Source organism: Clostridium sp. (assembly GCF_036646415.1).
Lineage (GTDB): Bacteria > Bacillota > Clostridia > Clostridiales > Clostridiaceae > Clostridium_J.
On the sequence record NZ_JAVXMF010000012.1, the window covers coordinates 57,672 to 98,857 of the forward strand.

Annotated in this window: 40 protein-coding genes (1 of these 40 only partly in view); 4 read left to right on the top strand and 36 right to left on the bottom strand. The window is 30.5% G+C overall.

What is annotated here, in order from left to right; genetic code table 11:
* The 7 genes from helD to RSD37_RS09845 all read right to left on the bottom strand — a co-directional run.
* Positions 1 to 1,565: the 5' portion of an RNA polymerase recycling motor HelD gene (gene helD / locus RSD37_RS09815; RefSeq protein ID WP_346946552.1), read on the bottom strand. 724 nt of this gene lie to the left of the window's left edge; 1,565 of the gene's 2,289 nt are visible here — the first part of the coding sequence; its start codon is at positions 1,563 to 1,565; the stop codon falls past the left edge of the window.
* 370 nt (positions 1,566 to 1,935) lie between these two features.
* A complete protein-coding gene (dltC, locus tag RSD37_RS09820) occupies positions 1,936 to 2,166 on the bottom strand; it encodes a D-alanine--poly(phosphoribitol) ligase subunit DltC (protein ID WP_346942919.1) in 231 nt (76 codons plus the stop codon).
* 207 nt (positions 2,167 to 2,373) lie between these two features.
* Positions 2,374 to 3,528, bottom strand: coding sequence for a D-alanyl-lipoteichoic acid biosynthesis protein DltB (gene dltB / locus RSD37_RS09825; protein ID WP_346946553.1), 1,155 nt, complete (start codon positions 3,526 to 3,528; stop codon positions 2,374 to 2,376).
* Positions 3,528 to 5,042: a D-alanine--poly(phosphoribitol) ligase subunit DltA gene (gene dltA, locus RSD37_RS09830; protein WP_346946554.1), complete on the bottom strand. Its 1,515-nt coding sequence runs from the start codon at positions 5,040 to 5,042 to the stop codon at positions 3,528 to 3,530. The genes dltB and dltA overlap by 1 nt, the downstream gene beginning before the upstream one ends.
* A 189-nt stretch (positions 5,043 to 5,231) precedes the next feature.
* Entirely contained in the window at positions 5,232 to 6,419 is a 1,188-nt protein-coding gene (gene dltD / locus RSD37_RS09835) for a D-alanyl-lipoteichoic acid biosynthesis protein DltD (protein WP_346946555.1), read from the bottom strand.
* A gap of 170 nt (positions 6,420 to 6,589) precedes the next feature.
* Positions 6,590 to 8,179: a hypothetical protein gene (locus RSD37_RS09840; protein ID WP_346946556.1), complete on the bottom strand. Its 1,590-nt coding sequence runs from the start codon at positions 8,177 to 8,179 to the stop codon at positions 6,590 to 6,592.
* Positions 8,172 to 8,882, bottom strand: a complete 711-nt coding sequence (locus RSD37_RS09845) for an ABC transporter ATP-binding protein (RefSeq protein ID WP_346946557.1) — start codon at positions 8,880 to 8,882, stop codon at positions 8,172 to 8,174. The genes RSD37_RS09840 and RSD37_RS09845 overlap by 8 nt, the downstream gene beginning before the upstream one ends.
* Positions 8,883 to 9,651: 769 nt before the next feature.
* Between RSD37_RS09845 and RSD37_RS09850 the strand changes: the two genes are divergently transcribed.
* Entirely contained in the window at positions 9,652 to 11,634 is a 1,983-nt protein-coding gene (locus tag RSD37_RS09850) for a sodium-translocating pyrophosphatase (protein ID WP_346946558.1), read from the top strand.
* Positions 11,635 to 11,712: 78 nt separating this feature from the next.
* Here RSD37_RS09850 and RSD37_RS09855 read toward each other — a convergent pair whose 3' ends face one another.
* The 25 genes from RSD37_RS09855 to lepB all read right to left on the bottom strand — a co-directional run bounded on the left by RSD37_RS09855 (position 11,713) and on the right by lepB (position 35,421).
* Positions 11,713 to 12,588 carry an ATP-binding protein gene (locus RSD37_RS09855; protein ID WP_346946559.1) on the bottom strand — a complete coding sequence of 292 codons (876 nt, stop codon included), beginning with the start codon at positions 12,586 to 12,588 and terminating at the stop codon, positions 11,713 to 11,715.
* Positions 12,589 to 12,819: 231 nt separating this feature from the next.
* Positions 12,820 to 13,140, bottom strand: a complete 321-nt coding sequence (locus tag RSD37_RS09860; protein ID WP_346946560.1) for a DUF1622 domain-containing protein — start codon at positions 13,138 to 13,140, stop codon at positions 12,820 to 12,822.
* 199 nt (positions 13,141 to 13,339) lie between these two features.
* Complete coding sequence (locus RSD37_RS09865) at positions 13,340 to 14,197, bottom strand: 4Fe-4S binding protein (RefSeq protein WP_346946561.1); 858 nt, start codon at positions 14,195 to 14,197, stop codon at positions 13,340 to 13,342.
* Between the two features lie 259 nt (positions 14,198 to 14,456).
* Positions 14,457 to 15,401 (bottom strand): type I phosphomannose isomerase catalytic subunit, encoded by a 945-nt coding sequence (locus tag RSD37_RS09870; RefSeq protein ID WP_346946562.1) that lies wholly within the window; start codon positions 15,399 to 15,401, stop codon positions 14,457 to 14,459.
* A 183-nt stretch (positions 15,402 to 15,584) separates the two neighbouring features.
* A complete protein-coding gene (locus tag RSD37_RS09875; RefSeq protein ID WP_346946563.1) occupies positions 15,585 to 16,703 on the bottom strand; it encodes an amidase domain-containing protein in 1,119 nt (372 codons plus the stop codon).
* Between the two features lie 33 nt (positions 16,704 to 16,736).
* Entirely contained in the window at positions 16,737 to 17,678 is a 942-nt protein-coding gene (locus RSD37_RS09880) for a M15 family metallopeptidase (protein ID WP_346946564.1), read from the bottom strand.
* A gap of 174 nt (positions 17,679 to 17,852) precedes the next feature.
* Complete coding sequence (locus RSD37_RS09885) at positions 17,853 to 18,341, bottom strand: methylated-DNA--[protein]-cysteine S-methyltransferase (protein ID WP_346946565.1); 489 nt, start codon at positions 18,339 to 18,341, stop codon at positions 17,853 to 17,855.
* Between the two features lie 96 nt (positions 18,342 to 18,437).
* Positions 18,438 to 18,773 carry a hypothetical protein gene (locus RSD37_RS09890; protein ID WP_346946566.1) on the bottom strand — a complete coding sequence of 112 codons (336 nt, stop codon included), beginning with the start codon at positions 18,771 to 18,773 and terminating at the stop codon, positions 18,438 to 18,440.
* A 52-nt stretch (positions 18,774 to 18,825) separates the two neighbouring features.
* On the bottom strand, positions 18,826 to 19,881 hold the full coding sequence (locus tag RSD37_RS09895) for a hypothetical protein (RefSeq protein ID WP_346946567.1): 1,056 nt from the start codon (positions 19,879 to 19,881) through the stop codon (positions 18,826 to 18,828).
* Between the two features lie 13 nt (positions 19,882 to 19,894).
* Positions 19,895 to 20,398, bottom strand: coding sequence for a signal peptidase I (locus RSD37_RS09900; protein ID WP_346946568.1), 504 nt, complete (start codon positions 20,396 to 20,398; stop codon positions 19,895 to 19,897).
* Between the two features lie 109 nt (positions 20,399 to 20,507).
* Entirely contained in the window at positions 20,508 to 21,131 is a 624-nt protein-coding gene (locus RSD37_RS09905) for a TasA family protein (RefSeq protein WP_346946569.1), read from the bottom strand.
* A gap of 60 nt (positions 21,132 to 21,191) precedes the next feature.
* Entirely contained in the window at positions 21,192 to 21,857 is a 666-nt protein-coding gene (locus RSD37_RS09910; RefSeq protein WP_346946570.1) for a hypothetical protein, read from the bottom strand.
* A 130-nt stretch (positions 21,858 to 21,987) separates the two neighbouring features.
* Complete coding sequence (locus RSD37_RS09915) at positions 21,988 to 22,590, bottom strand: TasA family protein (RefSeq protein WP_346946571.1); 603 nt, start codon at positions 22,588 to 22,590, stop codon at positions 21,988 to 21,990.
* A 576-nt stretch (positions 22,591 to 23,166) separates the two neighbouring features.
* Positions 23,167 to 23,520, bottom strand: a complete 354-nt coding sequence (locus RSD37_RS09920; protein WP_346946572.1) for a DUF1667 domain-containing protein — start codon at positions 23,518 to 23,520, stop codon at positions 23,167 to 23,169.
* Between the two features lies 1 nt (position 23,521).
* Complete coding sequence (locus tag RSD37_RS09925; RefSeq protein WP_346946573.1) at positions 23,522 to 24,772, bottom strand: FAD-dependent oxidoreductase; 1,251 nt, start codon at positions 24,770 to 24,772, stop codon at positions 23,522 to 23,524.
* A gap of 12 nt (positions 24,773 to 24,784) precedes the next feature.
* A complete protein-coding gene (locus RSD37_RS09930) occupies positions 24,785 to 26,212 on the bottom strand; it encodes an NAD(P)/FAD-dependent oxidoreductase (protein ID WP_346946574.1) in 1,428 nt (475 codons plus the stop codon).
* A 165-nt stretch (positions 26,213 to 26,377) separates the two neighbouring features.
* Positions 26,378 to 26,821, bottom strand: coding sequence for a GNAT family N-acetyltransferase (locus RSD37_RS09935; RefSeq protein ID WP_346946575.1), 444 nt, complete (start codon positions 26,819 to 26,821; stop codon positions 26,378 to 26,380).
* A gap of 84 nt (positions 26,822 to 26,905) precedes the next feature.
* A complete protein-coding gene (gene glpK / locus RSD37_RS09940) occupies positions 26,906 to 28,402 on the bottom strand; it encodes a glycerol kinase GlpK (protein ID WP_346946576.1) in 1,497 nt (498 codons plus the stop codon).
* 105 nt (positions 28,403 to 28,507) lie between these two features.
* Positions 28,508 to 29,065 carry a glycerol-3-phosphate responsive antiterminator gene (locus tag RSD37_RS09945; protein ID WP_346946577.1) on the bottom strand — a complete coding sequence of 186 codons (558 nt, stop codon included), beginning with the start codon at positions 29,063 to 29,065 and terminating at the stop codon, positions 28,508 to 28,510.
* A 182-nt stretch (positions 29,066 to 29,247) separates the two neighbouring features.
* Positions 29,248 to 30,390, bottom strand: coding sequence for an RNA-binding domain-containing protein (locus RSD37_RS09950; protein ID WP_346946593.1), 1,143 nt, complete (start codon positions 30,388 to 30,390; stop codon positions 29,248 to 29,250).
* A 169-nt stretch (positions 30,391 to 30,559) separates the two neighbouring features.
* Positions 30,560 to 31,069, bottom strand: coding sequence for a shikimate kinase (locus RSD37_RS09955; RefSeq protein WP_346946578.1), 510 nt, complete (start codon positions 31,067 to 31,069; stop codon positions 30,560 to 30,562).
* Between the two features lie 36 nt (positions 31,070 to 31,105).
* Positions 31,106 to 32,185, bottom strand: coding sequence for a chorismate synthase (aroC, locus tag RSD37_RS09960; protein ID WP_346946579.1), 1,080 nt, complete (start codon positions 32,183 to 32,185; stop codon positions 31,106 to 31,108).
* On the bottom strand, positions 32,163 to 33,449 hold the full coding sequence (aroA, locus tag RSD37_RS09965; RefSeq protein ID WP_346946580.1) for a 3-phosphoshikimate 1-carboxyvinyltransferase: 1,287 nt from the start codon (positions 33,447 to 33,449) through the stop codon (positions 32,163 to 32,165). The genes aroC and aroA overlap by 23 nt, the downstream gene beginning before the upstream one ends.
* A gap of 35 nt (positions 33,450 to 33,484) precedes the next feature.
* Complete coding sequence (aroB, locus tag RSD37_RS09970; protein WP_346946581.1) at positions 33,485 to 34,546, bottom strand: 3-dehydroquinate synthase; 1,062 nt, start codon at positions 34,544 to 34,546, stop codon at positions 33,485 to 33,487.
* Between the two features lie 356 nt (positions 34,547 to 34,902).
* Positions 34,903 to 35,421, bottom strand: a complete 519-nt coding sequence (gene lepB / locus RSD37_RS09975) for a signal peptidase I (RefSeq protein ID WP_346946582.1) — start codon at positions 35,419 to 35,421, stop codon at positions 34,903 to 34,905.
* A gap of 433 nt (positions 35,422 to 35,854) precedes the next feature.
* On the opposite strand from lepB, the gene RSD37_RS09980 reads away from it, so the two are divergent.
* The 3 genes from RSD37_RS09980 (at position 35,855) to RSD37_RS09990 (ending at position 38,203) form a co-directional block, all read left to right on the top strand.
* On the top strand, positions 35,855 to 36,796 hold the full coding sequence (locus RSD37_RS09980) for an Rpn family recombination-promoting nuclease/putative transposase (RefSeq protein ID WP_346946583.1): 942 nt from the start codon (positions 35,855 to 35,857) through the stop codon (positions 36,794 to 36,796).
* Between the two features lie 313 nt (positions 36,797 to 37,109).
* Entirely contained in the window at positions 37,110 to 37,643 is a 534-nt protein-coding gene (locus RSD37_RS09985) for a GNAT family N-acetyltransferase (RefSeq protein ID WP_346946584.1), read from the top strand.
* Between the two features lie 110 nt (positions 37,644 to 37,753).
* Complete coding sequence (locus RSD37_RS09990) at positions 37,754 to 38,203, top strand: GNAT family N-acetyltransferase (RefSeq protein ID WP_346946585.1); 450 nt, start codon at positions 37,754 to 37,756, stop codon at positions 38,201 to 38,203.
* Between the two features lie 218 nt (positions 38,204 to 38,421).
* Here RSD37_RS09990 and RSD37_RS09995 read toward each other — a convergent pair whose 3' ends face one another.
* The 4 genes from RSD37_RS09995 to RSD37_RS10010 form a co-directional block, all read right to left on the bottom strand.
* The gene (locus tag RSD37_RS09995; protein ID WP_346946586.1) at positions 38,422 to 38,943 is read right to left on the bottom strand and encodes a GNAT family N-acetyltransferase; all 522 of its coding nucleotides are present in this window, start codon (positions 38,941 to 38,943) and stop codon (positions 38,422 to 38,424) included.
* Positions 38,944 to 39,079: 136 nt separating this feature from the next.
* On the bottom strand, positions 39,080 to 39,466 hold the full coding sequence (locus tag RSD37_RS10000; protein WP_346946587.1) for a hypothetical protein: 387 nt from the start codon (positions 39,464 to 39,466) through the stop codon (positions 39,080 to 39,082).
* Positions 39,467 to 39,551: 85 nt separating this feature from the next.
* Positions 39,552 to 39,959 carry an NUDIX domain-containing protein gene (locus RSD37_RS10005; RefSeq protein ID WP_346946588.1) on the bottom strand — a complete coding sequence of 136 codons (408 nt, stop codon included), beginning with the start codon at positions 39,957 to 39,959 and terminating at the stop codon, positions 39,552 to 39,554.
* A 490-nt stretch (positions 39,960 to 40,449) separates the two neighbouring features.
* Positions 40,450 to 40,920, bottom strand: a complete 471-nt coding sequence (locus tag RSD37_RS10010) for an N-acetyltransferase (RefSeq protein WP_346946589.1) — start codon at positions 40,918 to 40,920, stop codon at positions 40,450 to 40,452.
* Between the last annotated feature and the right edge of the window lie 266 nt (positions 40,921 to 41,186).

Consider the following 41,186-nt stretch of genomic DNA (forward strand, 5'->3'; position numbering starts at 1 on the left):
CTTATTTGAAGGTATGCTAATGCTGTTAAATCATCACAATCTATTTGTTTATTTAAAAGATTATTATTTATCTCATCCCTCATGTAAATAGCCAGCTTCTTTGGTATACAATTATCAGTTACAGTAGTAAAAACTTCTTCATCATTATATAACTCTACATAACTCTCAAAGACATTTATCTTTTTCCACTTATTAAAAAATTCTTTTAAAGCCTTAGTACCCTTCGACTTTAACTGTCCTAAAATATCATCTCTTTCATCATAAGTTCTTATTATTTCTTTTCTTTGGTCCTCTTCTGAAAGATTACTTTTACTTTTTATATCTTTAATTTTAAAGAAGTATATATTTTCTATCTCAGTTTTTACAGCTTCTAATCTATTTTTCAACTTACTCTTAAAATACTTATTTATCTCATCTTTTCTTTTATTTATAGGAAGTTTAGCTAAATCTTTTATATATAATCTCTTTATATCTTTAGCTGTAAACAAAGTATGTCCATCAATTAATATATCTTCTACTTCCAGATTCCTAATTTCTAAATATCTTATAAATCTATCCATTATGGTTTTATATGTCATAGTGCCTTTTATCTTGCTAGATGTAGTAATATATTTTATATTTTCCTCACTATTCATTTCTATTATTGAAGATAGCTTTTTATCTTTGGTTATTATTTTAAATTTTGTATTTATAATTTTACTGCAGAGTTCCTCAAAAGTAACTTGCTTAACATTGCTAACCCCAAGATTCGGAAGAATATCAGAAATATAATCTAGAAACAACTCATTTGGTGCTACCACTAAGATATTCTTATTATCCATTTCATCTCCATAGGTATACACCAAGTATGCAAGTCTATGGAGTGCTACCGTAGTCTTACCTGATCCTGCTGACCCCTGAATAATTATAGGCTTATTTTTGTATGCTCTAATAATTTCATTTTGTTCCTTTTGAATTGTGGTTACTACATCCTTTAACTTCTTACTCATATTCTGCTCTAAGTTTACTCTAAGGAATTCATCTACAAGTTCCTCGCCATCTTCTGTTGTTGGAACTATTAACTCATTTATTCCTTCATCAAAAATATTAATAAGTTCTCCCTCTTTAACTTGGAACTTTCTCTTTAAAAGCAGTTCTCCATTAATTTCTCCCATAGGGGCAGTATAGGATGCCGATCCAAAGGTTCCACTATAATATAAATTTGCAAGAGGTGCTCTCCAGTCAATGATAACCTCTTCGTTTTTAATTTCATCAACAATACCAAACTTTCCAATGTAAAAGCTTTCCTCATCTCTTAATTTTTCCTTAAAATCTACTCTGGCAAAGTATGGATTATTCTTACTCTCACTATATTTATGTAAATTTTTATTAGTAAAATCTTGTAATCTCTGAGCAAGTACTAAATCATTATCAAAAGCACTTCCAGCTGACTTCTTAAGTCCAGATATTTTTTTCTCGTACTCCTCGAACTTTTTCTCTGTCTTTTTAAGTTCTTCATCTATCCAGTTTCTAGTGTTTTCAAATTTTTCAACTTCAAGTTTTTTTTCCTTTTCATTAACTGCCATTAATGCATCACCTCGCTCATATTTATTAATTATGTATTTTCTTACCTAGATTTATTCAACTTAATGTCACTTCTTAAGTTTACCTCTTCCTCCATGATATGTCATCCACCTTCTATTAATCATCAAACTTATATTAATAGACGTAATACTATCTCCAAAAATATAGAGGAAGAATCATATTCTGACTCTTCCTCTTATGCTAAAACCTATTAGGCATCTGAAAATAAATAATAAGTCAAAGATTCGAAGGATATTTTGAGTTAGACAAGGAAGCAGGTTCCGCAGATAGTAGAACTATCTAAGGGTTCTGCTGACGACGTATCACTCAAAATAGCCTAGGAGATTGACTTATTTATTTTTTGAAGATGACTTATACTCTTGTTGATAAAAATGCTACTAAATTATTTGTTGTAGCCATATCTTTTCTTTCTAAATCTGTTGGTTGAAGTTTTATTCCAAAAACTTCTTCAATTTTTAGAAGAACTTCTATTATTCCTAGTGAATCTAATAATCCCGATTCAAATAAATCTAAGTCCAAATCTTCTCTTATCTCATCTGTTCCTGTTACTTCTTCAAATATGTCTAATACTTTCTCTTGCATAATTTTTCCTCCTAAACGATAATTTCATTACTATCTTCTAGTAATTTTACCCTTAAACTTATCATATTAAAATAGAAATCTATAATTATTAATAAATTTTTATTTTTTAACTTACTTAACTGCTTACTTAAATAACCTTTCGGCTTTCAACTAAATAATCTACTTACTTTAAGTTAATGTTATCTCACTACCCTCAACTTGTTGACTTTAGTGGAATAGATATCCTGAGAATATTAGCAGACCGAAACATGCTACATGAAAGTTTAATATGATTTGAACTCTTTGGAACCACTTTTCCTTCTTGTGCTTTTTATAATACTTAGACTTCCTTTGTACTATATCAGTAAGCACTAATACTCCACCTTGATAAAGCCCATATATTATATAAAATACTTCAAGACCATGCCAAATTCCCATTATAAGCATTGTTATCATTTGTGCAAAGTGAGAAGCCTGAAATCTTGTTTTAAATCTCTTTTTTCTCATTGAACTTAAAACAATTCTTGAATACAGATAATCTCCAAACCATCTTGAAAGAGATATATGCCATCTTGCCCAAAACTCCTTCATATCCTTACTTAAGAAAGGCTTATTAAAGTTATCTGGAGTTTTAATTCCAAGAATATAGCTTGTTCCTACTGCAAAAGAACTATATCCAGCAAAGTCAAAGAATAGATATAAGCTATATGCATACATATAATTCCATGAGTTTAGTAAGGTTATATCTGCTGGAATCTTACTCATCCACATTGTGTTTATAACATAAGCTATTACAAACTTATATCCAAGTCCTATTATTATTTTTCTAATACCAATGTATAGATAGTCATTTACGTATTCATCCTTTGGTATTATAGTATTTAAATCTTCTTCAAATCTTCTATATCTATCTATAGGTCCCGAGCTTAGTGTTGGAAAGAATAGAATAAAATATACAAAGGTTGAAAACTTTACTTCCTTTATAACTCCATCATATATTTCTATTATCATTTGTATTGCCTTAAAATTAAGGTATGATAATCCTATAAACCCAATTGGTCCAAAACTAACTTTTACCGATAATTTTGTTATTATTACAGGTATCATAGATAAGAAAAGTGCTAGGTAATATATCCACTTATTATCTGTTTTTTTACGTATAGCTAAGTATCCATATACTACGATTAATTCTCCTACAAAAAACATAATAAATAATATAATATTTATTGATCCTGTTCCTACTATAACGCCTACCATAAGTATTGATATTACTATTCCATAAGGCTTTATATTCTTCTGCCTTAATCCTAAAATTATTGCAGGTATAAAGGAAAGCATCAATATATAAAGATATAGATAATCTCCATATTGTGATAATTTCATTATTTAACTTCCTCCATGAGCTTCTTTCTATCTATTTTCCCATTAATATTTATAGGAAATTCCTTTAACACTTTAATGTTCCTTGGAATCATATAAGAAGGTATATATTTTTTTAATTCATTTTTTATTATTATGGAGTTTTTAAGACTACTTAATCCATTATCTTCATTTAGTGTAACAAAGCTAGCTAAGTGAGATATTTTGCCCTCTCTATATGCAGGAAACACAACACAATTATTTACACTCTCTACTCGTCTTAAATTGTTTTCTATATCCTCAAGCTCTATTCTAAATCCATTTAACTTTATTTGAAAATCTTTTCTTCCACAGTAATAGATTACTTCATCTTCAAAATAACCTATATCTCCAGTTCTATAGCCTCTCATTACCGTACCATCTATATTCTCTTTAAAGAATACCTTATTAGTCATTTCTTCATTATTAAAGTATCCCTTACTTATACTATTTCCAATGGCAATAAGCTCTCCCTTTTCGCCCTTTTGTAACTCTTTTCCTTCTGCATCAACTATTTTAAGAACTGCTCCTGTCATTGGATGTCCTATTGGTATCTCTCTAGTATCATTCAACATTTCTCTTGTTACATCTATAGCAGATAAAAGTACTGTACCTTCCGTTGGCCCATATCCATTTATCATTCTAACATCTGGGAATCTATCCATAAGCTCACTTATTAACTTCTTAGACAAGACTTCTCCAGCAAAAAAGAAGGTTTCAAGACTAGGCATAAGCTCTTTATTAAAGGTACTATCCTTAATACACATCTCTGCTAGAGCTGGTGTTGAAATCCATGTTTTTATTTTTGAATCATTTAAAGCCTTAAATAATGTTTTAAAGTCTTCTAAAGTATTTTTAGATAAACTAAATAATGTTTTCCCATGAATTAGCCCTAAATAAATTGGCATAACTGATACATCAAATGAATAAGACACTTGATTCATTATCACATCATCTACTTCATCAAGTTCCAAGTATTTCTCAAACCAACTGATGAATGAATGAAGGTTGTTACTACTTATTTGAACACCTTTAGGTTTTCCTGTACTCCCTGAAGTAAATAGTATATAAGCATTTTCATCTTCTTTTACCCATCTATCACTTGATACCGATTGTCCATGATATTTATCTATTACACTGCTAACTTCAGCTTTATTATATACACCTTCAACTCCCAATTGTTCCTCAGTAAAGTTTATTATAACCTTAGCATTTACCTCTTCTATTACCTGTCTTACCCTCTCTACAGGAAAAGTAACATCAAGAGGTATATAAGCTCTTCCAGATTTTAATGATGCCATCATTAGAACTAATATCAGATTATCCTTATTCCCATGAATTACTATAGGTGTTCTATCATCTCCACATTTCTCTAATAAATAAGCTGCTAGGGCATCTGACTGTTTATCCAATTCCTCATATGTTAATTTTTCGCCATCACAAAGTACGGCTACTCTTTGCTTCTTTGCATATTCTTTTATTTTAAGTAGTATATTCATTTTCCTTATCCTCTCTATACTAACAATTTATAAACTTTATGTTTATTCTGTTATAATATTGGTATTTATAATCTTCACTTTTAAAATTGATTATATATAAAGGGAAGATCTTTAAGTGTAGATAAAACAAATATTAAAAATACAGCAACTAATGTAAGTGTCAATATTATGCTATCTATAATTTCATTTTTATCTCTCGCTAAAATACTTAGAAATTTCTTCATTTACCTTAAGCCATCCTTTCCATCCTAAATGCATTACATCTGTTAAATAATATTTTTCATATTCTTTATCTTGTAAATTAGCAACTGAAAAGCCTCTTTCCTCAGCTAATTCTTGAAGTTTATTATAAAACTCGTCACGCTTCTCCTCCGTAATTCCAAGATGATTATAATATAGTCCATTTACTGGCATCAATACTATTAGTGGTTTTACACCTAAATCCTTGCTTGTATCCAAAAACAATTCATAATCCTTAAATTCCCTTGATGCCATTAGATCAATGTCTATTAACTCATCTTTAAATTTAGGATACTTCTCTCTCAAATATAAATCATAATAGCTGTCTTCAACATTTATGTCATTATTAGTTACCTTAGCTACTCCCTCTTTTTCTGCTTTAGCATATTCAGCTTCCCAATTAAGCTCTTTAGATTTTTCTTCTGTTTTATCTGGTAGACTCTCTAACTCTTTATAAGATTGAGTTTTGTCCTTAATCTCTAATGTATATTCTTTAAACTTATAATAAGGTTTTAATAAAGTTAAAGCTATATTAGATAACAAGTTATCTTTGGAATAAAGATAAGCATAGATTTGCTCTTCTCCATATTCTCTACTCTCTTTCAATAACTGATTAATTCTCTTTGCATAATTCATTTTAGTTTCATCACTTACTTTGTCATTATTAAACATCTTATAGAATTGATGCTCAGAAAAATTAACACTAAAATTGTCACCACTTATACCTGACCCTTGAGTAAACCATTGTAACGAAACTATTAATGCAACCTTAGAATCACTTTTAATATTATCAGTACTACTTAGCATAGTAGCATGCTGTAATGACTGGGTATATGCTCTTCCAAATATACTTACATCATAATTTGCTTCTTTGAATGGAAATATATTTATAGGATTCTGGTCTACTGGAGAAGATAGCTCCGATGAACCTAATAATATTAAGTCATCCTCATTAAACATACTATCCTTAAGTACCCCACCTCGGTCTCTTAAAATATGATCATAGGTGTGCTTTATAGGTTCTAAATCTTTACTAATGCTCTTATCTTCATATTTTTTAGTTATAACCTCATTAAAACTAGAAATAAGAATACCCATGCATACTATTGGAATTATAAAATATCTATATCTCTTCATTGATTATTTCTACAACCTTTCATGTTTTACTTTTTATACATTTTAAAATATTACTAATTTATTATATATAACAATAATAATAATTAATAGTAGTTTTCTAATTTTTATCATTATCTATCATATTATTAATTTCCTATTTAAAAATACTTCACACTTATAAATATTAATTTCTATTTCAGCTTAAAAGTTCTTGGAGCAACATTATATGTAATAACTAAAGCTATAATCATGTATATTAAGGTTACAACAATTACACCTATACTAAACAAATAAGAAGAACCATCTAATGATAAACACATATAAGAAATAAAATAGGTAATTCCATTTATACCACTAAATAATGGACTCTTTATAGTTAACTGGGATGTATAAGGCTGAATTGTATAGTATAAAAATAAGTGATGTATTGAAAAGAAACATGACAAACAAATGATACTTAAAAACATTGGTATCATATTCATTATTGCATTAATTTGTCCTGTTGCAACTATGATAGAACACATTCCAATACATAAAGCTACAGCTGGTATAAGATTAAGAATAACCACCCTTTTAAGTCTAGCAGTAAAATTAGAAATTATAACTTTACCTTCTCTATAATATCCATATCTCAGTAAGCTTACATCACAATTGTAGAACATAGCTTTAGCGACCTTCTGACTTGTTGACATTGCATACATTATAAACACCCATGCAGATGCAGTTTTTTGCATAATACGTAATAAATCTGCCTTTATTTCTGGCATCAATACTATAGCACCTATTATCCCTAATGATAAAATTATAATTGCTATTGTTCTGTTTTTTGTAGCTGTAACTATCAATTTTCTATGCCTCATAAAGAATATAGCATTTATATATTCATAGCCCCGTTTGTTTTCATATTTCCTAGAATCCAAATCTTTAGCTTTAATTTTCTTCTCATCTATTTTTACATCCGAAAAAGTAGCCTGCACTACTACATCTTCACCATTAGACATCATATTCTTTGTAATTATAACCTTAGATAGATTATTAAAACCTCTGTATTGGAAAATATATAGGATACTTAAAACTCCAACAATTACTATAATCAATAACCCCAGAATACTATAAAGAAAACTTCCAACGTCTATTACAATGCCTAGGTAAGGTAATAGATAAGCTAATAAAAGCCCTATAACTATAGCAACAACATTAAACCAAGGTTTTGTTGGAAGCATTATATTACTTCTGTCATATATAAATAACTCTACAGCTTCACCAAAAGACTTTATAGCTATAAACTCTGTAGCTAATATTATTGCATTCACCGGAGAACAAATAAGCAGCATGGCAGGAATAAACCATATGAAATTAACCATTCTTGCATATACTATTTGACCAACAAAGTATTTTCTTGGATTCACTCTCATAAGTCTAATCATCTTAAAAGGCTTCTTCATACCCTCCAATACTGTAACATTTACAAATGGACCCATTACTAAGCTTAAGAAGAAGAATATATGAATAGCAATTTCCTTTGAATCCCCACCATTTCTTGCAAAAAACATAGCTGGAAGCAATACCATAAGCAGTATATATATAGCTTTACCAAGGAACCTAAGTAAGAAACTTATGACTTCAAATATAGTTCCTATTGTCAGTTTTGTCTTAGTTTCTTTATAGATACTCTCAGGTATCTTTTTTCCTATAAGCGGAACCTTTTTTAAAAAGTATATTAACCCATTAACCTTTTCTGCAAAGGAGAACTTATAAGTATTAACAAAAGTTCTAACCATGGTTCTCCTCCTTTAAAATTTCCATAATCCTATTCTCAAATCCATCACTACTTAAAATTTCACTAGGCACTTCTTGTAATTTCCCATTATTAAGCACTACAATTTCATCACATAAATCTGTAGCCAATTGTAATATGTGAGTAGAAAATATAATTATATGCTCACTCTTAATCTCCTTTAACAAATTCTTAATCTCAAGGGCAACTATAACATCAAATGAACTCAGTGGCTCATCCAATAAAATCACCGGTGGTCTTGTTATCAAGAAACATAGCATCTGAATCTTATTTTTCATTCCATGTGAGTATCCCTTTATAAGTCGATATCTATCCTCTTCCTCTATTTTAATTATATCAAAGTACTCATCTATTGAACGTAAATTTTTAATCTTATCCTTATTTATATCAATGTAGAACTTTAAAAACTCATAGCCTGTTAAGAACTCAGGAAGCACTGGGTCCGCAAAAACATATCCTATCTTTGAATAATCTAAATTACCATTTTCTTCTCCGTCTTCATGAAGTGTTACAATACCACTATCAGATTTCAATTCTCCACCTATACAATTAAATAAAGTTGTCTTTCCAGCTCCATTACGTCCCAAAAGTCCATATATCTTTCCTTTTTCAAATTCAAAGGACGCACCTCTTAGTACCTGTTTATTTTCAAAGTTCTTCTCTATATCTTTTAATATTAATTTCATTAGTTTTCCCCCACTCTAACCTTATTAAATATATTGATAAAATAATAATTCATTCTATACTTATTATTTTATCATAAGATTCATCTTTGAAATCTTACAATGTTAATAATAAATACTAATATTGTTATTTATTATGATTTTATTACATATTTCTATATAAATCCTATTATAGCCACTACACAAATCCTATTATTTGCAACTAAATATTATAAAACTTTAAAATCCCCTAAAGTTTTATAAATTATAGTCGAAATTTGAATTGTAATTATATATTAAGTTTGATAATATATATTTGAGTATTTGTATTGGATACTACTTTTCATTAAATAATATCTGATTACAACTATATTTATTGGATTCTAATTTAATTTTTTTAAAATACATATTTGCATTTGATGTTATTTCTATTTAAAATAACAAACCCACTACGTTGGGTTTGTTTTTCGTATGATAAGACTTCATAGAAACATATATAATATTTTACTGCAAAAATAATGATATAATTATCAATTTTAAAACATTTCACTATAGTATCCTGAAAATTTACTATGCAAAATAACCCATTTGTTTGTAAACATATACTATTTTGACTTTGTCCATATTAAATTAATTAGATGAAAATAAAAGTCTTCAGAAAAGAAATGATGAAAGTATAATATCCTTCTATACTACAAAAGATAATGCATTTGAAGTATCTATAATTTAATAATTACTACAAATATAGCATTTATTTTTTAATTAATTTAACAAGAAACAGGAGGACTATATTATGGAAAATTTTATTTACTTTTCGATAGTAGCAGGAGTATTTGCATTAATTTGTGCATTTTTACTACTATCAAAAATCACTAAAAGTAGTGAAGGTACAGATAAAATGAAAGAGATTGCTGAAGCTATTAGAGATGGTGCTAATGCATTCTTAAAAGCGGAATATAAATTATTAATTATTTTCTGCATTATTGTTTTTGTATTAATCGGCTTTGGAATTGGAAGCTGGGTTACAGCACTTTGCTTCTTAGTTGGAGCATTTTTCTCATCTTTAGCAGGATATATTGGTATGTATACTGCAACAAAAGCCAACGTAAGAACTGCTGAAGGTGCAAGATCATCTGGTATGAGCAAAGCACTTTCTATTGCATTCTCTGGTGGTGCTGTTATGGGAATGTGTGTTGTAGGTCTTGGAATTTTCGGTATAAGTATTATTTATCTTTTAACAAATGATGTACAAGTACTTACTGGATTTAGCTTAGGAGCTTCTTCTGTAGCTCTTTTTGGACGTGTTGGTGGTGGAATATACACTAAAGCTGCCGATGTTGGCGCAGACCTTGTTGGTAAAGTAGAAGCTGGAATTCCAGAAGATGACCCACGTAACCCTGCAGTAATTGCAGATAACGTTGGTGATAACGTTGGTGACGTTGCTGGAATGGGAGCTGACTTATTTGAATCATACATAGGTTCTATAATATCTGCTATTACACTAGGTGCAGTTTCTTTCGGATTAAGCGGAGCTATATTCCCACTTGTAATATCTGCAGTAGGAATCTTCTGCTCTATTATTGGTATTTTACTTGTAAATAATATCAAAAGTGAAAATCCACATAAAGCTTTAAATAGTGGAACTTACTTAGCAAGTATATTAGTTGTTATAATTACTGCTATACTAAGCAAAGTATTCTTTGGTGAATTCTTAGCATTCTATTCTATAATCTCTGGAATTATTGTTGGTTTATTAATTGGTAAGTTAACTGAAGTATATACTTCAAGTGATTTTAAATCAGTTAAAAAGATTGCTGATCAATCTGAAACTGGTTCTGCTACAACAATTATATCTGGTCTTGCAGTTGGAATGGAATCAACAGCATTTCCTATAGTATTAATTGCTATTGCTATACTAATTTCTTATCACTTCTCTGGATTATATGGAATTGCTCTTGCAGCTGTTGGAATGCTATCTACTACTGGTATTACAGTTGCTGTAGATGCTTACGGTCCAATCGCAGATAACGCTGGTGGTATTGCAGAGATGTCAGGTCTTGATTCATCTGTTCGTAAAATTACAGACAAGCTAGACTCAGTTGGTAATACAACAGCTGCAATGGGTAAAGGATTTGCTATTGGATCTGCTGCACTTACTGCATTAGCTCTTTTCGCATCTTACTCTCAAGCAGTTGGTTTAACAACAATTGACTGTCTTAACCCTAAAGTAATTGTTGGATTATTAATTGGAGGAATGCTTCCATTCTTATTCTCAGCATTCACAATGCAATCAGTTGGTAAAACTGCTAACGAAATGATCGTTGAAGTTCGTCGTCAGTTTAAAACTATCCCTGGCCTTCTAGAAGGAACAGGAAAACCTGACTATAAAAGTTGTGTTGAAATTTCAACTAAAGCAGCTTTAAAAGAAATGCTTCTTCCAGGAGTAATGGCTGTTGTTTCACCAATTATAATCGGTGTTTTACTTGGAGCTGAAGCTTTAGGTGGACTATTAGTTGGTTCTCTTGTATCAGGTGTTATGCTTGCAATCTTCATGTCTAACGCTGGTGGAGCATGGGATAATGCTAAGAAGTACATTGAAGAGGGTGCTCACGGTGGTAAAGGTAGTGATGCCCACAAAGCCGCTGTTGTTGGTGATACTGTAGGTGATCCATTTAAAGATACATCTGGTCCATCTATCAATATCTTAATCAAACTTATGACAATTGTTTCTTTAGTTTTCGCACCATTATTTATTGCTATTGGTGGATTACTGTAGAATATTGCAGTTTAAAATAAAGTAAATTAATAAACCTCCTATTGTAGATTTTAAATCTCTACAATAGGAGGTTTTGTTTTATTCTATAAACTCATCATCATATTCATCTAAAAAGAAATGTTTCTCTCCATCCTTTTGCCATCCAAGTATAGCATCCATATTAACATTTTCAGCAGCCTTAAATATAGATTTATCAACATCCTTAAATGTTAGCTTTAACTCTTTAATCATGTCTTTTATTTCATGTCTCTTATTCCCAATCTTCTTTGCTGCTACCATACATGCACAGTTAAGTGGCCATATTCCACTACTTTGTATGAAATTCTCTATGTATGTCTCCTCTACATAATAAAGTGGACGTATAAGCTCTAGTCCCTTAAAGTTCGTCGCCTTTAGTTTTGGTAGCATTGTTTTAAATGTTCCTCCATAAAGAACATTTAACATAGTTGTCTCTATAACATCATTAAAATGATGACCAAGAGCTAGTTTATTACATCCAAGTCTCTCAGCCTCAGAATATAATGCACCCCTTCTCATTCTCGCACACATGTAGCATGGATAATCCTTAGCTATTACATCTATGATATCAAATATCTTAGAATCAAATGTATGTATTGGTATATTTAAATAATTACAATTATCTATTAAAAGTTCTTTTATCTGTGGATGGTACCCTGGGTCCATAGCAATAAACTCAAGTTCAAAGTTAACCTGTCCATGACGCTTTAACTCTTGAAATAACTTTGCCATTATAATGCTATCCTTACCTCCAGATATACCAACAGCAATTCTATCCCCTTCTTCTACTAGCTTATATTCTCTTACAGCCTTTATAAATTTAGACCAAACCGTTTTTCTATACTTTTTAATTAAACTACGTTCTATATCTGCAAGGGGCTTTCGTTCATTAAAAGGAACTAATATCTCGCAACCTTCTCCAGCTATATCACTCATCTACATCACCTCATCAAATTTGTATATATAATATTATTCTTACTTAAGTGTAGGTTGATTAAATCTCAATAACCACAAACTTACCATGATATTATAACACCTTTATATATTTTTGTCTTGCAGGCTACTGTAACTTAGAATGACTTAAATTATAAACTCTAACTTATTTAAAATACCAGCTTATTACTTATAGATATTTAATGATAACTGGATTAACTCTTATTAATTTTATTAGTGTTCTGCACTTTTTATTTCCCAGTGAATAACAAAAGTTAATATTGCTCTTAACAATATTATTGCTGCTAATATATACATCTCATCAAAACTTCTAACTATTACAGTCTTTAATATCTCTCCTGCAAGCTTAAATTCTAATGCAAGTGCTAGTGATTGTGCAAAGTCTACCTTTATTGAATAGTTTACTTCATTAAATAAACTTAATACAAATCTATAGAAAGCTTTTATTCCTGCAACTACAATTACCGCTGTTCCCATTAATTCCAATATCTCAATGATTATTGGTATTATAGTTTGGATAATATTATGTAACATAACCACACCCCTTTTCTTCCCCTTAATATAGTATGATGTAAAATTTAGCTTGTCCGATGCTTAATACCTATGAATTCTATTAATTATTTTTTGTGTCTGACTCTATAATTTTACAAACTAAAAGCACACATTAAATTAGTAATTATAATACTAATATTAATATGTGCTTTCAAATCAAATATACTTACATTATTATATTTTATAAGGTTTTTAGAATTCCATTTATAACTGCTTCTTCTCCAAGTCTATCCATTACATAGCTTATTCTCTCAAGGGACTCTCCATTTTCTCTATAGTAAGTAAGAATTTTTTCTACCACATCAAAAATTTCATCCTCTTTAAATACTTGTCCTAAATCTGTACCAAATCTATATGCTCTTCCAAATCTTCCACCTATAAATATTTTTGCTCCAGTTTCTTTAATTGTAAATGCGCCTGGCTTGCAACTTCTCACACAGCCTCCACAATTAACACATTTAGATCTATCAAATTGGATTTTTTTATCTACAAGCTTTAAAGCTCCCTGTCTACAACCCTTTATGCATATTCCACAACCAACACATTTATCATCGTTATACGAAGGAATTGTTAATCCAATTATTCCAATATCATTAAGATTTGCTTTTGCACAGTTATTAGCACAGCCTGAAATACCAATTTTACACTTATGTGGAGTTGACTCTCCAAATTCTTTATCTGATAATCTATTACAAAGTCCTTGAGTATCTATGTTTCCATGTAAACATATAGTTCCCTTACATGATGTTAATGGTCTTAATTTCTTCCCAGTCCCACCATGTTTTAGCCCAAGAGATTTTGCTTCTTCAATAAGTTTATCTACATTATCTCCATGAATCCATGGAACTTCCACTGAAAGTCTGGTTGTGAATCCCATATATCCTCTTCCATATTTCTTTGCAATATGTGAGACATTTATCATTTCCTCAGAAGTCATATTTCCAGCTCTTGATAAAAATCTTACAGAAAAGTGCTCCTTATCATTTTGAAGTAAAAACCCTAGCCCCTTTAATTCTGTAATTCTTTGATTGCTATACATTTAATTACACTCCTTAAGACACCGTATGTAACATATATTAAGCGGCATCATTATGTTTATTTCTTTACACTTACCTTAACAACATCTTACCACGTATTAATATCACTGTTAATTAGGAATTTCTTATCACATATATAATAAAATCTTATGATTATCTAGTTCCCATAATAATAAAACCAAATATTTCTCATATTGACTATGGTTTAGCGAAGATACTATGAAGTCCTTATTAACAGTGATTTAAAATATATTCTTCACATTAAATATAGCTTTTTATCAACTTCATATTCCCACTTAAAATATACTCTCCTAAATAAGCTGGAATTAATATACTATCTAACATAGATATGATAATTTCCTTTCTAATTCCACCATCGGTAAATTTAATTTTCCCTTCACCATCTACACATGTTAATACACAGAATTTATCACTGTTACTTTTTTCAGAATAACTACCTTTTATATTGTATACATCCATATTAAATCCACTAAAGCTTATGCAGTTTTGTATTTTCTTATTTTCATCTATAAGTATAATCTTAGGTTCTAAAGTAAAATCAATGACATCTAGAGCTTTCTTCATATGCAGTTCTCTTCCTCTGTTATAATCATAGACCCTATAGGTAGTATCACTATTTTGTTGTATTTCAGCTAGAAGTATTCCTTTACCTATAGAATGCAAGAGTCCTGCTTCTATGAAAAATAAATCTCCTGGCTTCACAGGAATTCTATTCATGTAGCTTTCAACTGTTCCATACTCACAACTTCTTTTAAACTCTTCCTTTGTACACCCATTAGTACCAACAATTATCTCTGCATTTTCTTCACAATCTATAATATACCAGGCTTCTACTTTGCCATTGTCACCTTCTATTTCATGAGCATACTCATCACTTGGATGAACTTGTACAGATAAATTTTCATTAGAATTTATAATCTTAACTAATAAAGGAAAGTCCCCTTCTGCAAATCCTTCCTTCATCACTTTATCTCCTACAATTAAATCCCCAATATCTTTAATAATTTCAAGTAAAGTTTTACCTTTATACTTTCCATTAATAACTTCACTCATACCATTCTTGTGACAAGCAATTTCCCAGCTTTCTCCAATGTTTCCCTGTGGTAGATTTCTTCTGTAACTTGAAAGTTTTCTTCCGCCCCAAATCTTTTCATAATATAAATTTTCAAATTTTAAAGGATACATATTACCCTCAAATATAAAGTGTTTATATTTTAGAGTATGCTATGTATCCTCATAAGGTTAATATTTAATTGAGTATGGTTCAAAATAAAGCAGAATACTGACTAGTTATTTATTTAACCATGCCTTATTACAACTCAATATAATTAATCCTTTAATATCTTTATATATTTTTCATTATGTTTCTTAGAAGTGAACCCTTATAAGCCAAAACTTGATGTTTTTATCACTCCAACCTAAATCCCAAGGTACATCATTTCTATCAGTATTATGGCAAGTAACTAAACTATAGCCTCTTGAATCTGCACTTGTAACCATAGAAATATGTTTTATATCTCCTTTTTTCTCATAAGCAACAAAATCTCCTGGTAGAAGTTCATAGGATGCCTTATATACATTTTCATAACTTCCATGAGCAATTACTGAAGCTCTACCACTATATACCCAGTAACTTTTAAATTTATCTGCGTTTACCCAAGATGCAGATGCATCACCTTTATTATAATTCCAAGATGAATTCTTTTTAAACTTTCCACCCTCATGGAGCATTTGAGAAGCAAAATTAGCACAATCTCCACCTTCAGGGTTAAAGTTTCTATAAGCTTTATTATATTTATATTCATATTCCTCTTCAGTAGCTGCTCCACAATACTTATTTCCATAATCCACAGTAGCTATTCTTCTTTCATCTAACTGTGAAAAATCTCTAGGATTCTGTCCCAATATAAACTCCTTAACATCATCAACTTTTAACTTTTCTAAATTTAAAGAGTCAGCAAAAGGATCTGTATACCATTCCTTTTTTATCAGTAACTTATCCCCATTGTTCATAAGGGTAATTACATGATAAGTACCAATTCTAGATGCATTGACTTCATCTGGTCTATCTTCATATATATATCTATATTCAGTAGAACAAGTGAAATTTGCTTTAAACCCATTATCCGTTTCACTAATACTATTAACCACTACTTTGGGAAGTATTTCTGTAATCCTAACTCCTTGCTTCTGCTCCCAGTTATGTAGATAAATCATCTTTTTCTCTTCATTTTCATAAGCCCATTGACCATACTTACTTGTCATGTCATATACAGCTTTAATACTTTCTTCTTCACCTGTAACAATTGCTCTATTCCGTGCTGAAATAGTATCTTCTATAAAATTTCTAACCTCTAACTTTACTTCATCGTCTACATCTTCACCATAAGCATTAGCCAAAAGAAGATTTGCAATTATAATACATAATAATATTCCAAATATAATCTTCCACGACAATAATTTCTTCAGAGATTTTATAACTCTCATAAAGGTCCTCCCTTATTACAATTACATATTGTACTAATTTAAAGCATCCTCAATAATATTTATATATTCATTTATCTTCTCATCCCTTGGAATTTCACCAAACCACTCATCACTCTTAGCTGTAACTTCTCCAAAATACTTAGCCTTTATTATTACCTCTGGTCTATACTCAAAATGTAGAATGTCAAAGTGTCCCCACTTTCCACCCCAAACAAAGTTATTCCTCTCAAATATTTCCACTAGTTCCTTTGGATATGATAACATTCTTTTTTCTCCAGCTTCTCTAGTTGCCCATTTCCAATAGTCACTTGGGTTGCTATTTATGTCTATAGCTATACCATAAGCATGTGGGCTCAACTTTCCTGTACCTGCTATAACTCTATAATTAAAAGTTCCATTGATAGGATTTATAAGTCCTGCTACAGCTCCATTACTCTCAGAAAGACTCTTTAATTCTCCCATAGCAGACTTCAAACTTTCCGCCGCTCCATTGTTTTTATTAAACTGATAATTTTTATAAGGTGCAGGTACCCCTATAAGATTTTTAGATACTTGTTCTTCGCTATGACCATAGACTTCATTTAGTAATGCATAACATCTAAACCTGCCTGGATCTCTATTAACCTCTAACAACTTATCAATGATTGTAAGTGGATAAATCTCTTCTAATATATCCTGAATATCTGCATTATCCATCTTCTGATTAAAATTTTTACTTTGCTTATCATCATAAAGAATTTTCTTTCCTGATGTTGTAATTAAAAAAACTTTTCCCTCTTCAGCCTTTTCTATTCCACTTATATACTCTGGATATGCCATCATTAAGGTTAGAATATCTTGCTTCATAGTAATATTATAATTTGCATCCTTACTACTTTTCTTAGTTTCTTCAATATCATCCGCTAATACTATCGGGTTACTCATAGCTATAAATATACCTAAAATCAAAAGTCCACATATAAATAACTTTTTCATATAAATCCTCCTACTAAAATCTATCCATTCCCCTTTTACACGCTATAAAAAATAGCCTAAAAGTATCCTCTAGGCTATTTTGTGTAATTATTAAATTATTTATTACTGGTAAATTAATGAGGATTCACATTGTTATTATTTAGTATTTTAAAAATCATAATGAAATAGTATTTTTTACTTTTTATATTTCTTCTCTAAGTCTAATAAATATCTTTTTATATGAGTATTATCCCCTGCATAACCTACAAGAGCTCCAGTCTTACCAATAACTCTATGACAGGGTATTATTATAGGTAATTCATTTGATTTATTAGCTCCACCAATAGCTCTAACCCCTTTAGGATTTCCTATAGCTACACCAATATCACTATAACTTCGAGTTTCTCCATAGGGAATATTTATAAGCTCCCTCCAAACCTTCTCTCTAAATTCTGTTGTATCTATTGATAATGGCAGATTAAAGACTTTTCTTTCACCATTAAAATATTCCTCTAGCTCCAATATAGCTTTCCCACATACTTCCTTACTATGTATTAATAAACCTTCATTGCACTTATAATAATCATTCCATCTATCTTTAAAAATTTCAATCTTCCTAACTCCAACTTTATCCATAACTACATAAATAGTTCCTATTTCAGATTCATAGTAGTCATACCACATAAACTTTTCCCCACCTTTATTTGTAAACTTAAAAAGGATGTTACTACATAAATTTATGTTAACATCCTTTTTATCCTATTATATCATATGATTTTGTTATAATTGACCTTGTAACCTAATCTCTTCTTCAACTTCTGTTTCTATAAGACATAGGTCTAACCTGCAATTTATAAAATCACTTTTCAACCTCATATACTTGCCCCAAGTGCATATATTGCAGTCTACAACATCTATAAGCTCATCAATTATACACCCAATTTCTTTAGCTCTTTTCAGTGCATCCTTTACATCACTCTTACTGGCAAGGGCAATACCATTTAAGTCACAAGCTGCCCCTATTAGCATTTTGTATGTTACCACCAATTTATTTAACTGCTCTACTGTAAAGCCTAAATCTCTTCCATAACTTTCGATAATCCTTCTCTGTGCCATATGCTCCTACCTAAAATTGCTTTATAATAATACTATTCATAATGTAATTTATTTATACCTCACCTATGTTAATTAGATAAGGTGCAATATCAATAATCTTATTATTATTATACTTTAGTGTAGCTTTTATTTTCATTCCTACTAAGGGTATTTTTTGTATCTTTCTCATCACTAAATTAGTACCAGCTGAAGTATGATATTTCATATGGTTTCCATCATCCCACAGACTATTATTATATCTACCATCCTCACCTATGTGAAAGTGATCTGATATTCCAATAATTCTTTCATAAACATCCAATAAACCTTGCTCTTTTCCTAATTCATTTGCATAAGTATAATTTCCCTTACTTCCTATATCAAAGATAATTAAATCTACTTTTGATGGATATGTTGGCTCTGATGGATATCCATTATTTAATATGTATTCTTCTCCATTCCAATTATAGGTTTTAATTCTTGCATCGTTTTTTCTTACTTCTAAATCATTACTAAAGTTTACAGTAACACTTTTATTTGACCTATTCTGAGATAATTCAAAATATGCTTCTTCATTATTGCTATAAATATCCCATTGACCAACCTCTAGCTGTATTTCCTTTAAGTTTAACTTTCTAACATTACTCAATTCATGAATACCATTTGAGATTGCTATTACAGGATGAATCATAGTTCCATGCTCTCCCGATTTAGTATCCTCTGTTGCAACTCCCATCCATGATTTAAATTTAGCCGAGCCGATAGTTGCCTTTGGTGATACTTTATCTTCATTATTATTTGGTATATTGCTAAACTCATTCTTCTTTTCTCCAATTGATATCAAATCATTTCCTAATAGATCACTTATTGCATATTTACCTGCATTATCTAACCAATCTGTATAATTAGAAGTATGATTTGCTGAATTTCCTGGTATAGCCCCTGCATATAAAGGCCCTATAGATGCATACATCTTAACAATTAAGTTGCTCTTAGGAAATTCTCCTGTAGATACATTATTATTTTCTAAAAAATCTTCTGATGTAAAGAAACCATAAGTGTATACTGTTCCTGTAAAAATTAATATCCATGACAAAAATAAAATTATAATCTTCCTTTTAAAACTCACTTGTATTCTCCTACTAATTTTTATCTTTAACCAATTCCCTAGATTTAAAAATCTTAAACCCTATTAAAATTCCTCCTAATATCATAAAAATACTAGCCATTAATGGAGTATATAATATATTAAACAGGTATCCCACTCTTGGAATTATCATAACTACCTTACCTGTTAGTTCCACATTTGTGACCTTCTCTAAATCTTTTGTATCATTGCTATCACCTTTAGTTGTAAATTCGTCTGAATTAATGCTTATTATTCTATGGGTAATGCTATGATTATCTTTAGTAAAGGTTACTATATCTCCAACCTTTAATTTATCTAAGGATACCTTTCTAACTATAACCATATCTCCTGGGCTTATCACTGGCTCCATACTTCCTGTAAGTACTGTATAACTGCTAACCTTTGTTAAGTTATATAGCTGAGGTATTCTACTTGAAAGATTAATAATTATAGTTAATACTAAAATAATAAGTAATACATAATATATTACTTCCTTGCACTTCTTAAGATACCGCATTCATCTTTCTCCTCCATACCTTAAATCATATACACTCTTTCCTATTAGATTTCATTCCATCTGAATGAAACTTAATGTAGCTTCTCTATAATTTCTTTAATATATTAGATTACTCATCATTCACTTGAGTTCCTCTTAATTTAATACTAAAGTTAAATCCCTTATTCTCATAAATTTCATCCACATCCTCTGATAAAGCTATACTCAAACTAACTTTAATCACTTCATCAGGGTTTAAAACTATAGGTTTTAGTGTATTGCTATCTATTAACATTATTACTTCTTCAGACTTTAAATCTTTAAAGGTTCCCATGGATATATTGTAACTATTAGTATCCGTTATAACTTTCAATTCATATTTAAAATTATTAAGAAAGTCATTTTCAGCATCTCCTTGAAAGTCACATTGAAAATCTTCAAATACTACCTCTACCTTTTCTCTCAAAGTTCCATTATTTGCAATGTTAATTTCTGAACTCCTGTGTTCTCCTAGCGCCATTCCCTCCATATTTATTGGGTTGGTAATAACGGTTCCATCGCCACTGTTAAAACTTATGTCCAAGGTTCCTGTTGTTATATTTAAATCCGCCTTAGATGATATGGAGTCATAAAAATACCCATAAGTTAATGCTGTTCCTATACTGGCTAATATAAAAATTAATACAAACAAACTACCAAGCTTTGAATTTCTAATTCCCGACTTATCATCTTCTACCTTTATTCTATGACCCATATTGATCACCAACTTTTTTCTTGATTTTTATAGCTTATATAAAATAATGCTTAAACCCCTTTACACTTTAAATTTAGACAGCAGTATGCCAGCAAGTAATGTAGTTACGCCTAGTACTCCTACTACGTAAATAATGTTTTTACCACCTGCTTGGGGTAAAATTCCATCTACTATATTCGTTTCATCTTGCCTCTTACCAGCTTTATAATTAGCTTGAATATCAAAACTACACCTTAATCCTTGAAGGTTATTGCTTATATCCTCATTTAAATAAAGTATCAAGTTAAAATCTTTTTGTCCCCTTTTATAAATCCTTATATTATCTTCTAAATTCATCTTAGTCTCTAAAACTCTATCATTATTTGATTCTACTTCACTAAGATTACCTTCACATAAAGTTTGTGATTCACTATCAACAGTTATATTTAAATTATTAATAAGCTCTTCTATTATTTCCACTTTAAGATTATTATTGCTCTCATTAAGAATATCCTCTATGCAAAAGTTCCTTATATTTATCTTAGTTATATCTATATCCTCATTACCATTATTTTTTATGCTAAATCTTAAAGTACTGCTTTTTCCTGGAGTTATTAAAATATTATAGTTATCGTTGTTACCAGATCCAGATTCACATTCAATAAGTATATCTTTATTTATTGATTCTGCATTTGCATATTCATTACTAAATCCTAAAAGTATAAATATTATCGTTACCAGTAACACATGAATTGATTTTTTTAATATCTTTATACTACCACCCCCTAAACTATTTAAAATAAAGCTCTAATTAACTAGAGCTTTATCTTACAATGAAGTTCAATTGTAAAAGTTCTTTGATTTCAATTTTATTTGTTCAATTTGCATTGGTTTGAGTTGCATCCACCTTAATGAAATTCATATCTTTTAGCACTTTAGTTAAATCAATTTGTCTTGCTTCCCAATTTATTGTTTCTTCACCATTTGTTGTTTCCTTGCCTTTTAATGTTACTTTAATTGTAAAGCTCTTAGTTTTATCCTTTTCAAGGGTTTCTTCTTCTACTCCCTCTATTGAATCCAACGTAAGTATATTTTCAATTCCCTTAAAATCTTCATTACCCTCTGCATTTCCATATTCCTTTAATTTAGAAGTAAACTCCTTCGGTGTCATAGCATGACTACTTATCTTTTGAGTCAAAGTTCCTGTGTTTTTAACAGTGAATGTTCTCTCAAATGAATCTTCAGGTTTTACATTTGTAAAGTTATTAAGTCCATCTTTATTGTCAATCTCCGTGTTATTATTATTACTTACAGTCCAATTATCTGATGTTTCATCTTTATCGATCTTCAAAGTACCTGTGTTGATAATTAAATTGGCACTGGCAATTTCACTATCCGTAAACCAAGCATAGGTTCCCACCGCACCTCCAACAACTAGTACCCCCGTCATTAATAATGCAATTACTTTCTTCTTACTCATATGAACCTCCTAGATATATTATTACTTCTTTATAAACAAATTAGCTTTAAGACTTAATTTATTTAAATACACCTAATTAATTTCCATAATTTGTAATAAATATTCATATGATTCACGATTTTATTTATATTAGGCATCTGAAAATAAATAATAAGTCAAAGATGTGAAGGATATTTTGAGTTAGACAAGGAAGCAGGTTCCGCAGATAGTAGAACTATCTAAGGGTTCTGCTGACGACGTATCACTCAAAATAGCCTAAGAGATTGACTTATTTATTTTTTGAAGATGCCTTAGGCATAGAAAAAGTCCATGTATAGCGCACTGCCATACATGGACTCTTATTTTAATATAGTATTTTCAATCTGCTTATACTTACTATCTATTAGTTTAGGCATGTGAAAATAAATAATAAGTCAAAGATGCGAAGGATATTTTGAGTTAGACAAGGAAGCAGGTTCCGCAGATAGTAGAACTATCTAAGGGTTCTGCTGACGACGTATCACTCAAAATAGCCTAGGAGATTGACTTATTTATTTTTTGAAGATGCCTTATATCTAAATATCACCTATAAATCTTCTATACTGCCTTAATATTCCTAGTGGCAACCACATCTACTCCAGTGCCTAAAATGTTCTCTACAATAACATCTCCCACTTTCACTGGAGCTTCTACTTCTATAGAATTTAAAACTTCCATAACTTTAAAGTTTAATGCTTTTCCTATAGCAACCTTTGTTTTTACTGGAATAACTGGTAGTTCTCCATTCTTCACCTTCACCGTTGTAGTGACAACTCTCATGGGATTGGTTACTTCATTAATTCCATAAACTTCTCCTCTTTTGCAGGTGTTTCCTGTAACTTCTTTAGTTTCTACATTAACTTTTAAATGACATCCCATAGGGCAACTTATACAAATTAACTCTTTTATCATGTTATTCACCATCCTCCAAAGAAATTGTTATATCCCCAGTCACCTTCTCAAGGTGAGTTTTTGTAAGTAATATTTTTTCCATCTCTGACGGTGCTAAATGTTTTCTTTTAAAAGATGCAATTACTTCATCACCACATCTAACCACTAGATTTTTGTCATGATATATATTATTAACTCTCATAAATACTGTCAATTTATCTTCTACTACTTCTACATTTAATTTCTGTGGTACAGTATAAGTTATATTTTTACCATTAATTATATTTACATATTCACCTTTAATAGCATCTTCTTGTATATACTTAGCCGCACAACTTCCCGCATGCTTAGATTCAGCACTAACAAAATCAACAAGATCATGAACATGAACTACATTTCCACAAGCAAATATACCTTCAACGGAAGTTTCCATACTCTCATTTACTACAAGTCCATTAGTTCTTCTATCTTTTTCAAGGCCAGCATTTGAAGATAATTCATTCTCTGGTATTAATCCCACTGACAATAGTAATGTATCACAATCAAACTCTATTTCTGTACCTTTAATAGTTTTTTTATTCTCATCAACCTTTGCGATTACAACCTTCTCAAGTCTTCCTTTTCCTACAACCTTAGTTACAGTATGAGATAAATAAAGAGGTATATCATAATCATCTAGACATTGAACTATATTTCTATTTAGACCATTAGAGTATGGCATAAGCTCTACAACAGCCTTTACCTTTGCTCCTTCTAAGGTCATTCTTCTAGCCATAATAAGACCGATATCTCCAGAACCTAAGATTACAACCTCTTTTCCTGGCATATATCCTTCCATATTAATATATCTTTGAGCAGCCCCTGCTGTAAACACTCCTGAAGGTCTATCCCCTGGCATGTTAATAGCTCCTCTAGTTCTTTCTCTACATCCCATAGAAAGTATTATAGCCTTGCTTTTTAATACTAAGTATCCATCGGTTTCATTTATTACATGAACCTCTTTATTGTCCTTTATCTCAAGAACCATAGTATCTAGTTTAACTTCTACCTTAGTGCTATTTATCATATCAATGAACCTTTGTGCATACTCAGGTCCTGTAAGCTCTTCTTTAAAAGTATGAAGGCCAAACCCATTATGAATACACTGATTCAGTATTCCACCTAGTTCTCTATCTCTCTCTATTATTAATATATTTTCTATCCCTTTATTATAAGCTTCATATGCAGCAGCAAGTCCCGCTGGTCCTCCACCTATTACTATTAAATCATACATAAATGTCTCCTCCTACTTAGTTCTACCAGTTAAAATATATGAACCATCATTCTCTTGAACTATATCTTCCATTGGAATGTTTAGCTCTCTTGATATTATCTCTTGAACTCTAGGTCCACAGAATCCACCTTGGCATCTTCCCATTCCAGGTCTACATCTTCTCTTTACTCCATCTAAGCTTGTCTTGCCAAAGGATCTTTTGATGCTCTCAACAATCTCACCCTCTGTGATGCTCTCACATCTACATACTATCTTTCCGTATCTACTATCAGTCTTAATAATCTCTGACTTTTCTTTCTGTGATAATTCCATAAACTCTATTCTTTCTCTATTTCTTACAAAGTTATCTTTTTTCTCAGCTTTAAGTCCTGAGTTTTTAAGTATTTCTACCACATCAAGTGCTACGGCTGGTGCAGATGAAAGTCCTGGTGACTTCATTCCAGCTACGTCTATAAATCCTTTTACATCTTTAGCTTCTTCTACAATAAAATCTCCACAATCAGGATTTGCTCTAAGTCCTGCAAAGTTTCTAATGCTCTCTCTAAAATTAATTTTATCCGTAGTTCTCATAGAAGTGTTTCTAATAAACTCTAAATTTTCTGCTGTAGTTGCCACATTATCTTTATTGTCCATACTTTCTGCATCTGGCCCAACTAATAGATTCCCATGAACTGTAGGTGTAACTAAGATACCCTTACCTAATTTTGAAGGACATTGGAATATTGTATGGCTAACAACCTTACCTTGGCTTTTATCCATTACAAAGTATTCACCTTTAATAGGATTTATCTTAAAAGATTCCTCACAAATTAAATTGTGTATTCTATCTGCATAAATACCCGCAGCATTGATTACATATTTACTTTCAATTACTTCGCCATCGGCTGTTGTTATAGTAAAGTTCTCTCTCTTTTCTATTGCCACAACTTCTCTACCAAGCTTTACTTCTCCACCGTTTGTAACACCATTTTCTACAAGGGCTATAGTATATTCAAAAGGTCCAACAATTCCGCCTGTAGGTGCATGTAATGCTCCCATAACCTGCTCATTTATATTTGGTTCTTTTTCAAGTACCTGTTCTCTATTTAAAATTTCTAACCCTTTAACTCCTATTTCATTTCCATTGTCATATAGACTTCTAATAGTATTCATATCTTCATCATCAAAGGCAAGAATTAGTGACCCATTTCTTTTAAAGGGTACTGAAAGTTCACTGCAAAGTTCTTCAAACATTTCATTTCCCTTAACATTATATTTTGCCATTAAAGTTCCAATCTTAGGATCATATCCTGCGTGAACTATAGCTGAATTAGCCTTTGTTGTCCCCATAGAAACATCGTTTTCCTTATCTATTATTACTACCTTTAAATCATATCTCATAAGTTCTCTAAATATTGAAGCTCCAATTACTCCAGCACCTATTATTGCTATATCATACATTAACATTTCCTCCTTGTTGCATAAAAAAAGACAAGCCAAAACAAGGACATAAATCCTTATCTTGTGCTTGTCTCTAACTCTCTTAGCACTAATATCTATTTATTATACTAATATTATATCATTTTTCCTCAAAAGTGTCCATATTTATGGACCACTGACTGATCCTTACTTTTTGTATAACATCTCTACATGAGGAATATCATCTTCTAAATACTCTGCTGATACTTCTTTAAATCCAAGGCTCTTGTAGAATTCCCTTAAATAAACTTGGCCTGATATTCTAATCTCATTAGTTTTAAGTTTTTCCTCTATAAAACTAATTGCTTTCACCATAGTAGCTCTACTTAATCCTTTGTTTCTATGAGTATTCTTAACTAGTACCCTTCCAATAGATATTTCATCGTAAGAAATTCCTTTATCTAAGATTCTTAAATAAGCTATAACTTCATTATCTTCTTCTAAATATAAATGATAAGCATTGTAATCTTTATTGTCGCAATCTTGATAAATACAAGTCTGTTCTACTACAAACACTTCACTTCTAGCTCTTAGAATTTTATATAATTCATTTGTTGTAAGTTCATTAAATCTCTTAATTTTAAAGCTCATATTTTTCCCCCATTCACTTAAGTAATACTATGATTATATACTACTATTTATTTATGTGGCATCATTTTAAAACTATATTGTCCATTAGTCATCTTCCCATTTCTTAGTTCTTACTACAGCCTTCTCCCACCCTGAATATAGTCTATTTATAGTACCTTTATCAAAGGTAGGCATATATGTTTTACTTGCAAACCACTTCTCTGAAATTTCTTCTTTACTTTCCCAGAAGCCTACTGCAAGTCCTGCAAGATATGCAGCTCCCAATGCTGTAGTTTCTGATATTATTGGTCTTGTAACTGCTTGATCTATAATATCAGCTTGGAACTGCATTAAGAATCCATTTCTACTAGCACCACCATCAACCTTTAATTTTTCTATCTTATATCCAGCGTCTTCAGCCATGGCATCAATCACTGCCTTTGATTGATATGCAATTGATTCTAAAGCAGCTCTTATAATATGATTTCTATTTGCTCCACGGGTTAGCCCAAAGATGGCCCCTCTTGCATACATATCCCAATAAGGTGCTCCAAGACCTACAAATGCAGGAACAACATAAACTCCACCATTATCCGCTACTCTTTCTGCAAAATACTCTGTATCTGCCGCATCATTTATCATTCTAAGTTCATCACGAAGCCACTGAATAACTGCTCCTCCCATGAACACAGAACCTTCTAAAGCATATTGAACCTTTCCATCTATTCCTATTGCAATGGTGGTTAAAAGTCCATTTTTGCTTCTTATAATTTCCTCACCAGTATTCATTAATAGGAAACATCCTGTTCCATAGGTATTTTTAGCACTACCCTTTTCAAAACAAGCTTGACCAAATAAAGCTGCCTGTTGATCTCCTGCAATTCCAGCTATAGGAACTCTAACTCCACCATTTCCACCTAAGTTAGTGTGTCCATAAATCTCTGAAGAATTTTTCACCTCTGGAAGCATTGACTTTGGAATTCCTAACTTATCTAATATTTTTTCATCCCACTGTAAATCTTTAATATTATAGAGCATAGTTCTTGAAGCATTTGTATAATCAGTTACATGTACTCTACCATTTGTTAGCTTCCAAACAAGCCATGTATCTACTGTTCCAAATAAAAGCTCACCATTTTCAGCCTTTTCTCTAGCACCTTCTACATTATCAAGTATCCACTTAATCTTTGTTCCAGAAAAATAAGCATCAATTAAAAGCCCTGTATTTTCTCTTATATATTCATCAAAACCCTCAGCAACTAAATCATCACATATATGAGCTGTTCTTCTGCACTGCCACACAATTGCATTATATATTGGCATACCCGTTTTCTTGTCCCATACTATCGTCGTTTCTCTTTGATTTGTTATTCCTATAGCAGCTAAGTCATTTTGTGTTATATTTGACTTTGCTATAACTTCTTGAAGTACAGAATATTGGCTTCCCCATATTTCCATAGGGTCATGCTCTACCCAGCCTTCTTTTGGGTATATCTGAGTAAATTCTTTTTGACTTACTCCTAGAATATTTTGCTCCTTATCAAATATTATAGCTCTTGAACTTGTTGTCCCTTGGTCTAATGCAATTATATAATCTCCCATTTTTCCCCCACCTTATCTTAATATTTTATTTAGATTTTCACTCAAAAAAAAGACACATAAAACTAGAGCCCTCTAGTCTTATGTAGTCTCTCTCATATCTCTTGCCTACATAGCCCAAATTTCTTCTTTTGTGGTAGATACACAGGTTGCCCCTGATTTTAAAGCCATTATTACTTCTTCTTTACTTTCAATAAGTCCACCAGCAACTATTGGCTTTTGAGACTTTTCTGCAAGTTGTTCTATGACCTTTGGGATTACTCCTGGCAATACCTCTATAGCATCGCACTCTGCACCCAAATGTTTTATTGAATTATTTAGTGAAATAGTATCAAATATAAATACCCTTTGTATACCTAAAAGATCATGGGCTTTAGCGTATTTCACCACTTGGGATTTTGTGCTTATTACACCCTTAAAATAAGTTTCCTTCTTTAAATACTTTATAGCAACTTCTCTATTTGTAATTCCGTCTATTAAATCTATATGAACTATGCCAACCTTATCTGCTGCATGTACCTTTTCACTTATCTCTTTAATATTAAGTATATCTCCGAATAGCACAAATATTACTTGCACCTCTGAACTTAACGCTAATTCTAGCTCGCCTTCATTCTTTACTGCTGCTATTATCGGATTTTCTTCTAATAATTTTCTTGAATCCATGTACAACTCCTTTTGCAACTGTTTTCAGATGCTTTTTTTTATTATTACATGTTTATTTTCCTTTGTCAATTCAGTTAATTTATCCATCTTAACCCAATAAATAACCTTACGTTTAAGATAATCTTTTCATTTGAGGCTGGTACCATAGAAAAGGGAGTATTTTTATTACTCCCAATCTTATATCAATAAAATCTTGTTCCAGGCAATATTACCTTAAAACACTTCTCTTCTTTACAGTTAATGAATTTTACCCTTCCATTGAATGCCTTACTTATTCTCGCAAATCCACCCTCGTTATTTATAAAACGTTTATTATCATCTAAGGTTATCAATTTTTCATATAACCACATGTTTCTTTTATTATAAATACTCTTTCGTCCCCTTGTATTATTCTGTATCCTTTGGCCTGGACTATTAATAATTACACTACGTTCAGAAATAATAACTTCTATGCATCTATTTATAGTTGAATACTCTCTATATAATACTCCATTATTAATTCCTTCTATTATGGCCGCTATAGGATAGTTCTTTGGAAGTATATCCCTTAATATCTCTTCACTTTTATCTATCATAGATAGGAGATTACCCTGTACAATTTCTATTTTACAGTTATCTTTATTTATTTTATTTGTTATCCTAATCATATTTTGAGGTACACAGATACTATTTTTTTCAGCAAAGACTAAAAGCCCTCCTAAAGTGCATTTAACTTCTCTACTTTCTTTATCAACATAAGTTATTCCCGCACTTTCCATAAGAAATTTTTCATTATTTTCATTCATATATATGCCTTTATTCTTAAAATACTTTTTAATTAACTCCTTGTTCAAAAGTTCAATGTTACTTCGCACAATAGGGCAAGTCTCAATAAAAAAATCTAAATTCTCTTCAAAAGCTTCTACCAATTCCTGTTTTCTCATGGTATCTGTAGTTGATCCACGTCTAATATAGAACGCTCCATTGTCCTTAAGTTGGTATGGCTTTTGACATCCGTCATATATGGTTATTATACAAATCTGCTTTTGTTTAACAGTATATATATCCACTGAAATTGGAATAGGAGGTTCGCACCTTGAAGAAACTATTTGCTGTATTTGTTCCTCTGTAAGTAATTCATTACAATTTAAACCAATTATTTTCTTAGTTTTATCCTCTATTCCAACAACAATATATCCTCTTCCACCTTTAGAATTTGCAATAGCACAAATATCTTTAGCTAATTCCTTCTTACCACTTTCAAGTTCTAAAGAAAGTTTTAACTTAAAATCAAGCTTTAATCCTTCTTGCCGCTTTATAATGGACATTACCTTTTTATTATCCATCATTTTCACCTCAATCCCTATATTAATATAATATTCAATGTCACAAATATAGGAATCATTAATCTTAACATCTAGCTAACTATTATGGAAATTTCTTAATTCATTTAATTTTACTCTTTTATCCTTATATTTTAATCTATAATAAAAAATCTACATATTTAGAATTACTCTAAATATATAGATCTTTTAGTATTTCCATTAACTTTTTAATTACATCTTCCTTTGTGCCGTTGTTATCTAAGGTTACATCTGCATACTCCTTATATAAATCATATCTTTCATTATATAAACTATATATCTTTTCTTTTCCATCTTTAAGTAATGGTCTCGTAGAAGTATCCACAGATTCAATTATTTTCTCTGGTTTCCTGTGTATAAACACTAGATATCCACAGCTTTTTAGTATATCTATGTTTTTCTTTCGCTTTACAACACCACCACCAGTAGCTATTATAGTATTTTTAACAGACACCATATCTTTCACAGCTTCTGATTCTCTATCTCTAAAAAATTCTTCACCATTTTCAAACATCTCTTCTATGGTCATTCCATTTTTCTCTACTAAATATTCATCTAAATCAATAAAGTTTAATCCTTGGTCTTCACTAAGTTCTTTTCCAAAGGAGGTTTTTCCACACCCTGGCATGCCTATTAGTATTATATTATTCAAAAGCTTCACTCCTTAATCTATCATCAGCTTAAACATAGCCTCATTCTAATTTTGAAGTAATATATCCAATATAGCAACCGCTGCAGCACATTCTACTACAGGTACAGCCCTTTGTACTATGCATGGATCGTGTCTTCCATGTATCTCCAAAATATCATCTTCCTTGGTATCTATATTTACAGTTCTTTGTAGTAAGGATATTGATGGTGTTGGCTTAAAAGCTACAGAGAATGTAACTGGCATTCCAGTAGTTAATCCACCAAGTATTCCTCCATTATTATTAGAATAAGTTTTTATACTTTCACCCTCCATATAATACTCATCATTTACTTCACTACCTCTTAGAGTTGAAATATTAAACCCAGCTCCAAACTCTACACCTTTTACTCCAGGAATAGAAAAAAGCATATGAGCTAAAACACTTTCTACGGAATTAAACATTGGATTTCCTATACCTACTGGCAAATTAATAACAGCTCCCTCTATAACTCCACCAATAGAGTCTCCATCTTCCCTAGCCTTGATAATCTCATCCTTCATGGCTTCTTTAATATCTTTATTTAATGTAGGAAATCTATCTACTCTTAAATCATCAAGTAACTCCTTAGATATGTTTACCCTGTGAAATTCAGAATCCTTAATTTTACCTATGGATTTTATATGTCCACCTAGGTATATGTTGCTTTCCTTAAGAATTTCCTTACATACAGCTCCTGCAAATACAAATAGTGCAGTAAGTCTTCCTGAAAAATGACCTCCACCTCTATAATCGTTGTATCCACCATACTTAATCATGGCAGGGTAATCAGAATGACTTGGTCTCATCTTAACCTTTAGATCTGAATAATCCTTAGACTTAGTATTAGTATTTTCAATTATTGCAGATAGTGGAGCCCCTGTAGTTTTACCTTGAAAAATTCCACTAAGTATTCTTGGTATATCCTTCTCCACTCTAGGAGTTGAGAATTCATCCTGTCCTGGTGCTCTTCTTTTCATCTCCTCATAAACCTTATCTAAATCTATATCATAGCCAACTGGCAATCCATCGATAACTACACCAATAGCTTCACCATGTGACTCACCAAATACTGATATTTTCACTTTAGTTCCTATTATTGAACTCAACTACATCCCCTCCTAGTCCTATATAATCTTCAAAGAAATTAGGATAAGATTTCTCTATAGCCATAGGATTATTTATTATAACCTCACCTGTAGCTCTAGTTGCTGCCATTGATAAAGCCATTGCAATTCTATGGTCATTATGAGAATTTACTTCTCCTCCTGTAAACTCTTTTACTCCTTGTATTACTAAGGAATCCTCAAACTCTTCTATCTTTGCTCCTAGCTTATTAAGCTCTACTGTTGTAGCATTAAGCCTATCACACTCTTTAATTCTAAGACGCTTTGCATTTACTATTCTAGTTTCACCATCTGAAAGACTAGCTAAAACTGCAAGAATTGGTACTAAATCTGGACACTCCGAAGCATCAATCTCTATACCTCTAGTTTTAGAAGGCAACGCTTTAATATATCCATCTTTCTCTTCAATATTACATCCCATTCTCTTTAACAGATTTAATATCATCTTGTCTCCTTGAAGTGATTCTGCTCTAAGTCCTCTGCACTTTATATCACATCCAATAGCCCCCGCCACTAAGAAAAAAGCCCCTTGAGAATAATCGCCTTCAATATAGTAATCCTTTGGAGAATATCTTTGATTTCCCTTTATTTTAAACAACTTATAATCTTCATTCACAATCTCTATTCCAAAAGTGTTTAATACATCTATAGTAAGATCTATATATCCCTTTGACTCTAGTTGTGTAGTTACTACTATTTCTGAATCTCCATTTAAAAGTGGAAGAGAAAATAATAATCCAGTTATAAACTGAGAACTAATATCTCCTCTTAGCTTATATATACCACTTGTTAGTTTTCCATTCACCTTTAGTGGCAATGCTCCACTGGTTGTTTCATATTCTACTTTCTTTTCATCAAAGATTTCATAATATGAGGTTAATGGCCTTGTAACTAACTTTCCTTTTCCTTCAAAGATATACTTTCCTGACCTTACTAAAGCTATAGGAATAAGAAATCTAATAGTTGATCCTGACTCATTACACTGAAGACTAATTTCCTCATCTCCATAAGAAAATATATTTGTACCATCAATAATAAGTGAATCTGAACCCTTCTGAATCTTAGCACCTAAGGCTTCCATAATTTCTAATGTGGCAACTATATCTTTAGAAAACTGTACATTATCAATTGTTGAAACACCCTTACTTAATGCAGCTGAAATTATCCCTCTATGTCCAAGACTCTTGGATGGAGGAATCTTAATTTCACCCTTTAATACTCTCGGCTTTATAATAATTTTTCCCAATTAAATCCCTCCATAAAATCAAGTTATTCCTAACTTCAGATGAAGTTTGTTATTTCTCCTCTAGGAACCTTCTTAATAAATCCTTCTCCTATATCTTTAAGAAGAATTAAGTTTATATCCTTACCTACATTCTTTTTATCTACTCCAATTATTTCAATAAGACTTTCTCTTTTTATATCCTGTGCTTCATAAGGCAAATGATACTTTATAAGTGTATCCTTTATACTATCAGCAGTTCCCTTAGGACAAATCCCATTTTCTTCACATTTTACTGCTATATTATACATTCCAATTGAAACAGCTTCACCATGAGAGAACTTATCGAAGTTATGGATTTTTTCTATGGCATGACCAATGGTATGACCAAAGTTTAATATCATTCTCTCCCCAGTATCCTTCTCATCTTTCTCAACTATTTCTCTCTTTATATCACAGCATCTATAAATTATATCTTCAAAGCTTTCAAACAGCTTAGTATAGCTCTCCATATTCTTTAGTGTATCATAAAGCTCTTTATCTTTTATAAGTCCATATTTTATAGCTTCGCCTAAACCATCATTTACATATCTTCTATTCAATGTTTTAAGAACCTGTGGATCTATAAAAACAGCTTTGGGATGATAAAAGCTTCCCACTAGATTTTTACCTCTTGGTAAATCTATAGCAACCTTCCCACCTATAGATGAATCTATCTGAGCAAGTAGAGATGTAGGGATTTGTATAAACGGTATTCCCCTTAAAAGCGTTGAGGCACAAAATCCAGTTAAATCTCCAATAACCCCTCCACCTAATGCAATGATTAGATGTCCCCTATTTATCTTAAAATCTAAAAGTTCATCATATAAATTCATAAGAGATTCCATAGACTTACTTCTCTCTCCTGGCGGTAACACTATCTTTAATATATTATACCCTTCACACTTTAAGGATTCTTCTACAATATCACCATAATGTTTATCTACATTTTCATCAGTTACTATAGCTATCTTTTCTCCATGATATATCTTAGAAACTTCTAATCCAATACTATTTATAACTCCATCTTCAATAAGAATTTCATATTCATTATTAGGAATGTTTACTTTTAACTTCCTCATTTAACTCCTCCTAACTTCATAGTGATTTCTTTTAAAATTCATGTAATCTATCTTCATTATTATCTAGCAAAATCTAATTTATATTTCTAAATCATATTACAATCCACTTATTTCATATGATAAGTATTACTTTCTGCAACCTTAATAAGGTTAAATTCAATTGCCTAGGCAATATTCTTTATTGCTATTATATCACTTTCTTTAAAAATCTAGTTCAAGGGGCCTCCATTTAATTTAAAAAACATTTGGCTCTGTTTTACAATAGTGTAGAACTATAACCAATCTAAAAGGGACAACAATATTGTTATCCCTTTTTACTCACAATTTACTAAACGTGTGTAATACTCTTTATTTTATTAATTTTTATACTTCCATATAATTGATAAAATAGATTGTCTGTTAAATGATCCTACATGACGAGAATCAACACTATTCATTCTATTATCTCCCATGAAAAAATACTCATTTTCTCCTAATTTAAAATTTAAATCATCATTACTATCTGTACTATAATAAGCATAAGGTTCTTCTAAAAGGACTCCATTAATATATACATCAACACCTTTAATATCAATCACTTCATTAGGAAGAGCTATTATTCTTTTAGTAGCATTAAAGTACTGACCATCTTGAGATGCTGCTGCTATTGATACTAAATCACCTCTCTCTATTTGCTTTATATTAGCATCAATAAGTAGAAGTTTTGTTCCATCATAAAGCGTTTTTTCCATAGACTCACCAGAAATAACCACAGAATAAAGCCCTAATTTGTTAATTGTTACCATACCATATGTAAAAAATGCACATGAAAATAAAATTAATGTGATTAAAAATATTGGCTTTGATAACTCTCTATTAGTTAGAAATTTTCTCATATAAAGTACTCCCATGATTTTATTAGAAACATTAGTAAAAATCCTAGAATATATGATACAGGAATTAATACCATTAGATGTTTTAAGATATCTGATAATGAATACTTTCTCATTTCTCCAACCCCCATTTAATTCTCAATAAAATACAATCGATTCCTAGATTATATGTTAATTATACAGTAATAAAAGTAAAATTAAATAAAATTTTACATAGAAGTATTAACTAAATTTCCACAGTTTTTTTAGATAGACTTTATAATAAATAGCATTAATTTGTGATAATAAAGTGATTAAGATTATTTTATTTGGGTATTCACTTTGTATGTTAAGTTAGAGTGTAATTTTAACTCCTTATAAGATATAATATAAGTATAAAGAACATACATGAAGTTAATACTCAAACTAATGATGAGATAAAATAAGAGGTAGTTTAATGAATTTTAAAAAGGAAATTAATAATATTCATGACAAGAGTTATAAGGATTTATATTCTAACAAAGAAGTATTTTTAGATTTAGTAAAAGGAATGTTAAAAGCACCTTGGGCTAAAGATTTAAATGCAGAAGATTTAATTTTAGTGAATAAATCCTATGTACTTTCAGATTATGATGAGAAAGAATCAGATATAGTCTACAAGGGGAAAATAGGAGATGCAGAGGTAATATTTTATGTGCTTCTAGAGTTTCAATCCACTGTAGATTATAGAATGCCACTGAGATTATTCTTTTATATCAGTGAATTACTTAGAGAACATTGTAAAAATGAAAATCAGAAACAATGGGATAAGGATATAAAAATTCCAGCAGTTATTCCTATTGTACTTTATAATGGGAATTCAAAATGGGATGCAAAAGTAAGATTCTCTGATATGATAAGCGGTAGTGAAATTTTTGGTGACAGCATTATAAACTTTAAATATGATTTATTTGATGTGAATAATAGCTATACTAAAGAAGAGTTAATTAGAAATAATAATATGACTTCAGCTATATTTCTATTAGATCAGAAGATAGACCCAAGTGAGTTTTTAGAAAGAATTAAAACTATAGCTCTATTTTTTAACAATTTAACCCAAAAGGATAAAATTCTAATAAAGCATTGGGTTAAAAACACAGTAGAAGAAGAGATGGCGGAGACAGCCATTAATATATTATCAGCAAGTCAAGAGGAGGTTGAAACCATGGTTGCAAGTAATGCTACAATGTTAAAGGATATGAAAGAAGAAGCTAAGAAAAAAGGGAAGCTTGAAGGTAAACTTGAAGGAAAGCTTGAAGGAAAACTTGAGATAGCTAAGAATATGAAGTTAAAAGGGATAGATACTTTAACAATAGTTGAGATAACTGGCTTAACTAAATCAGAGGTTGAAGCTCTTTAGGAATGGATAGCTATATAATATGTTAAATAGATTTTAATACTAATAGTAATTGTAATACCGCATTATTCAAGATGGATAAGCGGTATTTTTTCTTGTAGTTAATTAGCAATCTTGCTGATAAGTATCTAAAAATTACTGCTGGGTGAGGTAGTGATTGCTAGGGTCAAGAACTTATTAAAGGACTTTAAAATAAGAGAGTCAATATATTATAAGTTGGTAAATTTTGTTTAAAATTAATTTTTATAGATGTATAATTAATATATGATATAGTGAACGATGGTAGATTATGGTGAATTAAATGGGGGTTAGGTTTATGAAAAATAGATTGTATTTACACATTCCTTCTTTTGAGGAACTCAATTATAGGCAGGAAATATTATCTCAACCTGATACAATGTCTTATAATAAAGGTTATGAACTTGGATTTGATAATTATAATAATGAAACTGGTTGCATTGATTTTGGAAATGAATTTTGGAGTAATTGGTATTCTCGATGGATTTCTAATGAACCTGAAAGATTTTATGCCTATATCACTGATATAAAAAGTAATAATTACATTGGGGAAGTAAGTTTTCGTTATGATAAAACTAGTAATTCTCATTGTATTGGAATAGTGATTGAAGCCAAACATAGAGGTAAAGGATATTGTTTTGATGGACTGCTTAAATTAGCGGAAAAAGCATTTGAGGATTTGAACATAGATAAATTAAGAAATGATATACCTGTAGAAAGAAAATCTGCAATATTAGGACATAAAAAGTCAGGATTTAAGGAAATAGGAATTGTTGATGGAAATTGTATTCTGGAATTATCAAAAGAAGAGTATTTCAACTTTCAGAAATGATACCTATTTTTAGTTAAAGTAATACGTATTTTTCATATATGTTGTCTAAATCCAATAAACATAATATATGGAACTTTGTAAATTATGATGAAATAAAAGTGAGGATACGGATGTTTGAGTTCAAGGATTTTGATTTTTTAACAGATGGTGATATTGATTTAAAGATAGAATATAAAACACCGTCTAATGAGGAAAAAGGTTATGTACCTGCATATAAATATAAAATTAATATACACAATTTAAATGATAGTATAGGTGATATTGATATTCGTATTGGATATAATGAGAATACATATTATGGTGGTCATGTTGGCTATAGTATTGAAAACTCTTATAGAGGTAATAATTATGCGTCAAAGGCTTGTAAAATTATCAAACAGATAGCAATTGCTCATGGCAAGGATAGATTAATAATAACTTGTAATCCAGATAATTTTCGATCTCGAATGACTTGTGAGAAAGTAGGTCTTAAACTTAGGGAGATAATAGATTTACCACCACATAATGAGATGTATCAATGTTGGGAAAAACAAAAGTGTATATATGAATGTGGAATTTAATGTAATAGCTACATTTATCTAAAGATATACTTACCTCTGTTTTAAAATAATGTGGAAATATGACCAATCTAAAAGGGACAACCATATTGTTGTCCATTTTCACTCACAATTAAAGAATAATATAAACTAAGAATTATGCTTATTTGATTTATACTATTTAATTTTTATTGGTACATAATAATCCTATTGTGCAAGAAACTTACTGTAGATTATGCTTATTAGCGGAGGTTAATCCAATATATTTGTTGTTCTTTACCTTCATGGAAATTTTCGCTTGTTAATATACCACCGCAACTCATCGCAGTCTGACTTGAAGCAATATTATCTTTATCACAGATAATCATTACTTTTGAAATTTTTATATCTTTTGCAATTTCTAAAACAAGTAATAATTGTTGCTTACCATAACCTTTTTTTCGCTCAGTTGGACGAATTCCATAACCTATTTGTCCTCCATGTTTTTCTAATTCATCAGTTAAAAAGTGACGTAGTTGAATAGTACCTATAATTCCATTATCAGATTTTCTTACAGAAAAGAATGTGCTGGCATGAACATTATTGCGAAGTTTATCTTTCTCAATTGAAAGAACAATTTCAAGCCATTCATCAAAATCATTATAACGGGCTAGGCCACAACTGCCATTGATATTAGTTTCCTTAAAGTCTAAATACTCTTGTTTGTATTCCAGAATTTTTTCTTCTAAAACCTTTGATGGGTTTACTAAAATTAATTCACTCAATTTAATACCTCCTAATATAAATAATCTATAGTTCTCCTTATAATACAAGTTTGAGTCAATTGTATATTAATGATTTAATCATTATTTATGAATAATTCATTAAGTAATCAATTAAAAATTATACTCATACTGTATACTACTTTTTATTTTTAATATATTCATCTATAATCCTAATATCCTTAATATCCTTTTCTCTTCCTAACTCTGTCTTTTGAGTTTTTATGCTTTCTAAACTACCTATGGGTAATCCATCAATGAATTCAATTTCATCGACAAACCAATTTTCAAGGATTTCTATTGTATCGGTTATCTCCATGATTCTTGAATTATCTTCCGCTACTCTATATTTACAACCTTTCTTTAAAAAATGCTCAATTAAATTAGTGGTACACCCTAAATCAATATCGTTTGTGCTTTTTTTAACTCCATGAATTACTAAACCTGCACCAGAGGTTATCCAATACTCACTTAAAGGCAAGTCTATATCTTTAAGTATTTTAATTATATCTTCTTTGTATAACATTTAGTTATCCTCCCAATTATCTTTAAACTTCAATTCATTCGCCATAGTCTACCAATGAGGCATGACCTAAGAAGATTATGAACAACTATGCTATTTTAAATAAATCTTCAAAGTAAGTAAATGTATCCGCAAATTCACCTAATTCTATCAAGGCTTGAATCTGACTTGGAGATGCCCACTTTACTCCACATACTTCTTCTGGTTGATAAATAACTTTTGTAATATCTACTTCTTCCTTGAACAGCCACACATCTATAAAGTCCATAAAGTCATGTTGTTGTCTTTTTAATCTAAAGAGATATTGCCCATTTGTAGGAGATAACTTAATACCTATTTCTTCCTTGATTTCTCTTAATGTGGCATCCAAACTATCCTCACCAACAATTGCCGAACCAACAGTTGTTTCCCACATATTTGGTAATATTGTCTTGTTTGGGGTACGTTTTGTAATTAAAAATTCTCCATTTCCATCTAGTATGTCCCAAATTTCCATTTAATGACCTCCAAAAAATTACACTCCTAACCTTGATATAAAAATCCCCTTAATAAACTCATAATTATTATGAACCCTGTATATCATTTCTTTTTCATTATTTGTACAACCAACCAGTATTTTGATTTCAGAATCTTTTTTAATAAATCCACGATACATATAATCCCATCAATTTCACGTTTTTCATCTGTCCCTTTCCATATGTCAATTCCTCCACCATCCATAGAAATTGTGTTTTTTAAATATCCATAATCAACTTCATAGGATGTCTTGAGCCTTTTGGTCTATCTATTACTATTTCAGAACCACTTGCTAAATCGTCTAATATACTCCAAAATTCTTTATTATTATAATCCATTATCTATCCTCCACTCATTGTAATTATTCCCCACACTTCCTAACAGTGTGACTCACTTTTTTACAATTAATATTTAAAATAGAAAAGTTTTATACTTTTTTTAATAAATAAACGATGCTAAATATCATTAATTTACATAAAATTAAACCTTTTATATAAATTTAAAGCAGGTTTATTATCACTGTGAACATCTAACCAAATATCCTTTATATTGCTTATGCACATATCATTTATACATTTCGATAACAGCGTAGAGCCAACACCTTTATTACGATATTCTGGTGAAAAATGTAATGAGTAAATATGTAGCCCTAGTTCTGCTTCCTGTAGCCCTATTAAAATACCTATAACCTCATTATCATCATGTGCTGTTATAATATATCTCTTTGACCAATCTCCTAACATACCATTTTGAAGATTTGTAATAAACCTATCTGGTTTCTTACCTGCAATATCTGGGTCTAATATTCCCTCTGTAAATTTTGAAAGATAATATTTTAATTTTTCCTCTAAATCTCTTCTTTCCAAAGTTAACTTCTTTACTTGAAATTTAGATGGAATGTGTACCTGTTCAGATAAACATTTTTTTAGTTGTATTTTCATTCACTTACCTCCTATGTCCATCGTAATATGAATATTGTTGTGACATTATAATATAAGGTTGTAATAATTATAACGCCACTATTATTAGAACCTTTAAGAAAGGTGCGAATTAAAACACAGTAAAATTCACTTCTGAAATAATACGATATTCTGGTTCCTTGACTTTATTTTCTCTCTACAATTTCACCACTGTTTTTCAAAATACTATTCGCTGGAATATAACCCCTTACAGAACTTAATGGATAAACAATACTATCTTCTCCTAT

What these genes read in the sequence shown, in the direction of transcription:
- dltC (WP_346942919.1), bottom strand. Translation starts at nt 2,166, where the DNA reads ATGCAAGAGAAAGTATTAGACATATTTGAAGAAGTAACAGGAACAGAT.
- dltB (WP_346946553.1), bottom strand. Translation starts at nt 3,528, where the DNA reads ATGAAATTATCACAATATGGAGATTATCTATATCTTTATATATTGATG.
- dltA (WP_346946554.1), bottom strand. Translation starts at nt 5,042, where the DNA reads ATGAATATACTACTTAAAATAAAAGAATATGCAAAGAAGCAAAGAGTA.
- dltD (WP_346946555.1), bottom strand. Translation starts at nt 6,419, where the DNA reads ATGAAGAGATATAGATATTTTATAATTCCAATAGTATGCATGGGTATT.
- RSD37_RS09840 (WP_346946556.1), bottom strand. Translation starts at nt 8,179, where the DNA reads ATGGTTAGAACTTTTGTTAATACTTATAAGTTCTCCTTTGCAGAAAAG.
- RSD37_RS09845 (WP_346946557.1), bottom strand. Translation starts at nt 8,882, where the DNA reads ATGAAATTAATATTAAAAGATATAGAGAAGAACTTTGAAAATAAACAG.
- RSD37_RS09850 (WP_346946558.1), top strand. Translation starts at nt 9,652, where the DNA reads ATGGAAAATTTTATTTACTTTTCGATAGTAGCAGGAGTATTTGCATTA.
- RSD37_RS09855 (WP_346946559.1), bottom strand. Translation starts at nt 12,588, where the DNA reads ATGAGTGATATAGCTGGAGAAGGTTGCGAGATATTAGTTCCTTTTAAT.
- RSD37_RS09860 (WP_346946560.1), bottom strand. Translation starts at nt 13,140, where the DNA reads ATGTTACATAATATTATCCAAACTATAATACCAATAATCATTGAGATA.
- RSD37_RS09865 (WP_346946561.1), bottom strand. Translation starts at nt 14,197, where the DNA reads ATGTATAGCAATCAAAGAATTACAGAATTAAAGGGGCTAGGGTTTTTA.
- RSD37_RS09870 (WP_346946562.1), bottom strand. Translation starts at nt 15,401, where the DNA reads ATGTATCCTTTAAAATTTGAAAATTTATATTATGAAAAGATTTGGGGC.
- RSD37_RS09875 (WP_346946563.1), bottom strand. Translation starts at nt 16,703, where the DNA reads ATGAGAGTTATAAAATCTCTGAAGAAATTATTGTCGTGGAAGATTATA.
- RSD37_RS09880 (WP_346946564.1), bottom strand. Translation starts at nt 17,678, where the DNA reads ATGAAAAAGTTATTTATATGTGGACTTTTGATTTTAGGTATATTTATA.
- RSD37_RS09885 (WP_346946565.1), bottom strand. Translation starts at nt 18,341, where the DNA reads ATGTGGTATGACTACTATGAATCTGAAATAGGAACTATTTATGTAGTT.
- RSD37_RS09890 (WP_346946566.1), bottom strand. Translation starts at nt 18,773, where the DNA reads ATGGCACAGAGAAGGATTATCGAAAGTTATGGAAGAGATTTAGGCTTT.
- RSD37_RS09900 (WP_346946568.1), bottom strand. Translation starts at nt 20,398, where the DNA reads ATGCGGTATCTTAAGAAGTGCAAGGAAGTAATATATTATGTATTACTT.
- RSD37_RS09905 (WP_346946569.1), bottom strand. Translation starts at nt 21,131, where the DNA reads ATGGGTCATAGAATAAAGGTAGAAGATGATAAGTCGGGAATTAGAAAT.
- RSD37_RS09915 (WP_346946571.1), bottom strand. Translation starts at nt 22,590, where the DNA reads ATGAGTAAGAAGAAAGTAATTGCATTATTAATGACGGGGGTACTAGTT.
- RSD37_RS09920 (WP_346946572.1), bottom strand. Translation starts at nt 23,520, where the DNA reads ATGATAAAAGAGTTAATTTGTATAAGTTGCCCTATGGGATGTCATTTA.
- RSD37_RS09925 (WP_346946573.1), bottom strand. Translation starts at nt 24,772, where the DNA reads ATGTATGATTTAATAGTAATAGGTGGAGGACCAGCGGGACTTGCTGCT.
- RSD37_RS09930 (WP_346946574.1), bottom strand. Translation starts at nt 26,212, where the DNA reads ATGTATGATATAGCAATAATAGGTGCTGGAGTAATTGGAGCTTCAATA.
- RSD37_RS09935 (WP_346946575.1), bottom strand. Translation starts at nt 26,821, where the DNA reads ATGAGCTTTAAAATTAAGAGATTTAATGAACTTACAACAAATGAATTA.
- glpK (WP_346946576.1), bottom strand. Translation starts at nt 28,402, where the DNA reads ATGGGAGATTATATAATTGCATTAGACCAAGGGACAACAAGTTCAAGA.
- RSD37_RS09945 (WP_346946577.1), bottom strand. Translation starts at nt 29,065, where the DNA reads ATGGATTCAAGAAAATTATTAGAAGAAAATCCGATAATAGCAGCAGTA.
- RSD37_RS09950 (WP_346946593.1), bottom strand. Translation starts at nt 30,390, where the DNA reads ATGGATAATAAAAAGGTAATGTCCATTATAAAGCGGCAAGAAGGATTA.
- aroB (WP_346946581.1), bottom strand. Translation starts at nt 34,546, where the DNA reads ATGAGGAAGTTAAAAGTAAACATTCCTAATAATGAATATGAAATTCTT.
- lepB (WP_346946582.1), bottom strand. Translation starts at nt 35,421, where the DNA reads ATGAGAAAATTTCTAACTAATAGAGAGTTATCAAAGCCAATATTTTTA.
- RSD37_RS09980 (WP_346946583.1), top strand. Translation starts at nt 35,855, where the DNA reads ATGAATTTTAAAAAGGAAATTAATAATATTCATGACAAGAGTTATAAG.
- RSD37_RS09985 (WP_346946584.1), top strand. Translation starts at nt 37,110, where the DNA reads ATGAAAAATAGATTGTATTTACACATTCCTTCTTTTGAGGAACTCAAT.
- RSD37_RS09990 (WP_346946585.1), top strand. Translation starts at nt 37,754, where the DNA reads ATGTTTGAGTTCAAGGATTTTGATTTTTTAACAGATGGTGATATTGAT.
- RSD37_RS10000 (WP_346946587.1), bottom strand. Translation starts at nt 39,466, where the DNA reads ATGTTATACAAAGAAGATATAATTAAAATACTTAAAGATATAGACTTG.
- RSD37_RS10005 (WP_346946588.1), bottom strand. Translation starts at nt 39,959, where the DNA reads ATGGAAATTTGGGACATACTAGATGGAAATGGAGAATTTTTAATTACA.
- RSD37_RS10010 (WP_346946589.1), bottom strand. Translation starts at nt 40,920, where the DNA reads ATGAAAATACAACTAAAAAAATGTTTATCTGAACAGGTACACATTCCA.